This is a genomic window from Curtobacterium sp. MCBD17_030 (genome assembly GCF_003224255.1).
GTDB lineage: Bacteria > Actinomycetota > Actinomycetes > Actinomycetales > Microbacteriaceae > Curtobacterium.
Genome location: NZ_QKLI01000007.1, coordinates 55937 through 112992 on the forward strand (window position 1 = coordinate 55937; position 57056 = coordinate 112992).

Here is a 57056-nt window from a genome sequence, read left to right on the forward strand (position 1 = left end):
GATGTCGCCGTCCCACCGCGCTGCCTACCGTGGAGCCATGACTTCGGGGTGGGATGCGTGGGGGCAGGACGACGACTGGGAACGGTGGACGGCCAGGCCGCCCCGGGCCGAGCGCGGAACGGTGGAGCGGGCCGAACGCCCGTCCCGTGAGCTGGCGCACACGCTGGCCGTCGCCACGAGCGTCGGCGTCCTGCTCTGGGTCGCCGGTCTGGTCGCGGTCGTGCGACATGCCGAGGCCTGGGGCGTCCCGCTCGGCGGTGTCATGCCGGGAGCCGACAGCGGGGCGTCGCCGGACCAGTTGGACCACATCCGTGGGGTGTGGGGAATGCTGCAACTCACGACGCTGCCGGTCATGGTCGTCCTGTTCGCCTCCGCAGCGTGGTCGGCCCGCCGGCGTCGGATGCGCTGGAGCCCCGTGGTGGCCATGGTCCTCAGTGCCGCCGGCGTGCTGGTCGGGCTCGGACTCGTGGCACAGGGCATCGAGACCTGGGCGCTCAGCCGCTGACCTTGCCGCAACACGCCTCTGTCCCGTCGAGACGCCGCCGAGCGGGCGGGACGCCGCGAGATCTGGCGGCGTCTCGAGCGCAAGAGGGCGTCTCGGGCTGACCGGGGCGTCTCGCCACCCACTTCAGCGCCGGTTCAGGCCGCCCCGCCATGCTCGGACGATGCGCGTGCTGGTGGTCGACGACGAGGTGCGGCTCGCCGAGGGCATCCGCAACGGGCTGCAGGCCGAGGGGTTCGCCGTCGACGTCGCCCACGACGGGGTCGACGCGCTCTGGTACGCCCGTGAAAACCCCTACGACGCCATCGTCCTCGACCTGATGATGCCCGGCATGAGCGGCTGGAAGGTGTGCGAGGCCCTCCGCACCGAGGAGAACTGGACCCCGGTGCTCATGCTCACCGCCAAGGACGGCGAGTGGGACCAGGTCGACGCCCTCGACGCCGGTGCCGACGACTACGTGACCAAGCCGTTCTCGTTCCCGGTGCTCGTCGCGCGTCTCCGTGCGCTCGTCCGGCGGGGGTCCCGGGAACGCCCCACGGTCCTCCAGGCCGGTGACCTGCGTCTGGACCCGGCGGAGCGACGGGTGTGGCGGGGCGACGTCCTGCTCGACCTGACCAGCCGGGAGTTCACGGTCCTCGAGTACCTCATGCGCCACCCCGGCCAGGTGCTGTCGAAGCGCGACGTCATCGCCAACGTCTGGGACGACGACTTCACCGGCGACCAGAACATCGTCGAGGTCTACGTCGGTCACCTCCGCCGCACGGTCGACCGCCCGTTCGGCCGGAACGCCATCGAGACCGTCCGCGGGGCCGGGTACCGCCTCGACGTCGACGGTGGTTGAGCGCCCGCCCCGTCGCCCTCGCCGACCCGTCTCCATCCGGGCGCGGGCGACGGGAGGCGCGGCCCTCGTCGTCCTCGTCGCCCTCGTCATCGGGGCGGTCGCCTTCGTCGGCGTCCTGCGGAGCTCGCTGTCCGACGGTGTCCGGTCGTCGGCGGAGCAGACGCTCGACGGCCTCGCCACCCGGGTGGAGGCCGACGGCCCCACCGCCGTGGAGGCGGAGGACGACGACGTGCTGGCCCAACTGCAGGACGGCGACGGCCGGGTGCTGGCCCGCGCCGACGACACTCCCACCCGGCCGCTCGACACCGCCGAGCAGTCCCGCACCCGGCACGACGGCGACCGGTGGCTGCTCGTCGCCGACGACGTCGACCTGCCGGGCGGCGGGGAGGGGGTCCTGGTCGTCGGCGCTCCCCTCGAGGACGCCGACGCCGCCGTCCGGACCGTCAGCGTGCTGCTGCTCGTCGCGGTCCCGGTCGTCGTGGCACTGATGTCGCTCGTGACCTGGTTCGTCGTCGGCCGTGCGCTCCGTCCGGTCGACCGCATGCGCCGCGAGGTCGACGACGTGGAGGGCACGAACCTGCACGCCCGCGTCGACGAACCGGGGTCCGGGGACGAGGTCGACCGGCTCGCCGCGACCATGAACCGGATGCTCGGACGGCTCGAGGCGTCGCAGCAGGCGCAGCGGCAGTTCGTCTCCGACGCCTCGCACGAACTCCGCTCCCCGCTCGCGACGATCCGGCAGCACGCCGAGGTCGCCCGCGCCCACCCGGATGTCACCGGCACCGCGGACCTCGCCGACGTCGTGCTCGACGAGGGTGCCCGGCTGCAGGAGCTCGTCGAGTCGCTGCTCCTGCTCACCCGCGTCGACGAACGCGGACGCGACCGGGACCGTGCGGTGGACCTCGACGACCTCGTGTTCGCCGAGGCGTCCCGACCGCGCTCGGCGCAGGGCGCGGCCATCCGGGTCGACGTGTCCGGTGTCGCCCCCGCGCGGGTCAGCGGTGACGACCGGCTGCTCGGACGGGTGGTCCGGAACCTGGTCGACAACGCCGTCCGGCACGCCGCGGACGCGGTCGTCGTCGCTCTCCGGACCGACGGTGGTGGTGCGGTGCTCACCGTGGACGACGACGGGCACGGCGTCCCCGAGGCTGACCGGACCCGGGTGTTCGAGCGCTTCGTGCGACTCGACGAGGGCCGGGCGCGGGACGCCGGCGGATCCGGGCTGGGGCTCGCGATCGTCGACGCCGTCGTCCGCGGGCACGGCGGCAGCGTGACGGTGTCGGCGGCGCCCGGCGGGGGAGCGCGGTTCACGGTGCGGCTGCCGCTGCTGCAGGACTGAAGCGGCGACGTCCGGCTGTCCGGGCGTCGCCCCAGGTCGCTTCAGGTCTGCTTCAGTGCCCGTTGCCCAGGGTGGGCACATGCAGACCACGAAGAAGACCACCACCCGCCGCATCGCGCTCCTCACCGCACTCCCGCTCGTCGGGGCCCTGGCGCTCGCCGGCTGCTCGTCCGACGACGACGACCGCGACGCCGCACCGGCAGCCTCCGCTCCGGCAGCCGCCGCGACCGAGGGCAGCACCGGTGCCAGCGCCTCCACCTCCGGCAGCGCCGCCGGGAACGACGCCCTCATCGCCGCCGCCGGGACCGCCCGGAAGGCCGTCGGCTCCGGCACCGTGACGTCGATCGAGCAGGAGGCCGGCGGTACCTCGTGGGAGGTCCTCGTCGTCACCTCCGACGGCGACGAGCAGGAGGTCCACGTGGACGCCGACGGCCAGCGCACCACCGCGGGCCCGACGAAGGAGACCTCGGACGCCGAGGACGTCACGGAGAACGAGCGGTTCGTCGGTGCCGCCGACCTCTCGGTCGCGCAGGCCGCCTCGACCTTGACGAAGACCGTCTCCGGCACCGTCACCGAGCTCGGCCTGGACGACCACGCGGGCGCGGTCGTCTGGGAGGGCGACGTCCTCGGCGGTTCCGGCAGGACGCACAGCGTCCGCATCGACGCCGGCAGCGGCAAGGTCGTCACGAACACGGTCGACACCGACGACTGACCCCGCCGGCGCGAGCCGGGCCCGCGACCTGCACCGATGCGTCGGACGGGGTGCGATGCGGTCGGGCGAGCGGCGTGGTGGACGTGGGGCGTGCCTCCAGAGCGGTCGGGAGGCCCGCCCCACCACCGTCAGCGGGCCGACGTCTCCGAGTCGGTGCGTTCCCGACCCCGCGTGGCACGGGCGATGAAGTACAGGACCACGCCGACCGCGAGCAGCACCGCCGCGTACAGCCAGACCTGCCCGCTCTGCTGGGTGAGCAGCAGGATGCAGGACGCGACGCCGAGCACGGGCACGAACGTCCACACCCGGAAGTGCTCGTGCTCGACCCGGTCCTTGCGGAGGACCAGGACCGCGATGTTCGTGCTGATGAACACGAAGAGCAGCAGCAGGACGACCGTCTCGGCGAGCGTGCCCACGTCGCCGACCAGGGTCAGGAGCATCGCGACCACGGTCGTCGCGATGATCGCCGTCCACGGGGTCTTCCGGTTCGGCAGGACCTTGCCGAGCAGGCGCGGCAGCAGGCGCTGCTCGGCCATGCCGTAGGTGACGCGACTCGCCATGATCATCGTGAGCAGGGCGCCGTTCGCGACGGCGACCAGGGCGATGATGCTGAACACCCACTCGGGGATCGGGACGCCGGTCGCGGCGACGACCGCCAGGAGCGGGCCGCTCGAGTCGGACAGCTCCGACGCGGGCAGCGCGATCGAACTGGCCAGCGCGACGAGCACGTACACGACCCCGGCGGTGGCGAGGGAGCCGAACAGGGCTCGCGGGTACACCTTGCGGGGTTCGCGGACCTCTTCGGCGACGTTCGCCGACGTCTCGAAGCCGACGAACGAGTAGTAGGCGACGATCGCGGCGCTGAGGGTCGCGAGCGCTGGGTTCGCCTCCGCGGGGAACGCGCCGACACGCGAGACGTCACCACCACCGCCGCCCATCATCACGGCGACCGTGACGATGACGATGACCAGACCGGAGAGCTCGATGATCGTCATCACGACGTTGCTCCGCAGCGAGTCCGAGATGCCGCGGGCGTTGAGGCAGGCGACGAGCGCCAGGAACACGATCGCGGCCGGCACCGGCGGGACGTCGATGAACGTCCCGAGGTAGTCACCGGCGAAGGCGAGCGACAGACCCGCGGCGCTGGTGACACCCGCGGCGAGCATCGAGAACCCGACCAGGAACGACACCAGCGGCACCTTGTACGCGCGCTCCGCGAACACCGCGGCACCACCGGCCTTCGGGTACTTCGTGACGAGCTCGGCGTACGAGCCGGCGGTCAGCAGCGCCAGCAGCAGGGCGAGCACCAGCGGCGCCCAGAGCGCACCACCGACGTCTTTGGACAGGGTGCCCATGAGCGCGTAGATGCCCGCGCCGAGCACGTCGCCGAGGATGAACAGGAACAGCAGGGGACCGGTGATCGCCTGCTTGAGCTTCGATCCGGTCCCGTCCTGCGCCGGCGCTGAGGTGTCAGTGGTCATGTCGCGAGCGTCCCGGGGCCCGGCTGGACGCGGGTCCAGGTCCGCGCTCCCCGGACGTGCGCGGCACGCTCCCCACCTGGAACCCGGCGCGGCGGAGCGGTCCTAGAGTTGACCCCGCAGCAACCGTGATCGACACCGCTCCCCTGGAAGGTCTGCCCATGACGTCGTCGGACCGGCGAACCCCTGCACCGCTCGCTGACCAGCGGGCGCTCCTCTTCGACCTGGACGGCGTCCTCACGCCCACGGCCGAGGTGCACATGCGAGCGTGGAGCCGCCTCTTCACGCCCTACCTCGACCACCACGGGGTGGCGCCGTACACCGAGCAGGACTACTTCGCGTACGTCGACGGCAAGCCCCGGTACGACGGAGTCCGCTCGCTCCTGCAGGCCCGCGGCATCGACCTCCCCGAGGGCACCCCGGACGACGACCCGACGCTCGACACGGTCTGTGGGCTCGGCAACCGGAAGAACGCGGAGTTCACCGCCGAGCTGCAGGAGCACGGTGTGGCGCCCTACCCCGGCTCGGTGCGGTTCCTCACCGCGGCGATCGACGCCGGGTACGAGGTCGCCGTCGTGTCCAGCTCCGCGAACGCGAAGCAGGTGCTCCGGACCGCGGGCATCATCGACCGCTTCGACGTCATCGTCGACGGTGCTGTCGCCCGCGCGGACGGCCTCGCCGGCAAGCCCGCGCCCGACACCTACCTGGATGCTGCGACGCGCTTCGGCCTGACCGCCGCGCAGTGCGTCGTCGTCGAGGACGCCACCAGCGGGGTCGAAGCCGGCCGCAACGGGGCGTTCGGCCTCGTGATCGGGGTCGACCGCGGCGCCGGTGCCGACTCCCTCCGCGAGCACGGCGCGGACGTCGTCGTGACGGACCTCGCCGACCTGCTCCCCGACCTGCCTCCCGTCGACCCCCGGAAGACCGCATGAACCCCATCACCTCCGACCCCCTCGACCGCGTCCGGTACCCGGTCGACGAGTGGGCGCTGATCGAGACCGAGTACGCGGACGAGCAGGGCGTCGACGAGACGAACTTCGCGGTCGGCAACGGGTACCTCGGCCTCCGCGGCAACTTCGACGAGGGCCGCGGCGGCGTGCAGTACGGCACGTACATCAACGGCTTCCACGAGACCTGGCCGATCCGGCACGCCGAGACCGCGTTCGGGTTCGCGAAGACCGGGCAGACGATCATCAACGTCCCGGACGCCAAGGTCATCCGCCTGTACGTCGACGACGAGCCGCTCGTCCTGTCCGAGGCGGACATCCTGCGGCACACGCGTCGGCTCGACTTCCGCGGGGGCTACCTGCTGCGTGAGACGGAGTGGTCGACGCCGTCCGGCAAGCGGGTGCTCATCCGCTCCCGGCGCCTGGTGTCCTTCGTCGAACGGCACCTCGCCGTCATCGACTACGAGGTCACCATGCTCGACCACGACGCCTCCGTCCTGCTGTCGAGCCAGGTGCTCAACCGCCAGGACGTCGCCGACGAGTACCACGCCGGCATGAAGGCGGCCGCGGCGGCGTTCGACCCGCGCAAGGCCGAGTCCTTCACCGACCGTGTGCTGCAGCCGCGGCTCAAGCGGAACGCGGGCTCGCGCTCCCTGCTCGGCTACCAGGCCACCAGCTCCGGCATGACGATCTGCGTCGGCGTCGAGCACCGTCTGGAGACCGAGAACAGCTGGGACGAGACCTCGAGCATCGAGGACGACCTGGCCAAGCACGTCTACCGGGTCCAGGCGAAGGCCGGGCAGCCGATCCGTCTGGTCAAGAGCGTCGTCTACCACACGTCCCGCGGCGTCCCGGCGCGTGAACTCGCCGACCGCTGCGACCGCACCCTCGACCGCGCGAAGTACGAGAGCGTGGAGCAGGTCTTCGGGGACCAGCGCAAGTGGCTCGACGACTACTGGGCGCGCAGCGACGTCGAGATCGCCGGTCAGCCCGAGATCCAACAGGCCGTCCGGTGGAACCTGTTCCAGCTCGCGCAGGCCACCGCCCGGACCGACGGCCACGGCATCGCGGCGAAGGGCGTCACCGGCTCCGGCTACGGCGGCCACTACTTCTGGGACATGGAGATCTACGTCCTGCCGTTCCTGTCGTACACGGCGCCGATCGTCGCCCGGAACGCGCTCCGCTTCCGCTACAACATGCTCGACGCCGCCCGGTCCCGGGCCCGCGAGCTGAACCAGCGCGGAGCCCTGTTCCCGTGGCGCACGATCAACGGCGAGGAGTCCAGCGCGTACTACGCCGCCGGCACCGCGCAGTACCACATCGACGCGGACATCGCCCATGCGCTCATGCAGTACGTGCGGGCCTCCGGCGACACCGACTTCCTGAAGCGTGGCGCGATCGACATCCTCGTCGAGACCGCGCGGCTGTGGGAGGACCTGGGGTTCTGGCGCTCGAACGGCGACCAGAAGTTCCACATCGACGGCGTCACCGGGCCGGACGAGTACACGACCGTCGTCGACGACAACATGTACACGAACGTGATGGCGCGGGCGAACCTCTGGTTCGCCGTCAACGCCTGTCGGCAGCTGGCCGTCGACGACCCGGACGAGTACGCCCGCATGGTCCGTCGCACCGGGCTCGACCCGGACGAGGTCGTGAACTGGGAGCGCGCCGCCGAGTCGATGGAGATCCCCTTCGACCCGCACCGTGGCATCCACCCGCAGGACGCCCAGTTCCTCGACAAGGAACTGTGGGACCTCGAGCGCACGCCGGAGTCGAAGCGTCCGCTGCTGCTGCACTACCACCCGCTGGTCATCTACCGGTTCCAGGTGCTCAAGCAGGCGGACGTCGTGCTCGCCCTGTTCCTGCAGGGCCACGAGTTCACGCCCGCCGAGAAACGCCGCGACTTCGATTACTACGACGCCCTGACCACCGGCGACTCCACGCTGTCCGCGGTCGTGCAGTCGATCATGGCGGCCGAGGTGGGCTACCACGAGCTCGCCGGTCAGTACTTCCAGACCGCGCTCTACGTCGACCTCGCCGACCTGCACGGCAACACCACGGACGGCGTGCACATCGCGTCCACGGGTGGCATCTGGGGTGCGCTCGTCAACGGCTTCGGCGGCATGCGCGACCACGGCGGACGGTTGACCTTCAACCCGCGCCTGCCGACCGACTGGGACCGCCTGACGTACCGCATCACGGTCAACGGCTCGCGGGTACGGGTCGACCTCGAGCAGGAGGCGCTCACCTTCACGGTCGAGACCGGCGCCGGCCTCGACGCGTGGGTCCACAACCAGCAGGTCGAGGTGCGTCCCGGCGAACCGACCGTCGTGCCGCTGCCACACCAGGGACCGCGGATGGCCGGCCACGCGCCGACCACCAGTGACATCCAGGGGACGCTCCGTGCCGACGGCTCGGTGATCACCGCCTCCATCCCGACGATCTCGCTCGAACGCGACATGGAGGACGAGGACACCACGGCCTGACCCGGCCAGGAGGCCCGTCCTCCGTCCGCCCCGGTGCCCGCCCCGCCTGGACCACCGTCCAGGGCGCGGCGGGCACCGTGGTCTCCCGTGTCCTCCGGGCCGACGGCGTCCCTCCACGGGGACCACCGACGCGGGAGGAAACACCATGGGCAAGCGGTTCGAGGGCAAGGTCGCGATCGTCACGGGCGCGGGGTCCGGCATCGGTGAGGCCACCGCGCGTGCGTTCGTCGCGGAGGGCGCCGGCGTCGTCCTGGTCGACAGCGTCGAGGAGAAGGTCCGCGACGTCGCCGACTCGCTGCCGACCGCCCAGGCGCTGTGGCTGCAGGCCGACGTCGCCGACCCCGACGCGTGGCAGACCGTCGTCGACGCGGCGATCGACCGCTGGGACCGGTTGGACGTGCTCGTGAACAACGCCGGCACGTTCACCTCGGGCGACATCACCGACATCTCACCGGACGAGTGGCGCCGGGTGGTCGAGACCGACCTGTCGAGCGTGTTCTACGGCACCCGGGTCGCGCTGCCGTTCCTGCGGGAGACGAAGGGCTCGATCGTGAACACCTCGTCGGTGTCCGGCGAGGCCGCGGACTGGCGGATGAGTCCCTACAACGCGGCGAAGGGCGGCGTCTCGAACTTCACGAAGGCTGCTGCCCTGGACAACGGCGGGTTCGGTGTCCGGGTGAACGCCGTCGCACCCGGCCTGATCTGGACGGACCTGACGCAGTCGCAGGCGGAGGACGAGGAGCTCAAGCGGGAGTTCTCGGAGCGCATCGCCCTCGGCCGCGGGGGCCGTTCGGAGGAGGTCGCGGCGGCGGTGCTCTTCCTGGCCAGCGACGAGGCGTCGTTCATCACCGGGGCGATCCTGCCGGTCGACGGCGGCACGATGGCGAGCAACGGGCAGCCGGCGCAGGCCTGACGTCGGCGCTGGCTGCTCCGGTCAGAGGAGCTTGCGGAGCGTGTTCGTGTTGCGGGCTGTCGTCGTGCGCTTGAAGCGGCCGGCACCGGCGCGCTTCGCGAAGGGGGTCGTCGTGCTCGACCCCTTCGGGCACGACCAGTAGACGACGCCGTCGCCCCGGGCGACCTGCTCGATCGCCGGGTCGTGGTCGAGCCCGGCGAGCAGGTCGTCGAGTGCGACGGGCTCGGAGGCGAACAGGACGTAGTCATGGCGGTCGGCCGTCGACGCGAAGGGGAACCCCGCGACGAGGTCGGCCAGGGAGTCGTGGCGGACGAGCACGATCCAGGCGTCGTACCCGAAGCGGTCGCGGAGTGCCTGCTCGATCGAGGACCGCAGCACCGCGGGATCGACCGGGTCGGCGGTGGTGAATACGACGTTGCCCGAAGCGAGGACCGTCCGGACGTCCGTGTACCCGAGGCCACGGAACAGCTCAGCGAGGTCGGCGCTCCGGATCGTGATGCCGTTCACGTTGACCCCGCGCAGCAGGGCGATCCAGTTCGTCATGTCGTGACCGTAGCGCGCGTCGGTGACCGGGTCCACGCGGGTCGTGGCCGCGTCCGCGCTGCTCACGTCCAGGTCCGGGCGACGGTCCAGCCGCCACCCTCTGGCACGATGTCGACCACCAGGGTCTCCCCGTCCTCCGCGGTGGCCTGGAAGCGCCAACCGGCCGTGCGCTCCGGCGCGTGGGTGATGGCGGTGGGCAGGTCGGCCGGGGTCGTGGTCAGCCGTGTCGGGACGTCGGAGACCCGCCAGCGTCGCCCGAGCCAGACCAGTCGGACGGGCGCGCCGCCGGTCCACCACACGGTGACAGCGGTGTCGACGATCATCATCAGGGCCTCCTCGTTCGAACGTGTGTTCGAATGCTAGGTCGACCGTCCGACACCTGCAAGCGGCCCGGCGCGCCGTGTTCGTCCGCCGGAGTACGGCGGGACAGTCGAGGGCCGGTCGTGTAGACGGGCATCATGACGAACGACGACACCCAGGGTCCCGACGCCGCACACCAGGTCCCGGAGGGGGTCTCCGAAGCGACGGTGGAGGCCCTCGGTAGCCTCTCTGCAGCGATCGAGGTCATCGAGCACGCTCGCGGCCTGCTCTACGGGTTCCACCGGCTGACCGGCACCGCCGACCTGAACATCGGCGAGGCGGTGGAGCAGCTGCGGAAGGCCGGGCACACCGAACTCGCGGAGCGCATCGACACCGAGCTCGTCGGCCGCAACGTCATCGCCGGGCGGTGGACGTTCCAGATCGTCGAGGACTACGACGACGGCTACTACGCGACCGCGAAGGAGCTCGAGCGGACCGCGCGCGAGCAGCTCGTCGGCGGCAAGCGCCACCTGTTCGAGGCGGGCATGAAGGAGGACCGGCGCACGCCGGCCCAGCCCCACCACGAGGCGACGCCGGCCGACCTGCCGGACTGATCCTGGCCTCCCGTCCGTCCCCTCCGCGGAACGCAACGTGGGCGGTTGCTCGCCACGGGATACCGTTGCGAGCAACCGCCCACGTTGCGTTCAGCGGGGCGGGTCAGCCGACGCCGAGCAAGGCCTCCAGCGGACCGCGTGCGAAGTAGAGCAGGAAGCCGGCGGCGACGACGTAGAGCAGCCACGAGACCTGTCGGCCCTTGCCGGACAGCGCCTTGATGAGCACCCAGCTGATGAAGCCGGCGCCGATGCCGTTCGCGATCGAGTACGTCAGCGGCATCACGACGATGGTCAGGAACGCCGGCAGTGCCGACCCAAAGTCGGTCCAGTCGATGTCGGCGACCTGCGCCACCATGAGCGCACCGACGACGACGAGCCCGGCGGCAGCGACCTCGAGCGGGACGACCTGCGTCAGCGGGGTCAGGAACATCGACGCCAGGAACAGCAGACCGGTGACGACCGAGGCCATGCCGGTCCGGGCGCCCTCACCGATGCCGGCGGCGGAGTCGATGAACACGGTGTTCGACGACACCGAGGCGCCACCACCGGCGATCGCCCCGGCACCCTCGACGACGAGCGCCGCACGGAGACGGGGGAACGTGCCGTCCTTCTCCGCGACCCCGGCTGCCTTCGCCAGGCCGGTCATCGTGCCCATGGCGTCGAAGAAGTTCGTGAAGACCAGCGTGAAGACGAGCATCGACGCGGCGAGCGGACCGATCCGGGCGAAGGCGCCGAAGTCGAACTGACCGACCAAGGACAGGTCGGGCAGGGCGAACAGCGCGCTCGGCAGGCCGGGAGCGTTGAGGTTCCAGCCGGTCTTCGAGTCGACCGAGGTCGGCACGTGGAACACGGCCTGCAGGATGACCGCGATGACCGTCGTCGCGATGATGCCGATGAGCAGTGCGCCCTTGACCCGGCGGGCCATGAGCGTGCCGATGATGACGAGGCCGATCAGGAACACGATCGTCGGCAGGGCGCCGACGGAACCGTCCTCGCCGAGCTGCAGCGGTGGCGACGCGAGCCCGGAGGACCGCACGAAGCCGGAGTCGACGAGCCCGATGAACGCGATGAACAGGCCGATGCCGACCGTTATCGCGGCCTTGAGTTGCGCGGGCACCGCCGTGAAGATCATCGTCCGGATGCCGGTCAACGCCAGGATCACGATGATCACGCCGTTGATGACGACGAGGCCCATCGCCTCGGCCCACGTCACCTGGTGTACGACGCTGACGGCGAGGAACGAGTTGATCCCGAGGCCCGCCGCGATGCCGAACGGCAGGTTCGCGACGAGGCCCATCGCGATGGTCATCAGCCCGGCGACGAGGCCGGTGGCCGCGGCCACCTGAGCGTTCTCGAGCCACCCGCCGCTGACGTCCTTGGCGGCCTGGTCGGCGCTGAACCCGCCGAGGATGAGCGGGTTGAGGATGACGATGTAGGCCATCGTCACGAAGGAGACGAGACCACCACGGATCTCGCGGGGGATGGTCGATCCGCGCTTCGTGACCGAGAAGAAGCGGTCGAGGCCGGATGCGACGCGGTTCCGGGGCGGGCTGGATGTCTGCGGGGCGCTCACCGGGGGAGTTTAAAGGAACCTGGGACCGCGGGCACGTCGGGGCGGCAGGGTAGCCGTCCTGGAGGCCCGATCCTGCTGATCGGGGTACGGCACCGCGTTCCGTGGTCAGTTGCACTGCCGCTCGGCGGTGTTGGATGAGCGGGTGACCCAGCGCATGGACCGTGCCCGTGTCGAGGCCGCCGTGCGAGAGCTGCTGGCGGGCATCGGCGAAGACCCCGACCGACCCGGACTGGAGCGGACCCCGCAACGGGTCGCGGACGCGTACACGGAGTTCTTCGCCGGGCTCGACCAGGACGCGACGCAGATCGCCCGGGACGGCACGGTGCCCGCCGGTGACGGCGAACGCGGTGACCTGGTGATCGTCCGCGACGTCCTGTTCCGCTCGGTGTGCGAGCACCACCTGCTCCCCTTCCTCGGCACGGCCCACCTGGCGTACGCACCGGGCGAACGACTGATCGGCCTGGGGACGCTGGCGCGGGTGGTGGAGGCGTTGGCCTCCCGTCCGCAGCTGCAGGAGCGCCTCGGCGAGCAGATCGTCGCCGCGGTGCAGGACGGCCTCGAGGCACGGGGTGTCCTCGTGGTGCTCGACGCCCAGCACCAGTGCGTGACGACCCGGGGTGAACGGCAGACGAGTTCCACGACCGTCACCGTCGCGGCGAGCGGGATCCTCGCCGACGCGGCCGGGCGTGCCGAGGCGATCGCCCTCATCGGGGCCGGGCCCGCAGCTGGAGCCAGAGCCGCCGGGGCGGACGGCTGATGCGCGTCGGACTCGGTGCGGGCCTCCAGTCCGGTGCGGCCGGCGCGACCGGACCCGGGTGGGTGGTCCCGGACCTGGGCCAGCCGATCCGGACCATCGGCCGCCGCACCTTCGACTTCGACCACCGCATCGCCGTGATGGCGATCGTGAACCGCACGCCGGACTCGTTCCACGACGAGGGCCGCACGTTCGCCCTGGACCGTGCGGTCCAAGCCGCGGTCACGGCCGCCGAGCAGGGCGCCGACTGGGTCGACATCGGCGGGGTGAAGTTCGCCCCCGGGCCGGAGCTGTCCGCGGCCGACGAGATCGAGCGCGTCCTCCCGGTCGTCGAGCAGGTCGCCGAGCAGTCCGACGTGACGATCAGCGTCGACACCTTCCGACCCGAGGTCGCGGCCGCCGCGATCGCCGCCGGTGCCAGCGTCGTCAACGACACCACCGGCCTGGCCGACCCGCGGATGGCCGCCGTCGTCGCGGACTCGGACGCGACGATCGTCATCACACACTCGCTCGCGGCGCCCCGGCAGGAGTACCCGAAGCCGCAGTACGCCGACGTGGCGGGCGAGGTCGCGGCCTTCCTGCGGCTCCGTGTCGACCGGGCGCTCGAGGCGGGCATCCCCGAGGACCGGATCATCATCGACCCCGGGCACGACCTCAACAAGACGACCGTGCACACGCTCGAGCTGACCCGGCGTCTGCCGGAGGTCGTCGCCCTCGGCTACCCGGTCCTCGCCGCGGTGTCGAACAAGGACTTCGTGGGGGAGAGCCTCGGCCGGCCGCGCGGGGAGCGGCTGCCCGGGTCGCTGGCCGCGGCGACCATGAGCGCGATGCTCGGGGCGCGGATCGTCCGGATGCACGATGTCGTCGCGTCCGTCGACGCGATGCGCATGGTCGAGACCGTCCTCGGCTGGCGAGCGCCCCTGGAAGCGAGGCACAACACGTGACGCACCTGCCCGACCCGATCGCCGACCTGTCCGACGACGAGCTGCTCGACGTCTACACCGACGGTGCGGAGGGCACCGCGGACGGCGGCTGGCTCCGCGTCAACTTCGTCAGCTCCCTCGACGGCTCCTCGACCGCCTCCGGGAAGTCCGGCTCGCTGGGCGGGGACGACGACCTGCGCGTGTTCGACCTGCTGCGCCGGGTCGCCGACGTCGTCCTGGTCGCAGCGGGCACCGTCCGCGACGAGGGGTACGGGCCGATGGTGCTGCACGACGCCGACGTCGCCTGGCGCCGGGAGCACGGCCTGTCCGACCACCCGGTGTTCGCGATCGTGACGGGGTCACTCGGCCTCGACCCGGCATCGCGGGTGTTCACCGAGGCGCCGGTCCGGCCGGTCGTCCTGACCTCGGCGTCCGCGGACCCCTCGCGGCGACAGGCGCTCGAGGCCGTCGCGGACGTGGTGTCCTGCGGCGAGGACTCCGTCGACCCGGCCCAGGTCCGGGCCGCCCTGGTCGACCGGGGCCTGCCGACCATCCACTGCGAGGGCGGGCCGTCGTTCCTCGGTGCCCTGGTGGCGGCGGACCTGGTCGACGAGCTGTGCCTGTCGATCGACCCGTCCCTCGAGGGCGGCGAGGGGGGACGCATCGTGCACGGGTCGTCGCCGGAGCTGCGGTCGATGCGGCTCGCGCACGTGCTGCACGGGGCCGGGGACGTGCTGCTGACGCGGTACGTCCGTGCGCGATGACGGCGGCGGGCGGCAGGTAGGGTCGGCACCGTGATCGACGTCGTGGTGTCCGGGGTCCTGTTCGACATGGACGGGACGCTCGTCGACTCGACCGCCATCGTCGAGGGTGCGTGGGGTCGCTTCGGCGCCGACCACGACCTCGACCCGCAGACGATCCTCGGCTTCTCGCACGGCCGGCAGACGATCGACACGATCCGGCACTTCCTGCCCGACCTCGCACCCGACGAGCAGCGTCGGGTCGCACTCGAACTCGTCAACGACGAGGTCGAGAACACCGAGGGCATCATCGAGGTCCCGGGTGCCGGCGCCTTCGTCCGCCGACTGCTCGCCGCCGGCGTGCCCGTCGCGCTGGTCACCAGCGCCCCGCGGGACCTCGCCGTGAACCGGATGCGCGCCGCCGACGTGCCCATCCCCGACGCCGTGGTCGCCGCCGACGACGTCGAGCTCGGCAAGCCGCACCCGGACGGCTACCTCCGCGGTGCGGCCCTGCTCGGGGTCGCGGCCGAGGACTGCCTGGCCTTCGAGGACGCCCCCGCCGGACTGGAGGCTGCGCTCGCCTCCGGTGCGACGACCGTCGCCGTCGGGCCGCTCGCCCCCGCCGACCTGCCGGCGGACCTGGTGCGGATCACCGGGTACGACGGGGTCACCGTGACGGCCGAGGGCGACGGGTTCCGCATCCGCGGCTGAGCTCAGCGGGAGCGCCGTGGGGGGTGCTCCGCGCACTCCGGGTCGACGCCCCCTGCGCACTGCGAACGCACCCAGCGGGCTCCGACGACCGTGGTGTGCGCAGCCGGAGACCCCGGTCTGCGGAAGGAGTGACCATGGCAGCCCTCGACGGCAAGAAGATCCTCGTCATCGCGACGAACTACGGCGTGGAGCAGGACGAGATCGTCGTCCCCACCGAGCAGCTCCGGGAGCGCGGGGCCACCGTGACCGTCGCCGCGAAGGAGTCCGGCCCGATCCAGACCCTGGTCGGTGACAAGGACCCGGGCAAGAGCGTCGACTCGGACACCACCCTCGACGGCGTCGCAGCGGGCGACTTCGACGCACTCGTCGTCCCCGGCGGCACGATCAACGCCGACACGATCCGCCAGGAGCCCACCGCGATCGACCTCGTCAAGGCGTTCGTCGAGGCCGGCAAGCCGATCGCGGCGATCTGCCACGGCCCGTGGACCCTCGTCGAGGCCGGTGTCCTGCCGGGTCGCGCGATCACCTCGTTCCCGTCGCTGCAGACGGACGTCCGCAACGCCGGTGCCGAGTGGGTCGACCAGGAGGTCCAGGTCGACGAGACCGGCAGCACGATCATCACCTCGCGGAACCCCGGCGACCTGCCGGCGTTCGTGGACGCGATCCAGGCCGCGCTCGCCTGACCCCTCGCAACACGCAACCTGGGCGGCAGCGCGCAGCGGTACTCCGTGGCGTGGTGCCGCCCGCGTTGCGTTCCGCGGAGCGGTCAGGCGACGGGGACCGCAAGTGCCGTGCGCAGCACCGCGGGACCGAGGGTGAGCACCCCGTCGGACTCCGGGTCGCACCGCACCCCGCCACGCCCGCGCATCGCCCGGAACGCTCCCGGAGCCACCTCGGTGTCCATCCACGCGCACGGGTTCGCCGGCCGGTACCCGCGGAACAGGACCGGGCCGTCGCCGGAGTCCAGGGAGAACGGCTCGCCCCGCAGCGCCTCGACGTCGACGCCGCGCAGGAACACGTTCCGCCGGGTCGCCGCCGGGTCGATCGACACCCCGAGTCCGCGTCCGACCGCCTCGAGGCCCGCCACTCCGATCAGGGTCACCGAGGCGTGCACGTGCGCCCGGGCGGCGAAGTAGCGGTCACCGACGATGCCGAGTCCGGCGCGCAGTTCGACGCGGTCGCGGAGCTCCTCCCCGTCGGCCGGTGACGCGCCGTCCGCGGGACGCCCCTCGTAGCGGTGCCGTCGGGAGACCAGCAGCATCGTCACCTCGACGTCGCGGGCATGCGGCAGCGCGACGGAGGCGACCGGGTCGACGACGGGAGCCATGCGGACGACGCTAGCCGTGCCTCCCGGCCGGCCCGTCCATCCGCGGTGCTGCGACGTCCGATTCCCGCCAGTCCGCTGTCGTCGGCGCATGTCAGGCTGACCACATGACCACCACCGGAGCGGAGGCGCTGCACGACGAGCGGTACCGGATCGCGGCGTCACGGGATGCCCGGTTCGACGGGCAGTTCGTCACGGCCGTGCACTCGACCGGCATCTACTGCCGCCCGAGCTGCCCCGCCCGCACACCCCGCTCGACGGGCGTCACCTTCTACCGGACGAGCGCCGCCGCGCACCTCGCGGGGTTCCGCGCCTGCCGCCGCTGCCTGCCCGAGGCGACCCCCGGCAGCCCGGAGTGGGACCTCCGTGAGGACGTCGCCGCCCGTGCGATGCGCCTGGTCCTCGACGGTGTCGTGGAGCGGGAGGGCGTCCCCGGCCTCGCGGGGCGCGTCGGCTACTCGGAGCGGCAGCTCAACCGGATCATGACCGACGAGCTCGGCGCCGGCCCGAAGGCCCTGAGCCGCGCGCACCGGGCGCAGACCGCGCGGACCCTGCTCACCTCGTCGGACCTGCCGATCGCGGACGTCGCCTTCGCCGCCGGCTTCGCGAGCATCCGCCAGTTCAACGACACCGTGCGCGAGGTCTTCGCGCTCACACCCACCGAGTTGCGTGCCCGACGACGGACCGCACCGGGTGGTGACGGTGCGCTGCACGTGCACCTGCCGGCGCGCCCGCCGTTCGACGTGCAGGGGCTCCTCGAGTGGCATGCGCTGCACGCCCTCGCCGGCATGGAACAGGTCGGGTTCGACGCGGCGGGGCGGGTCGCCTCCTACGGGCGGGTGCTGGACCTGCCGGGAGGCCCGGGCTGGTTCCGCGCGACGGCTGCGGGTGCCGACACGGCCGGGTCCGGTGCTCGTGTCGGCCGGGTGCGGACCGGACTGGACCTGCTCGTCCGGCTCACCGACCTGTCCGACCTGCCGACCCTCGTGGCCCGGGTGCGGGCGCTGTTCGACCTCGACGCCGATCCGGTGGCGGTGGACACCGCCCTCGCAGCGGTGCCCGAGCTCGCACCGGCGGTCGCACGAGTGCCCGGCATGCGGCTGCCGGGGGCGGTGGACCCGCACGAGGTGGTGTTCCGTACCCTCATCGGGCAGCAGGTGTCCGTCGCGGCGGCCCGGACGGCGCAGACGCGGCTCGTCGCGGCGTTGGGGGAGCGGGTGGCGGCGGGCCTCGTGCCGGGTGTCGTCGAGGGGCCGGGTGCCTCCGATCGCGATGAGTCCCTCGTGCGGCTGTTCCCCCGAGCCGCGGTGGTCGCCGAGCGCGGGCGGGAGGTCCTCCGCGGCCCCGCAGCCCGTGTCGACACGATCATGCGCGTCGCGGTGGCGCTCGCCGACGGCAGCCTCGTGGTCCACGGCGGACAGTCGCTCGAGGAACTCCGCTCCGGCCTGCTCGCCGTGAAGGGCATCGGGCCGTGGACGGCCGACTACGTCGCACTCCGGGTCCGCCACCACCCCGATCTCTTCCTGCACAGCGACCTCGCCGTGCGGAACGGTGCACAGGAACTCGGGCTGCCCGGGACGGCGCGCGCACTCTCCCTATGGTCGGAACGGGTGGCCCCCTGGCGGAGCTACCTCACGATGCACTGCTGGCGGCCGATCATCGATCGCGCGATGGACCGGGCCGCAGCGACCTCCACGAACCCCGGGAAGGAACTCCGATGAACGACGCCGTCCTCACCACCCTCTCCACCCCCGACGGGCCCTTCACCGTGCTCGAGGACGACCGCGGGCGGGTCCTCTCCTCGGGGTGGACCGCCGACCCCGACCGGATCCTCGCGCGCCTCGCCGAACGGCACCGCCCGACCCGGGTCCTCGACGGGCAGGTCCGCGCTGCCGACGCCGTGGACGCCTACTACGCGGGAGAGCCCGAGCACGCCATGCAGGTCCCCGTCCACCAGGTCGGCACCGAGCTCTTCACCGAGGGCTGGCGACGACTGCGGGACATCCCCGCCGGGTCGACCCTGACGTACACGGCCTTCGCCAGTGCGATGGGACGCCCCGATGCGGTCCGCGCTGCCGCCAGTGTCTGCGCCCGGAACGCCCCCGCCCTGTTCGTCCCCTGTCACCGGGTCCTGCGCTCCGACGGGTCGCTCGGCGGGTTCGCCTGGGGACTCGACGTCAAACGGGCCCTGCTCGAACGCGAGTCCGTGGCCGCCGACGCCCTCGTCTGAGCGGCCCCTCGGACAGGTGACGCGTTCACAGCGAGCACCAAGCGCTCCCCCAGGACGTGGGTGGTGACGCGGAGCCCGGGGCCTGTCAGACTCGCGACGACGGCGTGGCCCACGGACACCGTGGACCGAGAGCAGCGTCGAGCGCGATGCGTGCGGCACCTCGAGGTGCGGCACGACCGGGGACGCGCCACTCGCCGTCGAGACCGAACGAGGACGCCCATGACGACCACCGCTGACCGATCGGTGCTGTCTGCGGACGGCACCCGGATCGCGGTCTCGTCGAGCGGCGACGGGCCCGCGCTCGTGGTCGTGGGCGGGGCCTTCGACCACCGGGGCACACCGTTCGTGGACGGAGTGGTCGCCGCGTTCTCCGACCGCTACCGGGTCGTCACCTACGACCGGCGCGGACGCGGCGCGAGCGGCGACACCCGACCGTGGTCCGTCACGCGTGAGATCGAGGACCTGGCCGCCGTGGTCGCCGACGTCGGCGCCCCCGTCGACCTGCTCGGCATCTGCGTCGGTGCCGCCGTCGTCCTGCACGCCGTCGCCACCGGGGTCCCGGTCGGCCGGGCCGTCCTCTACGAACCGCCGTACCGCGCGAGCGTCGACGCGCACGCCGACGACGTCCTGTTCGCCGACCGCCTCGACGAGATGATCGCCGGCGGGCGTCGAGCCGCCGCGGTCCGTGCCTACCTCACCCGGGTGCTCGGCGTCCCGATGCTCCAGGTCTCCGCCGTGCCCCTCAAACCGAAGCTGTGGAAGGCGCTGCTCGCTGACGCCGGTGTCCTCGGCCGCGACGTCCGCGTGCTCAGCGGGCTCGTGGTGCCGGAGCGGGCGCTCGCCGCGGTGGGCATCCCGGTGCTCGTCGCCGCGGGGACCAGCGGCCCGACCTGGACACGGGCGGCCGCCCGCGCCGTGGTCGAGACCGTGCCGGGCTCCACGTCCGTGGTGCTCGAGGGACAGGGGCACGTGCCGGACCCCGCGGTGCTGCGGAGCACGGTCGACGATTTCCTCCAGGCTCAACCCAGTCCCGACCCGCACTGACTGGGCCAGGATGGACGGGTGAACGCACCCCGCCTCGGACTCCTGCTCGACGTCGACGGCCCGATCGCCAGCCCGCTCTCGCGGACCATCGCGATCCCGAGCATCGTCGAGGACCTCGTCGCCCTGGCGGCCGAGGGCATCCCCGTGGTGTTCAACACCGGCCGCAGCGACGCCTTCATCCGGGAGCAGGTCGTCGGCCCGCTCCTCGCCGGCGGTCTCGCGGCGGGCGGCCGGGTGCACGCGGTGTGCGAGAAGGGCGCCGTCTGGTGCTCGATCGGCCCGCAGTTCCCGGACGGCATGGGTGACCTGACCGTCGCCGAGGACCTGGCGCTGCCGCGGGACTTCGCCGACGAGATGCGTGGGCTCGTCCACGACGAGTACGCCGACCTGGTGTTCTTCGACGAGACGAAGCACGCGATGGTGTCGATCGAGCAGCTGGTGGACGTCGACAACGCGGCGTACCTGGCCCGGCAGCCCGACTTCGACGCCCAGGCGATGGCCGCGCTCGAGCGTCGCGGGCTCGGCGTCCGTCGCCTGGACGACGTCCGGCCGGACGATCGGGGAGCCGTGGACTGGCGCGTCGACCCGACCATCATCTCGACCGACATCGAGTCCGACCGCAGCGGCAAGGACCTCGGGGCCGAGCGTGCGCTGGAGCTCCTGGCCGAGGACGGTGCCCTGCCGCTCGAGTGGCGCACGGTGGGCGACTCCCGGAGCGACTACGCGATGGCCGACTGGCTGCACGCGAACGGGCACCGGGTCGCGCACGTCGACGTCCGACCGGCTGACGGGGTGCCCGAGACGCCGTACGCGGTGCTCACCGCGCCGGAGGGGGTCATCCACGACGAGGCCGGCGCCCGGTTCCTCCGTGCCTGGCGCGAGGGACGTTCCGACTCGGCGGTCTGACCGGACCCGCGACCGGCCCTGACGGGTCGCAGGACCTGCGGTTGCACCATCGTGCGGTATACCACTACCCTTCCGTGGTCCGCCTGCTCCGATGACGGGAAAGTCCCATGGCCCTCCGCACCAAGTCCATCGAGGCGTCGCTCGCCGACGCCGACGAGAAGGGGCGCTCGCTCAAGCGCTCCCTGGGGACGTTCGACATCGCCGCGATGGGCATCGCCGTCGCGGTGGGTGCCGGCATCTTCTCGGTCGGTGCGAACGCCGCCGCGAACTTCGCCGGCCCGGGCGTCATCGTGTCGTTCCTGCTCGCTGCCGTCACGTGCGGCCTGGCGATCATGTGCTATGCCGAGTTCGCCTCGACGATCCCCGTCGCCGGCTCCGCCTACACGTTCACCTACGCGACGATGGGCGAGTTGCTCGCCTGGATCGTGGGGTGGGACCTCATCCTCGAGACCCTGACCGCCAGCGCCGTCATCGCGAAGTACTGGGGCATCTACCTCAGCACCGCGTTCGACGTGTTCGGCATCACGGTGCCGAGCACCATCGCGATCGGCCCGATCGGCTTCACCTGGGGCCCGGTGCTCATCGTCGGCGTGTTCACCGCGCTGCTGGCGTTCGGCACCCGACTGTCCAGCCGGGTCTCGGCCGTCATCACGGTCATCAAGGTCGCGATCGTCCTGTTCGTCATCGTGGTCGGCGCCTTCTTCGTCAAGGCCGCGAACTTCACGCCGTTCATCCCCGCTGCCGAGCCGACGAAGGGCGCCGAGGGCAGCGTCTGGACCCAGTCGCTCGTGTCCTTCGCCACCGGGTCCGAGCCGGCGCAGTACGGCGTCTTCGGGCTGCTCGCCGCGGCATCGCTGGTGTTCTTCGCGTTCATCGGCTTCGACGTCGTCGCCACCAGCGCCGAGGAGACCGAGAACCCCCAGAAGACCCTGCCCCGCGGCATCTTCATCGGGCTCGGCATCGTGACGCTGCTCTACGTCGGCGTGAGCATCGTCATCACGGGCATGGTGTCGTACAAGCAGCTCGCGCAGGAGGACGCTCCGTCCCTGGCCTCGGCCTTCGACATCGTCGGACTACCGTGGGCCGCCGGCATCATCGCCATCGGGTCGCTCATCGGCCTGACCACCGTCGTCATGGTGCTGCTCCTCGGCCTGTCCCGAATCGTCTTCTCGATGAGCCGCGACGGGCTGCTGCCCCGCTGGTTCTCGGTCACGAACCCGAAGACGCAGACACCCGTCCGGGTGCAGCTCATCGCCGGGATCGTGGTGGCGGTGCTCGCCGGGTTCACGCCGGTCGAGAAGCTCGAGGGCCTGATCAACATCGGCACGCTGTCGGCCTTCGTGCTCGTGTCGATCGGCATCATCGTGCTCCGGAAGTCCCGCCCCGACGCACCTCGCGCCTTCCGGGTGCCGTGGTCACCCGTGATCCCGATCCTGTCCGCGGTGCTCTGCTTCTGGCTGATGCTCAACCTCGAGGTCGAGACCTGGATCCGGTTCGTCATCTGGCTGGTCATCGGCTTCGTGATCTACTTCGGCTACAGCCGCCGCAACAGCCGCGTCGGCAAGGCCATGCGCGAGTAACCACCGTCGCCGCCGCGCGGTACGCCCCGCGCCCCGCGGTACCGTTCGGATCAGCACAACAGAAGACGGCTCGCGCCACCGGATCCAGTGGCGCGAGCCGTCTTCTGTTGTGCGACGCCGGACGATATCGGCCGGGTGACGCCAGACGACGCCGGCCGGGTGACGCCAGACGACGCCGGCCGGGTGACGCCAGACGCCAGCCGGCCGGGTGACGCCGGGCGGGCCAGCCCTCAGGCGCCGAGGAGCAGCGCCGACCCGAAGGCCAGCATCACGACGGCGACCAGGGCGTCGAAGACCCGCCAGGTCATCGGTCGCGCGAACAGCGGCCGCAGCAGTCGGCCGCCGAAACCGAGCGCACCGAACCACAGGCAGCTCGCCGCCACCGCTCCCACGGTCCACCACCAGCGGTCGTCGACACCCTGCTGGTTCGCGACCGACCCGAGGAACACCAGGGTGTCCAGGTACACGTGCGGGTTCGCCCATGTGAAGACGAGCATGGTCAGGACCGCGGCACGCATCGTCGGTCCACCGTGGTCGCCGCCCGGACGCCACTCGCCCGGACGCCGGTCGCCCATGCCGGCCCGGCCGGGAGGCGCGCCCGCACCCCGTGACGTCGGTGCAGCCTCCAGACCATCGGTCCCACGGCCCGCACCCGTCACGACGGGCACCCCGTCCTCGGCGGCCCGCTCGTCGAGACGGATGGCCTCGCCCGAGGGCCGCAGCGCCCGTCGGGCCGCGAGCACCCCGTACGTCAGCAGGAACGCCGCCCCGACGAAGCGGATGACCAGCAGTGCTGCCGGCACCCGCTCGACGACGGCCCCGACGCCGAGCACGCCGGCGATGATGAGCGCCGCGTCCGACAGTGCACACACCGCGACGGCGACGGCGACCACCGCCAGTCGTGCGCTCACCGCGAGCCGCAGCAGGTAGGTGTTCTGGACGCCGATCGCGACGATGAGGGCCAGCCCGGTGCCCAGGCCGGAGAGGGCGGGGAGCAGGGCGTCGAGCGGCGTGGTCACAGGGGAACCGTAGGCCGTGCTCGAGCTGCAGGCCAGCTCAGGTTCCTGGTGCGCCGTAAGCTGCGCTGATGGTGCAGTTCCACCGTGACCACCTCGAGACCCTCCTGGCCGCCGTCGACGCGGGGACCTTCGACGCCGCCGCCCGGGAGCTGTCGATCACCCCGTCGGCGGTGTCGCAGCGGGTGAAGGCGATGGAGCAGCTCGTCGGCCGGGTGCTGCTGCAGCGGACCACGCCGATCGTGCCGACGCCCGACGGCGAGGTCGTCCTCCGGCACGCGCGACAGGTGCGGCTGCTCGACGAGGAGACCTCGCGTGCCCTGGACGTCCCCGACTCCGACGTCCCCGGTCGGACACCGTCGATCCCGTTGGCGGTGAACGCGGACTCGCTCGCGACGTGGTTCCTCGACGCCCTCGCGATCGTCCGGGACGACACCGAGGTGGTCTTCGACCTGCACCGCGAGGACCAGGACCGCACCGCCGAGCTCCTCCGTGCCGGCACGGTGATGGCGGCGGTCACAGCCGAGGCGGAGCCGGTGCAGGGCTGCTCGTCCGTCCCGCTCGGGGTGGACCGGTACCGGGCCGTCGCCGCGCCGTCGTTCGTCCGGCGGTACCTCGACGGTGCGGACACCGAGCGGCGGATGACGACCCGTCTCGACCGTGTGCCGCTCGTGGACTACGACCGTGACGACGACCTGCAGCAGGGGTTCCTCCGGCGGGTGCTCGGGCACGCTCCCCGGGGTCCGCGGCACTTCGTCCCGAACTCGGCGGACTTCGCCCGGGCGGTACAGCTCGGCTTCGGGTGGGGGTTGCTGCCCGAAGCGCAGTGTCTCGAGGCGCTCGAGCGGGGCGACTTGGTCGAGCTCACGCCCGGGCGCCGGGCGGACGTGGCGCTCTGGTGGCAGCGGTGGAACCTGGCGTCGCCGCTGCTCGAACGCGTGACCGATGCCGTGCGCACGGTTGCTGCGGAACGGCTGCACCAGCCGGGGTGACCGGGCGTGGGCGCGCCGCCCGCCTGTGACTGTCCCCAGAACGCACGGCCCGCCGGGGGACAGGCCCCTGACCCCTGCTCAGGGGGCGTGTTCACGCGATCGTCACATGGGGAGCACGGACCGTGACGTACGATCACTCCACCGACGGCACGGGTCGTCGGCACACATCCGAACACACACCGAACACCGGTCCCGTCTCCCGAGGGCGGACCGCTCCGGTGCACGCCGCACCCTCGGCGGGCACCGTGCCACGGACGAGGAACCCTAGCCTCCGTCCGCGCCGGACCACCGCGTCCGGGTCCTGTCGCCACCGTCGCCGACACCGTCGTCTGTCATGCCCCCGTGGGCCCGACGGACGACATCTCCGACACCCGACAGGAGAACGCGCATGTCCGCACCCACGGACGTCCGGCGACCCCGGACGACCCCAGAACCCCCGAACGACCCGGCCGAACAGGTCGTCATCGACGTCCCCGCGAGCGAGCGGGGCGGCGAGCGACCCGGCACCGGAGCGGCGTCCGACCCCCGCGGCCGTGGCGCCACCCGCCGCTCCGTCCGCCGTGTCGGCGAGCAGCGCGACCGTGACGAGCGCGGCCGTGACGACCGCGAGCAGCTCCAGCGCCTGACCGGCACCGCCGCCACCGGTCGGTCCCGCGCCGACACCCGGGCCCACAGCCCGGTGATGGTGCTGATCGTGCTGCTGGCGACGCTCGGCGTCGTCACCTACGCGGTGTTCCTCCTCAACCCCGCGAACCGCGGCGACTTCCTGCCCTACGGCCTGGTCATCGTGGCGGAGAGCGTCCTCGTCGGGCAGTCGCTGCTGTCGATGTGGACGATCCTGTCCGGTGGCTCGGACCCCCGCGACTTCGCGTTCCACAACACCCAGGACACGATGTTCGACCTGGACGAGATCGACCGCGAGGGGCTCACGAACCGCAGCCACCTGTGGCCGATGCGGGTCCGTGGCAAGCGTGTCGTCGTCGACGTGTTCATCACGGTCTACGGCGAGGAGCTGACGAAGATCGCGGCCACCGTCGCCGCCGCAGTCGCGATGCGCGGCGAGCACCGCACCTGGATCCTCGACGACGGCCGGAGCGACGACGTGCGGGCCCTGGCGGACCGCCTCGGCGCGCGGTACGTCCGGCGCCTGTCCTCGAACGGCGCGAAGGCGGGCAACATCAACCACGCCCTGACCCTGGCGAAGGGCGACTACTTCGCGGTGTTCGACGCTGACTTCGTCCCCGGCAAGGACTTCCTGTTCGAGACCGTGCCGTTCTTCGCGGACGGGTCGATCGCGTTCGTGCAGACGCCGCAGACCTACGGCAACCTGCACAACCTCGTCTCCCGCGGCGCCGGCTACATGCAGACGGTGTTCTACCGCTTCATCCAGCCCGGCCGGAACCGCTTCAACGCGGCCTTCTGCGTCGGCACGAACGTCATCTTCCGTCGCGCCGCGATCGACGACGTCGGTGGCATCCACACCGACTCGAAGTCCGAGGACGTCTGGACGAGCCTGCACCTGCACGAGCGCGGCTGGAAGTCGGTCTTCATCCCGATGACCCTCGCGGTCGGTGACGCCCCCGAGACGATCGAGGCGTACAGCAAGCAGCAGCTCCGCTGGGCGACCGGCGGGTTCGAGATCCTGCTCACGCACTTCCCGTTCAACCCGAAGCGCAAGCTGACGATGGACCAGCGCCTGCAGTACTTCGTGACGGCGAGCTTCTACCTGACCGGCATCGTGCCCGGACTGCTGCTGCTCGTCCCGCCGCTCGAGATCTTCTTCGACCTCCGACCGATGAACATGTCGATCGGCGTGGGCGAGTGGGTGCTCTTCTACCTGGGCTTCTACCTCATGCAGGTCGTCCTGGCGTTCTACGCGCTCGGGTCGTTCCGCTACGAGACGCTGCTGCTCGCGGCGGTGTCGTTCCCGATCTACGCACGTGCGCTGTGGAACGTCCTCTGCGGGAAGGAGCAGGCGTGGCACGTCACCGGAGCCGGTCGAGGCCGGGCGCCGTCACCGTTCAACTTCATCGTGCCCCAGGTGCTCGTCTTCGTGTTCCTGTCCCTGACGAGCGTCGTCGCGATCTGGCGTGACGTCTCGAACGGACAACTGACCCTGGCGACCGCGTGGAACATCACGAACTCGCTCATCTTCGGCGCGTTCATCATCACCGCGTTCCGTGAGCAGTCGGCGAACCGTCGGGCGGCCCGCCAGGAGCGCGACGCCGACACCGCGCCGGTGCTCGTGCTCGCCGCCGCTGCCGGGCTCGAGCCCGCACCGGCCCTCCGGACCCAGGTGGTCCGACCCGACTCGCTGCAGCCCGCACGCGACGTGATCACCGCGAGTGCCGCCTCCGGCACCCCGACCCCCGTGGAGGTCGCCTCGTGACCTGGACCAACCGACTCCGTCTGTACGGCGGCATCCTCGTGGTGCTCGTCATCGTGGCGGCGTGCACGCTCGTCTTCAACCAGCGGCAGAGCGCCGTCGCCAGCACCTCGGCCGCGATCACCGCGCAGGAGTACGCCGTCGGCACCGACTACGGCGGGACCGTCACCGAGGAGTACGTCGAAGAGGGCGACACCGTCCAGGAGGGCGAGAAGCTGATGCAGGTCCAGAGCCTGCAGCTCGCCCAGGACATCCGGAAGGGCGTCGTCGGCGCGAACACGAAGACGAGCGCCTACGAGATCGCCCCGGACGGCCTCATCACGTTCAAGGCCGAGGTCTCCGGCACCGTCGCGAAGCTCGACGTGAAGGCCGGCGGCTACGTCCAGGCCGGTTCCGAGCTGGGGACCATCCACAAGTCCCAGAGCCTGTTCGTGACGTCGGAGTTCCTCGTCAGCGCCCGCGACTACGGACGGATCGCCGACGGCGCGACCGTGGACCTGCTCCTGCCGAACGACCGCTCGCTCGAGGGCAAGGTCAAGAACGTCAGCGTCGTCACCGACGGTGACGGCCAGGCGAAGACGACCGTGTCGGTGGAGAGTCCGGAGCTGTCGGCCTCGCCGTCCTCCGGTGTCACCAGCCCGGGCACGCCCGTTGATGCGACCCTGCACCTCCGCGACGACGGTCGTCTGTCAGGCGTCACCGACGGCTTCCGCGACTTCCTCCGGCAGATCGGCCTGTGACGGTGCGGTTCCGCGTCGGCGCCGTCGCCCTGGTGGCCGCGTCAGCACTCGTGCTCACCGCCTGCACCGGCACCGGCGGTGAGACCGGGACGGGAGGCTCCGACCGGGCCACCGGGATGGCGTCACCCTCCGTGGACGGTGCGGCCCAGCAGCGGGCCGTCGAGGCGCTCGGCTCGGTCACGAAGACCACCGCGGGCACGATGCGTCTCGCCGACGGCCTGGTCCCGCCCACGAACCGGTGGTTCTCCGGCCTCGTCCACGGCCCAGCGCCACAGCCCGTCTTCCCGACACCGATCTCGTGGCAGGTGACCGACGACGGGTTCGCCGCCGGCCTGCCCGTCGTCAGCGCGACCGAGAAGACGATCGCCGGCGGTGCCGTGCAGCAGGTCGGCCTGGACCTCGGTTCGGACCGCACCCTGGTGTCCGCGTACGACCAGGTGTCCGTCACGGTCGAGCACCGGAAGGGCTCCACCGTCCTCGGCCACACCGTGCTCGCGCAGGGCTCACCCCTCGTCTCGTACACCGCGGAGACCGCGCAGTCCGTCACCGCCACGGGGACGGTCTCCGACACGACCGACGGTCCGGACGGCACGACGACGGGCACCATCACCGCCGACGGCCGCACCTGGGGCGTCGTCACCACCGGTGACGTCAGCGGCAGTGGCATCCGCCTCGCCGCCGGCGGCTCGGTCGTGCTCTTCCCAGTGCCGGACGACGCCACCGCGAAGCAGGTCAGAGCGCTGTCCGTGGCCGCCGCGTCGCCCCTGACCGAGGTCACGATGGCCCGTTCGTCCACCGGCACCGCGTCCGACGGCGAGCAGCGGACCGCGCTCGGATACCGCACCGCCGCGAGGGGGAAGACCCTCATCGTGCCGCAACCCGGCCAGGGGACCACGGGCCTCAGCTGCACCGGACTGCACTACGCGACCATCACCGGGGACGCACCCGTCTGCACCGGTGAAGTGCTGCGGATCGCGGCACCGAGCCTCCCGGCCGCGGACCGGCTCGACCTGTCCGGCCTGACGTCGGCGCAGCGTGCCACCCTCGTCGCACAGGTCCGTGCGGACGCCGGCGGGGTGTCCGAGGCGTCCTTCGGCGCCGACAGCTACGGCGGCGGCAAGGACCTGTACCGGGTCGCGAACCTGTACCGGCTCGCCACACAGCTCGACCTGGACGACGTCGCCGCCGGCCTCAAGCAGCAACTCGTCGCGCAGATCGACCAGTGGACCGACCCCGACGGGTGTGGCGTCAGCGGCACCCGGTGCTTCGCCTACGACGACACCGTGAAGGGGCTCGTCGGACAGGCGCCCTCGTTCGGCTCGGACGAGTTCAACGACCACCACTTCCACTACGGGTACCTGCTGTCCGCAGCCGCCATCGTGGCGGACGGGTCGGACGACCTCGTCGTGAAGTGGAAGCCGGTCCTCGACCTGGTGGCGGATGACATCGCGTCCCCCGAGGCGACGAAGTCGTTCCCGGAGCTCCGCGTGTACGACCCGTACGCACAGCACTCCTGGGCCTCCGGGTACTCGCCGTTCGCGGACGGGAACAACCAGGAGTCGTCGTCCGAGGCGGTGTCGGCCTGGAACGGGCTCGCCCGCTGGGGACAGGTCTCCGGCTCCCGAGCCACCGAACGACTCGGCGACTGGCTGCTGGCGAACGAGGCTGCATCAGCGCGGCGCGATGTCCTCGACCCGGACCTGCGCACGTTCCCCGGGTTCCAGCACACCGTCGTCTCCCTGAACTGGGGCGGCAAGCGCGACCACGCCACCTGGTTCAGCGCGGACCCGGCGGCACCGGCCGGCATCGAGCTCATCCCGATGCCCGCCGTCGCCGCGGACTACGTGGCCGCCGGCGGCAAGCAGCAGATCGGGAAGGTGCTCGACGAAGCCGTCCCGGAGGGCGACTACGCGGTGCAGTTCGGTGACTACCTGCTCATGTACCGGGCGCTGGCGTCCGGCAGTCAGGCGAAGGCGGCGCTCGCCGTCGCCCGGGACCTGCCGGCGGAGGACATCGACACCGGCAACACCCGGTCGTACCTGCTCGCCTGGATCATGTCGCACGAGTAGCGCGAGTCGGTGTGCCGGAGCCACAGGACGCACTCCTGGGCTCCGGCACACCTGCGTCCGCCTACCGTCCACGCCATGACCATGCGCGCGAAGACCACTGCCACCCTCGTCGGCCTCGCCACCATCGGCATGCTGCTCGGCGGCTGCTCGAACGCCGGCGCCCAGAACGGCGACCCCGTGGCGAAAGTCCCGGGCTCGGAGGAGTCCGCCGCCCGCACGGACCCGGGTCAGCGCAACAGCGCCCCGTGCCAGGTCGCCTCGAGCGCTGCCGTCGACGCTGTGGACAAGGCGGTGGGGCCGCACGACAACACGGACGTCGCGAGCGTCACGAAGGGCGATGCCGGCTGGTACCTCGGCGTCTCGGTCGCCCCGAACCAGAGCGATGACCCCAACGACGACGAGGTCGCGATCTTCGGCACCGAGTCCGACCCCACCGCTGAGGACTTCGACGGCATGGTCGTGCCGGTGAACAAGGTCGCCGAGGACGTCGTTGCCGACGAGAGCACCGCGACCGCCGCGCCGTCCGACTTCTCCGAGACCTCGGACGCCGCGAAGCAGGTCCAGAGCTGCATCGTCGAGGCCGTCGACCACTGACCCACCGCCGGGGGCCCGGGCCGGACCGGGCTGCTCCGTCCGGCCCGGCTCAGGTCTGGCAGCGCGGGCACCAGTAGGTGTCCCGCAGGGTGAGTTCCGACTCGCCCAGATCCCCGGACCGCACCCGGGTCCCGCAGCGCAGGCACGGCTTGCCGGCTCGGTTGTAGACCCAGAAACGCTGTCCCGGCCGGTCGACGCCCGTGGTCACCCGGTTGCTCCGGTCGCGGTTCGCGACGATCAGCCGGGAGGCCATGGTCACCATCCGCGCCGGGTCCCGCACCTCGCTGACCGGCCGGGTGGGCAGCACGCCCCGCAGGAAGCAGAGCTCGTTCCGGTAGACGTTGCCGAGCCCCGCCATCACCCGCTGGTCGAGGAGCGCCAGCCCGACGGGCCGGTCCGGCTCCGCGGTGAGGTTCGCGAGGGCGACGTCGGGGTCCCAGTCCGGCCCGAGCAGGTCCGGTCCGAGGTGCCCGACGACCTCGGACTCCCGGTCGCGCGGCACGACCTCGAGGACACCGAGGGTGAAGCCCACGGTCGAGACGTCGGCGGCGTCGAGGACGACCCGTGCCTGGAACGCCGGCCGTCGCCAGCGCTCACCGGGAGCGTAGACGTCCCACCGACCCTCCATCTTGAGGTGCGAGTGCACGGTCAGATCGCCGATCCGGTGCAGCAGGTGCTTGCCGCGCGGGACGACTTCGTCCACGGTGCGGCCGACCAGGTCGAGCGTGGCGAACGCCGGCACCCGGAAGTCGCTGCGAGTGAGGACCTTGCCGGCCAGCGCGGTGTGCAGCCGTGCCGCGGCGCGGAAGACGGTGTCGCCCTCAGGCACGGTCCACCTCAAGCACGGAGTCGCAGCCCTTGCGGGGTGGCGGTGAAGCCGGCGGTGCGGAGGGCGTCGCCGAGCGGGGCCTCGAGCACGAAGACCCCGTCGACCCGTTCGACGGACAGCTTGCCGAGCCCGCTCCGGACGGTCGCCGCGATCGACGTGGCGGCTGCCGCCAGGTCGGCCGGGTCCTCCGTGAAGGTCAACACGCTCTTGCCGCCGCGCTCGACGTAGACGGCCAGCCGCCCGTCGACGAGCACGACGAGCGCACCGGCCTTGCGACCCGGACGGTGCCCGCGGGCACCGCCCTTCGCGGCGGCGGTGCTCACGCTGGTCTGTGCGACCGGCCCGACACCGGCTGCCGCGGGGTCGGCTGCGGTGGGGTCGTCGGGGTCGACCGCTGCGGCGTCGTGCGGCCATGGCAGGGCCGCACCGAAGGGGTTCGCCGGGTCGGTGGCGGACAGCGTCAGGGCTTCGCGTGCCCGGTCGGGGTCGGCGCGCTCCTCGTCGTCCAGGTCACGGGCGTACGTGCGGAGGCGGTCGACGGTCGGCCCGGTGGCGAACTGCGCGGCGCCGAGCCCCTCGACGAAGTACCCGCGTCGGGCGCGGCCGGACTCCTCGAACTTCGCCAGGACGCGGTAGACCCCGGCGAAGCCGCCCCGGACGCCCTCGACCTGGACGGCACCACGGGTGACGACGCCGTACCGCTCCAACAGCAGTTCGGCGGTCGCCGCCGCCCGGACGGTGGCGTCGGGTTCGGCGAGCGGCAGCAACGACCAGCGTCCGCCGACGTTCGGCGGACCGGACTGCGTCGGCAGCGTCGGGCGGCGCCGCCCCCGGTAGGCGCGGGTGCGCGGCGCGCTGGAGGACCGGGCCTTGCCGCCGAGCATCGCCCGGAGTGGCGCGAACGTGTCGTTGGTGATCTGGCCGGCCCAGACCAGGTCCCACAGCGCGGTGGTCAGGGCGGAGTCGTCGGTGCTGCCGACGGCCTGGCCGAGCTGCCGGAAGAAGTACGCGCCGCCGCCGGCGAGGGCGCCGAGGACGTCCCGCTGCAGCTCGGTGGTCTCGTCTCCCGCGGCCTCGGCGAGGGTGGTCGCGGCGGTCTCCGCGAGGTGCAGCCGGACCCAGCCGTCGTTGCCGGGCAGGGTGCCGCCGCCGGACCAGAGCACCTCGCCGGTGGCGGTCAGCTCGTCGAGCATGCTCGGGGCGTAGTCGGAGACGCGGGAGGGCAGCACGAGCGACTCCCACGAACTCGCCGGCAGGGCGACCCCGGAGAGCTGGTCGACGACCTGCAGCACGCCGTCGATGCCGCGCAGGCCGCCGCGCGCACCGGGCACGCGGACGTGCTGCCAGGCGGGCAGGAAGCGGGCCAAAGCGTCCGGGGCGACCGGCTCGACCTCGTGCCGGAGTGCCGCGAGCGACTTCGTGCGGATACGCCGGAGCACCTCGGAGTCGCACCACTCGGCGCCCTGGCGGTCCGGGCGGAACTCGCCCTCGACCAGGCGACGGTCGGCGGTCAGTCGGCGCAGCGTGTCCTGCACGACGGCGACGCCGAGGCCGAGGCGTGTTGCGGCCTCGTGCGCGCCGAACGGGCCGTGGCTGCGGGCGTACCGGCCGACCAGGTCCCCGAGCGGGTCCGCGACCGGCTCGACGAAGGCGGTGGGCACGCCGATCGGCAGCGGCACCCCGAGGGCGTCGCGGAGCCGGGAGGCGTCCTCGATCACGGCCCAGCGCGTGGCCCCGGCGTGCGAGAACGCCAGGACCCGACGGTCGCGCTCGAGTCCTCCGAGCGCCGTCCGGAGCGTTGCATGGGCGTCGGCCCGGTCGGTGGCCTCGGCCAGCCAGCTCCGGTCGACCAGCTCGTCGAGGTCCAGCGCACCGACGAGCCGCAGCACGTCGACCATGCCCTCGACATCGCGGGCGCGGCGGTCCGGGGAGAGTCGCTGCAGGTCGCGTTCGACGCTGTCGATGACGGCCGGGTCGAGGAGCTCACGGAGTTCCGCGCGACCGAGCAGTTCGCTGAGCAGGGTCGAGTCGAGCGACAGTGCGGCGGCCCGGCGTTCGGCGAGCGGGGAGTCGCCCTCGTACATGAACGCGGCGACGTACCCGAACAGCAGGGTGCGGGCGAAGGGCGAGGGCTGCTCGGTCTCGCTCTCGACCAGGCGGATCCGTCGTCGGGCGATCTCGTCCGCGATGCCGAGGAGGGCGGGGACGTCGTACACGTCCTGCAGCACTTCGCGCACGGTCTCGAGCAGGATCGGGAACGTCGGGTACTTCTGCGCCACCTCGAGCAGCTGGGACGCCCGCTGCCGCTGCTGCCAGAGCGGTGATCGGCGTCCGGGGTCACGGCGGGGGAGCAGGAGTGCGCGGGCCGCGCACTCGCGGAAGCGTGCGGCGAACAGCGCGGAACCGCCGACCTCGTCGGTGACGATCGTCTCGAGGTCGTCGCGCTCGAAGACGAACAGTTCCGCCCCGGGAGGCTCGGCGTCCGTCTCCGGGATCCGCACGACGATGCCGTCGTCCGCGGCCATGGCGCCGCCGTCGATCCCGTGCCGCTCGCGCAGTCGGGCAGCGACCGCGAGGGCCCATGGCGCGTGCACGGTCATGCCGTAGGGGGAGTGCAGGATGAGCCGCCAGTCGCCGAGTTCGTCGCGGAAGCGCTCGACGACGAGCGTGGTGTCGCTCGGCACGTGCCCGGTGGCGGCGCGCTGGTCGCGGAGGAAGGTGATGAGGTTCGTCACGGCACGCTCGTCCAGCCCGCCGGCGGCGACGCGGCTGCGGGCGTCCTCGTCGGACGCGGACTCCACTTCACGGACGAAGGCACCGGTGGCGCGACCGAGCTCGGCCGGTCGTCCCAACCCGTCGCCCTTCCAGAACGGCACCCGGCCGGGCTGTCCGAACGCGGGGCTGACCAGGACCCGGTCGTGGGTGATCTCCTCGATCCGCCAGCTGGTGGCACCGAGGGCGAAGACGTCGCCGACGCGGGACTCGTAGACCATCTCCTCGTCGAGTTCACCGACGCGGGAGGCCCGTTCACCGACCATGAAGACGCCGAACATGCCGCGGTCCGGGATCGTGCCGCCGCTCGTCACCGCCAGGCGCTGGGCCCCGGGACGTCCGGTGAGGGTGCCGTGCACGCGGTCCCAGACCAGGCGCGGCCGGAGTTCGGCGAACTCGTCGCTCGGGTAGCGGCCGGTGACCAGGTCGAGCGTGGCCTCGAACGCCGACCGGGGCAGGCTGCTGAACGGGGCACTGCGGCGGACGAGCTCGAACCAGTGCTCGACGTCGACGGTGTCGATGGCCCCGGCGGCGACGGTGTGCTGCGCGAGGACGTCGAGCGGGTTCGCGGGGACGGAGATCGACTCGATCTGCCCTGCGACCATCCGCTCGACGGTCACGGCGCTGTTGACCAGGTCGGCCCGGTGCTTCGGGAAGAGCACGCCGCGCGAGATCTCGCCGACCTGGTGCCCGGCACGGCCGACGCGTTGCAGGCCGCTCGCCACCGAGGGTGGTGCCTCCACCTGGATGACGAGGTCGACCTCGCCCATGTCGATGCCGAGTTCGAGCGAACTGGTGGCCACCACACATCGGAGTCGCCCGGACTTCAGGTCGTCCTCGATGATCGCGCGCTGGTCCTTCGACACCGAGCCGTGGTGCGCACGGGCGAGCACCGGGACGGTCCGGTCGGAGCCACCGCCGTCGGTCTGGCCGGACCCACCGATCAACTGCGCGGGCGGACGCGTCGGGGCCGGTCGCGCCGCTGGTCGGGCAGCGGGCAGGTCGTCGTCCTCGGGCACGACCCCCGCGGGGACCAGGACCCCGTCGCCGGCTGCGGCCAGGGCCCGTTCCTCGTGGATCTCGTTGAGTCGAGCGGTCAGCCGTTCGGCGAGCCGCCGGGAGTTGGCGAAGACGATCGTCGCCCGGTGCTGTTCGACCAGGTCGACGACGGATTCCTCGACGTGCGGCCAGATCGACCCGTTCGTCGGCCCGGAGGTCGCGTCCGCCCCGACCGGCGGTGCGCCGAGTTCGGTCATGTCGTCGACCGGCACGACCACGCGCAGGTCGAAGGTCTTCTGCGCGGGCGGGGCGATGATCTGCACGGGAGCTCGACCGCCGAGGAACCGGGCGACCTCTTCGGCGGGGCGGACCGTCGCCGACAACCCGATGCGCTGCACGGGCTTCTCGAGCAGGTCGTCGAGGCGCTCGAGGGAGACGGCGAGGTGGGCGCCGCGCTTCGACGCCGCGACCGCGTGCACCTCGTCCACGATGACCGTGTCGACGTTCACCAGGGTCTCGCGCGCCTTCGACGTCAGCATCAGGTAGAGGGACTCGGGCGTGGTGATGAGGATGTCCGGTGGCAGTCGGAGCAGCTTCTGTCGGTCGGACGAGGGGGTGTCACCGCTCCGCACGCCGACGGTGACGTCCGGCGGTTCGAGGCCGAGCCGCTTGGCCGTCTGGGTGATCCCGACGAGCGGCGAGCGCAGGTTCCGCTCGACGTCGACGCCGAGCGCCTTGAGCGGTGAGACGTAGAGCACCCGGGTGCGCTGCTTGGCGGGCGGGGTGTCCGACGCCGAGATCAGCCGGTCGATCGACCACAGGAACGAAGCCAGGGTCTTGCCGGAGCCCGTCGGGGCGATGACCAGAGCGTGCTGCCCGGTGGAGATGGCGTCCCACGCCCCGGCCTGCGCAGCCGTCGGTTCGCGGAAGGCCCCTCGGAACCACTCGGCGGTGGCGGGGGAGAAGCGCTCGAAGACGTCCGTCATGGTCCGCTCCATCCTGCTCCTGACCACCGACAGGAGGCCATGCGGATCGATGCTTGACAACGAGAACACCAACGATCTATCGTTACAGCATCGCGAGCGGTCTTGGACCCATCGCGAACCAACTTCACGAAAGGAGTCGTCATGCGCCCCATGAACGACGAGAACAGTTCCACGTCCCCCCGCGACCCCTTCGGTCGCGGCTCCCGCGGGCCGCGCTTCGGCAGCGCCCGACAGCACCACGGTGCCGGGTTCCCCGGCCGTGACCACGGTGACCACGAACACGGCCGCGGTGGCCGGGGCTTCGGTCCCGGCTTCGGCGGCCCGGGGTTCGGCGGACCGGGCTTCGGCCCCGGGTTCGGCGGCGGCTTCGGTCCGGGCTTCGGCCCCGGCCGCGAGCGCCGTCGCCGCGGCGACGTCCGCCTCGCCATCCTCGGGCTCCTCGCCGAGGGCCCGCAGAACGGCTACGCCGTCATCAAGACGATCGCCGAGCGCACCGGCGGCGCCTGGAAGCCCAGTCCCGGCTCGGTCTACCCGACGCTCCAGCAGCTCGTCGACGAAGAGCTCGTGGTCTCCACGGGCGACGGTCGGAAGACCCTGTTCGAGCTCACCGACGCCGGTCGGGCCGAGGCCGAGGCCAAGGCCGACGAGATCGCCGCCGCGTGGGAGTCCACGCCCGGCATGCCGGACTCGCAGCGCGAGTTCTTCGAGGCCCTCCGGAAGCTCGTGGGCGTGGTCCACGTGTTCCGCACGAGCGCGACCGAGGAGCAGACGAAGGCCGCCACCGAGAAGATCGACGGCCTGCGCCGCGACCTGCTCCAGGTCCTCAGCGACTGAGCGGTCCGCACCGCAGCACCACAGTCCGGGCGGGAGGCTCGTTGCCAGCTGGCAACAGGCCTCCCGTCCGTTCGTCGCGAGCGGTCGGTGTCCACAGAAGCCGCGCCGGGGGCCGTTTCCGCGACCGGGCCTGGTAGGAACGGTGCATGTCCTCGCTGCGCACCCCCGATCCCGATCCCGACTCCGGCTCCGGCTGGCTGTCGGACGAGGAGCTCGCGTCCGTCCGCCGTCGTCTCCCGATCACCTACGTCGAGGCGGTGCCGGTGCGCCTGGACGGCCTCGGGGTCGTGACCGAGGTCGGGGTGCTGCTGCGGGTGTCGCCGAGCGGGTCGATCGCCCGGACGCTGGTCTCCGGCCGCGTGATGTACGGCGAGTCGATCCGCACCGCACTGTTCCGCCACCTCGAGAAGGACCTCGGGCCGATGGCGTTCCCGCAGCTGCCGGCGAGCCCGAACCCCTTCACGGTCGCCGAGTACTTCCCGCTGCCCGGAGCCTCGGTCTACACGGACGAGCGGCAGCACGCGATCTCCCTGGCGTACGTCGTCCCCGTCACCGGGACGTGCGAGCCGCGGCAGGACGCCCTCGAGCTCACCTGGATGAGCCCGATGGAGGCCGCGTCCGACGCTGTCGCGGACGAGATGGAGGGCGGTCGCGGCACGCTCCTCCGCGCCGGCCTCGCCTCGGTCGGCGCGCTGCACTGACCGCTGGGACGCGTCCGGGCCCATGAACGACGAAGCCCATGAACGACGAAGCCCACGAACGACGAAGCCCCCGGATCCGATCGGATCCGGGGGCTTCGCAGCGTGGTACGAGACCGGCTTCGTTACTTGTCGTTCTTGAAGCTGTCAGCGACGCCGTGGGCTGCGTCCTTCACGTCCGTGACGCCCTGCTTGGCCGAGGCCTTGCCCTGGTCGGTCTGACCCTCGGCCTTCAGGCGGTCGTTGTCCGTGGCGTTGCCGAAGCCTTCCTTGGCCTTGCCAGCCGCCTTCTCAGCGGCGTTCTTGATGTCTTCGATCCCAGCCATGTGCGCTCCTCTCGACAACGGAAAGTTCCCCGACGGCTGCTCGCGCACCCGCCGGTGACCAGAACCGTACGCGCGCGATCCGCGCGCTTCGGAGGAAGCGTCCAGGACCGGGGTCAGCGGCCGGAGCCGGCCGGACGGGAGGCGCGGCGCGAGCCACCACGACGGCCTGCGGGAGCAGCGTCGTCGCGCGGGGCACGGCCGGCGCTGTAGCCGCCGTCCGAGGACCAGACCGACGCCGAGCCACCGCGGGTGGTGTCGGAACCGGCACGGCGCGGGGCACCGCCACGCTGACCGGCCGAGGCGCCACGACGGTCGTCACGACCGGCGCCCTCGGCGCGACCGCCACGGCGTGCGCCGGAACCGGTCGACTCGGAACCGGCGGCGGAACGACCGGCGGAGGACGAGCCTCCAGACCGGCCACCGGTGCCACCGGCGGGGGCGCCACGACCACGCGAGCGGCCACGGCCCTGGCCGGCGGCGTCACCGGACGACTGGCGGCGCGGCTGCTGCTGCTGGGGCGCCGGGGTGGTGTCCTCGCGGTACGGGGCGACCTCGCCGACGAGCTCGGTGACGGCCGCGGAGGTCGCGGTGACGTGCTGCGGGGTGACCTTGATCGCGGCGGCACGCATCATCTGCGCGACGTCGCGACGCTCGGCGGGCATCGTCACGGTGACGACGTCACCTGACGAACCGGCACGGGCGGTGCGGCCGGAGCGGTGCAGGTACGCCTTGTGCTCGGTCGGCGGGTCGACGTGCACGACGAGCTCGACGGCGTCGACGTGCACACCGCGGGCGGCCACGTCGGTCGCGACGAGGACCAGCGCGTCGCCGGAGGAGAACCGGGCGAGGTTCCGCTCGCGGGCACCCTGCGACAGGTTGCCCTGCAGGTCGACGGCCGGGATGCCCTGGCTGGAGAGCTGCTTGGCGAGGCGCTTGGCGTGGTGCTTCGTGCGCATGAAGAGGATGCGACGGCCGGTGCCGGAGGCGAGGGCCTTGACCAGGTCCTTCTTGGCGTCGGCGTCCGCGACCTCGAAGAGGTGGTGGGTCATCGCCTCGACGGGGCTGTTCTCGTCGTCGACCGAGTGCATCACCGGGTCGTGCAGGAACTTCTTGACGAGCTTGTCCACGCCGTTGTCGAGCGTGGCGGAGAACAGCAGACGCTGGCCCTTGACCGGGGTCGCCTGCATGATCTTGGTGACGCCGGGCAGGAAGCCCATGTCCGCCATGTGGTCGGCCTCGTCGAGGACGGTGACCTCGATGGCGTCCAGGTGCACGTGGCCCTGCTGCATGAGGTCCGCCAGGCGGCCCGGGCAGGCCACGACGATGTCGACGCCGCGGTTCAGTGCCTCGACCTGACGGCCCTGACCCACACCACCGAAGATGGTCGTCGTGTTCAGGCCCATCGCCTTGGCGAGGGGGGCGAGGGTCGCGTCGATCTGCGTCGCGAGCTCGCGGGTCGGTGCGAGCACGAGGGCGCGGGGGCGACCGGCGCGACGGTTGCGGGCCGACGCGGCGAGACGGGCGGCGAGGGGGATCGCGAAGGCGATCGTCTTGCCGGAACCCGTGCGGCCGCGGCCGAGCACGTCCTTGCCCTTGAGGGAGTCGGGCAGGGTGTCGACCTGGATCGGGAAGGCGTTCTCCTTGCCCTGGGCGACGAGGACGTCGACCATCGGCGTGGGGACACCGAGGTCGGCGAACCGGACGTCGGTGCTGTCAGCACTCTGGGTGGTGTTCTGGGTGGTCATGGTGACCTCTCGGGCCCGTGAGGGCCGGAAGGGCGCGCGGTCGAGGCCGGCGCGGGCGGGAGCGCATCCGCTCAGCGGTCCGGGTCCGGGAGGACGTCGGCGCTGGAGTGCGGGTGCTGTCGCCGCAGCAGAGAGCCTGGCACCGGGATCTGCGCCACCGGACGGGTTCCGGGGCGAGGGTGGTGCACGATACACATCGGTGTCGGTTCCGCGGGAGTCACGTGGACTCGTGCGGGACACCGGGAGGTTTCGGGGGCGTCCGTACGACGCACGAGGCGATCGGTGCCTCGAGTGGTCCCAGCATAGCGGGCTCGGGCGTCGGAACGGGAGGGGTGTTCGCGTCGAGCGTGGCGATGCGGCCTCCTGCACGGTGGCACGAGCGGGTCACGACGACGTGCGAGGATGCCTCGTGCTCTCCCGCAGGTCCCTCGTCACCACCGCCCTGCTCGCAGTCGCCGTCACCGGCTTGACGGGCTGCGCCGCCGGTACCGGCGGCGCGGACACCACGCCCGGCGCGCACCGCACCGTCGACGACGCCGGGACGGGAGGCGCGACCGCAGGTGTCGACGTCGCCGCACGTGCACTGCCCACCGGCGGCATCCCCGACTACCAGCTCGGCGGGTCGTACACGCCACCCGACGGGGTGACGATCGTCGAGCGGGACAGCACGGAGAAGCCCGCTGCCGACGTGTACGGCATCTGTTACGTCAACGGGTTCCAGACGCAGCCGGAGGACCGGGCCTCCTGGCTGTCCGAGCACCCGGGAGCGGTCCTCCGCACGGCGGCCGGCAAGCCCGTCATCGACCCGGGCTGGCCGGACGAGCTCATCCTCGACACCCGGACCGCGAACGCCCGGGCCACGATCACCTCGGTGTTGACGCGGTCGATCGCCCGGTGCGCCGATCGCGGGTTCGACGCCGTCGAGTTCGACAACCTGGACTCGTGGACCCGCTCCGGTGGACGTCTGACCCGCTCGGGGAACCTCGCACTGGCGACGTCGCTCGTCCGGGTCGCCCACCAGCACGGCCTGGCCGCCGCACAGAAGAACACCCCGCAACTCGGCGTCGCCGGGCGGGAGCGCACCGGGTTCGACTTCGCCGTCGCCGAGGAGTGCGTGCAGTACGACGAGTGCGCCGCCTACACGGACGTGTACGGGGCGCGGGTGATCGACGTCGAGTACGCGGACACGCTGCAGGGGAAGTGGTCCGCCGTCTGCGCGACGACCGACCGCCCGCGGATGACGATCCTCCGCGACCGGGAACTCGTCGCTGCCGGCGAGGACGGGTACGTCTTCCGCCACTGCTGAGCGGACCCGGACGGCCCCCGGGCGCCCGGGGAAGGCCTCGTGTCCAGCGCGGATGCGGTGGTGTGCGGGGCTACGCGGGCCAGGCGTCGTGCAGCGCGGCCGCCGTCTGGTCAGCCGACAGACCGGCCTCGCGGGCGGCCGTGACCAGGGCGGCCGCGGCGTGCGTCACCGAGTCGGGAACGGCGGCGGGGCGCACCACCCGGGTCCCCGCGCCGCGCGCGGTCTGCACGAGCCCCGCTTCCTCGAGCAGCTGGTAGGCCTTCGCGACCGTCCCGGCGGCGAGCCCGAGTTCGGCGGCCAGTCCGCGGACGCTGGGCAGGCGCTCGCCGTCGACCAGGTACCCGGCGGCGATCTGGGCGGCGAGCTGCGAGCGGACCTGTTCGAAGGGCGGCACGCGGCCACCGGCGTCGATCGCGACGAATCCCGACATGCGGTCCACCCTAGGAGCCGTACCGCTCGCCGACGGGGACCGCCACGGGCAGGGTGTTGCCGGGAGGCGCGAGCGGGCACGCCCACGCCGGGTCGTACGCGCACGACGGGTTGTACGCGAAGTTGAAGTCGAGGACCAGCACGCCGTCGTCGCCACCCAGGTCCGAGCCCTTGATGGTGTCGATGAGGTAGCGCCCGCCGCCGTACGTGCCGCCCGGCTTGCCGGCGCTCGCGTCCTTCACGGGGACGAACAGCCCGCCCGCGTACCCGCCGTGCGCCCAGACGTCGAGCGAGCCCACGCCGGGGACCTGCACCACGCCGAGTCGGTCGAAGTGCACGATGCCGTCGGTGCCGGTCTCGACGTCGAGCACCCGTGGCTCGGCCTCCTCGATCCGGACGTGGAAGCGCCAGGCGGGGTCGTACGCCGGGAAGGGGAGCGAGGTGAACCCGGCGGCGTCCTCGGGGAGCAGCGGACTGGCCGGGTGTCCGGCGAACATCGCGTCGCGGCCCTCGCGCCACAGCGTGTGCGCCGCCTCGGGCTCGGGCGTGGCCCGGACCCGACGGAAGAGGTCGAACGTCTCGCGACGCCAGTCGGCGGTGGCGAGGGCGGTGCGGACGCGGTCGGCGGTCTCCGTCTGGGTCACGTCATCGAGCGTACGCTCACGCCCGCCAGGTGGGGGCGAGTGCGCGCATCCGGAACGCCCGCCACTGCCAGATGACCCACATGCCGGGCCAGAGCGCGACGCCGAGGAGCGCGGGGCGCGTGCGGTAGGTCAGGCGGTCGCGGAACAGGGTCCGGCCGTCGGGGAGCGCGGAGACGGCCATCCGGTGCCGCATGTCCATCCGGGCGAACAGGCCGCTCGTGCCACCACCGCGGTCGACCTGGACCGGGACCCCGTCGGTCTGGTGCAGGTCGATGTCGACGTGGCTCGACCCACTCGGCACCAGGCCGAACGTCGACGCGCTGATCGGGTGCGGCTGATGCGGGGTCCAGTGCTCGGGGAACCCGGCGGGGTCGAGCGAGCGGTAGACGAGGAACGGCTTCGTGACGGCGACCATCACGGACGGCCGGAGGAGGGCGTCCCGGACGGCGTCGACGGGAGCGTCCAGGACGATGCGGAGACCGACGTGCATGCGGCGGACGCTACGCGGACGGGCTGGGGTCCGGCCGCGCACTTCCGCGGTGAGGGGCAGGCCCGGGTTCAGGCGTGACGAGCCGAGCGGCGGCGCGCGCCCTCCGCCCGGTCGTGGCTGCGCAGACGTTCAGACAACGACAGCCGCACGGTCGGCCACTCCGACTGGATCACGGAGAACACCACGGTGTCGCGCATGCTGCCGTCCCGCCCGATCGAGTGGTTCCGGATGATGCCGTCCTGCTTCGCGCCGAGCCCACTGATCGCCGCACGGGACCGGGTGTTGTGCCAGTGCGTCCGGAACTCGACCGCGATGCACTGCCAGGTCTCGAACGCGTGCGAGAGGAGCAACAGCTTCGCCTCGGTGTTGATGCCGGTGCGCTGTGACGACGCGGCGAGGAAGGTCCCCCCGACCTCGACCCGGCGGTTCTCACGGTCGAGGCCGAGGAACGTGGTGGCGCCGACGACCCGGCCCGTCGGGCGGTCCCGCACGGCGAAGGGCACCATCCGGCCGGCGGCCTGCTCGGACAGGCGTCGAGCGATCTCGGCGTCGACCTGCGACGGCGCGGGGACGGACGTGTACCAGGCGCGCCAGAGGTCCCCGTCCGCGACCGCTGCCCGGAGGTCGTCCGCGTGCTCGAGCGACAGGGGCTCGAGCGTGACGCGGTCGCCGGTGAGGGTGGGCGCGGGGTCGGTCTCCATGGCATCGGATCGTACCGGCCGGCGCGGACACCCATGCTGCGTGCGGGCCATCACATCCCGTGTGCACGAGACACACAGGATGCACGGTGCATCCCGCGACCGCCGCGCGCCCGGGACGAGACGGCGGGCGCCCGCTCCCGTCTCGGTATCGTGTCGGGGTGCAGGAACGAGGGCAGCGGAGGTACCAGGTCCGGTTCGGCTGGGGTGCGGCGGGAGCGGCACGGATCGCCGCGGACGCGCACCTCCTCGTCTGGGTCGACGTCCTCCCGACCCCCGCAGCAGCAGCGGCACCGGGACCGGAGGGACACCGCGCGCCCCTCACACAGCTGCCGGTCGGGCCGGAGGTCGTGCTCGGCCACCTGGGGAACGTGACGGCCGTCGCGGAACGGGTGCTGCGCCTCCAGGCCGACCGCGGCGACCGCTGCGTCGTGGCGGTCGTCGCTGCCGGCCACCTCGACGAGCCCGTCGGTGGCGGTGCGGCGGACGACGCCGGCGAGTTCCCCGACGTGCCCGCGGTGCCGGAGTTCGCGGTCGAGGACCTGCTCGCGGCGGGCGCCGTCGTCGACGCGCTCGTGACCACCGGGATCGACCACACCTCTCCCGAGGCGGCGGCTGCCTGCGCGGCGTGGACGGGCCTCCGGCGGGCCGCGAGACACCTGGTGACCGCCTCCGAGTCGGCGGACGTGCTCGGTGTCGAGCGCGTCCACGCGGCGCTCGCCGTCGGTCCGGAGCTGGTCACGCTGCGGCCGTCCACCGAGCGGGCGTAACGTCCCGGTTCGACCGCCGTCCCACCGACGGCGAAGAACGAGGAGTGAGCCATGCAGGCACTGATCGGTGACACCGTCATCGCGGAGGCCCCGGAGACGGACCTCATCCAGATCGAGGGCAACTGGTACTTCCCGCCGGCGAGCGTGAAGACCGAGCTCTTCAGCGAGAGCCCCACCCAGTACCACTGCCCGTGGAAGGGCGACACGCAGTACTGGACCGTGACCGTCGACGGGCAGCAGCACGTCGACAACGCATGGTCCTACCCGGAGCCGATCCCGACGTCGTTCGACCGTGTCGGCAAGGACTACAGCGGGTACGTGGCGTTCTGGAAGGACGTCGAGGTCTCCGAGTGAGCACCCGCGGCCGCACCGCACGTTCGTGCGGCGCGGCCGCGGCACCCTGGTCGCGTCACCCCGTGACGGTGAGCACGATCAGCGCAACGTTCAGCGCGACGATCACCGCCGCGATGAGCCATGCGAGCACCCGCGTCCCGACCGCGTTGACGTCGTCGCCCATGACGCTCCGCCGCGACGTGTAGGCCACCAGGGGCACGATCGCGAAGGCGATCCCGAAGCTCAGCACCACCTGGCTGATCACCAGCAGCTGCGTCGCGTCGTACTGCAGCGCCAGCAGGACGATCGCCGGCACGAGCGTCACGAGCCGCCGCACGACGAGCGGGACGCGGATGTGCAGCAGGCCGTGCATGATCTCCGCTCCGGCCATGCAGCCGACCGAGGTCGACGCGAGCCCGGACGCCAGCAGACCGATCGAGAAGAGCACCCCGACGACGGGGCCGACGTTCTCGGCGATGGCGTGCTGCGCTCCCGGGATCGAGTCGGTGCCCGACACCCCCTGCAGTGTGGCGGCGGCGAGGACGAGCATGCTGATGTTCACGCCGCCGGCGAGGACGAGCGCCAGCGCCACGTCCCACCGCGTGGCGAGCAGCACCCGTCGGCGTTCCGGACCCACCGGGGTGTCGCCGTGCCGGTCGCGGGCCAACGCCGAGTGCAGGTAGACGGCGTGCGGCATCACCGTCGCACCGAGCATCGACGCCGCGAGCAACACCGAGCCGGAGTCGGCGAACCGCGGCGCGATGCCCGCGAGCAGCGCCCCGGGGGAGACCTGCGCGAACAGCAGTCCCGCGCAGAACCCGATCGTCAGGACCGCGAGCATCGCCGTGACGACGGCCTCGAAGGTCCGGGCACCGCGGTGGTGCTGCAGCAGCAGGATCGCCATCGACACCACGCCGGTGATCACGCCGCCGACCACGAGCGGGACGCCGAAGAGCAGGTGCAGGGCGAGGGCGCCGCCGATCACCTCGGCGACGTCGGTCGCGGCGGCGACGACCTCGGCCTGCGCCCAGAACAGCAGCCGGGGTGCGCGGCGCATCCGCAGACCGAGCAGTTCCGGCAGCGACTTCCCCGTGACGATGCCGAGCTTGGCGGAGAGGTACTGGACGACGACGGCACTCGCGTTCGCGGCGATCAGGACCCAGAGCAGCAGGTACCCGTAGCGGGCGCCGGCTGTCAGGTTCGCGGCGACGTTGCCGGGGTCGACGTAGGCGATCGCCGCGACGAACGCCGGGCCGAGGAGCCCGAGTCCGGTGGCACGACGACCGGGCGGGCGGTGGCCCACGACCGGGGCAGCGGTGTCCATCATACACCCACCATGCCAGAGGTTTCGGCGTACCGAATCCAGACTTTCGACGTGCCGTCCGATCTCCGCGGATCTTCGGGGAGCGGGCCCCGAGCTCCGCTCAGACGGCCGCGCGCCGGGCCCGGTGGGCCCGGACCTTCGCGCGGTTGCCGCAGCGCTGCATCGAGCACCAGCGGCGCGTGCCGCCACGCGAGGAGTCGTAGAACACGAGACCGCAGTCCGGCGCCGAACAGCGGCTCAGCCGTGCCGCCCGGCCGTCGGCCTCGACGTCGTCGAACCCGACCTCGGTGAGCAGGGCGACCGCGTCGCGCGCGACGCTCGACAGTGCCTGCGCCAGCCGCACCCGGTTCGCCCCGGCACGGCGTCGGCCACCCGGGAGGCTCGGGGGCACGTCCGGCAGGGCGGCGAACAGGTTCACCGTGTCGATGTCGTCCGGCACCGGCCGGGTCCGTCCGGTCCCGGCACGGAGGCCCGCCGCGACCGCGGTCCGTTCGGCGGCGGAGTCGGCGGGTGCCGGAGCGGCGGCGGTGGCCAGGCGGGCGATCGCGGCCCGGAGCGCGCGGGCGTCCTGCAGCTCACGGGCGGTCGCCCCGACGTCGATCGGTTCGGTGTGCAACCCGAGCCACTCGTCGAGGTCAGCGGGCGTGGCCAGCAGCTCGCCGAGGTGACCGCGGGGGCGTCGACGGTCCGGGTCGTCGGCGAACCCACCGGTGTGGGCGAAGTCCAGGGCGATCCGACCGGCGTCGAAGAACCACGAGGACCCGGCATCGGTCCGGATGTCCTGCCCTGTTCGCATCCGCCCAGGCTAACGGGTGCGCGGCGCGCCTCCGACACGATCTCCCGAAGCTGGGCTAGCCGTTCCGTTCCGGCGGTGCCAGGTGATGACGTTCCGCTCGTCGAACCGCCGACCGCAGCGCGCGCACGCCAGCGGGCGGGTGGGCGTGCGGTACCGGAAGTGCTCGTGCCCCGCGGGGCAGGTCCCCACCCACGGTGCCAGTTCGCTCGCGATCGGGCCGTCGTGCAGCCGCGAGCCCGTGTACCCGAGGCCCTGGGCCGTCCGCCGCCACGTGGGACCGTGCCCGGCGCGCGGCCCGCTCAGCGCATGTGCGATCTCGTGCAGCAGCACCTGCTCGACGTCCTCCGGGGTGGAGCGGACCGCGAGGTGGCGGCTCACCGTGATCCGGCGTCGCGCGAAGTCGCACTGGCCGGCACGGGTCTTCGCGTTGTCGAACGCGAAGGCCCACGAGCCGTCGGGCAGGTGGTGCCCCATCAGCTCGGCGGCGCGGCTCCGCACGTGGTCGAGCGGGGTCACTCGTCCCGGTCCGTGCGGGACGGACGCGCCAGCCGACCCCAGAGCGAGTCGCCCTCGGTCCGCGCCGCGTCCGGGGCGCCGAGCACCCGACGCGGGGCCGGCGGGACCTGCGGCGCGGTCTCGGCCGGACGAGGTGCGGGCTCGGAGTCGGTGCGCACCGCGAAGTCGCGGGCGGTCCGCGGGCGTTCGGCCTCCGGTTCGACCGCGGGCTGCGTCATGGAGGCCCGGAGCGCGGCCTCGACGGCGGTCCGGAGCGCCTCGGTGCGCTCCGCCGGGGCGCCGGCAGCGCGGAACGCGTCGTACGACCGGCTGAGGACGGCGCGGGCCTCCTCGAAGCGGGACAGCTCGTAGAGGGACCAGCCCTCGAGTTCGGCGGCGGCGCCCTCGAGCTCCGGCCACTCCTCGGTCGCGGCGGTGTCCCGCGCCATCGAGGCCTCGGTCGCCGCACGTTCGTACCGCCCGAGGTCGTGCAGGATGTGGGCGCGGCGGATCCGGGCGGCCACCTTGTCCTGGCGTTCCCCGGTGAACATCGTCAGCCGGAACACCTCTTCGGCGACGGTCAGCGCCTCGTCCAGCCGTCCGAGCAGGCGGAGCAGCTCGGCGCGTTCGGCCAGGGCGTCGGTGCTGCGGCTCTGCCCGAGGTCCCGCAGGCGGTCCTGCACGGCCTGGACGTCGACCGCCGGGCGGAGGCTGACCGGCGCGAAGGTGCTGCCCGGGCTGACGCCGGCGGTCACCGGAGCGGCATGACGGGGCTCCCGGGCCTGGTCGGCACGGTCGTGGTCTCGGCGTTCTTCGGGCGGGAGGGACATCACGGTCGAGGGTATCCGCGTCGCCCCGGGAGGTGTCCGTGCCACGCGCACGAACGCGGACGGCCCGCCCCGGATGCGCCGGGACGGGCCGTGCTCGGGAGTGCTGCTGGTCACATCCCGTTGAAGGAGCTGGCGGCGACGCCGATGTAGACGGCACCGGCCACGACGGAGGCCAGGACGGCGAGGACGATCGCCAGGACACCCCAGAGCCGACCGCGCTTCGCGACGATCGCGACGATGCCCTGCACGATCGCCCACAGGCCGAAGACCGACCCGACGAGCATGAGGACGGCGCCGGTGCCGAGTCCTGCCATCGCCTCCGGGTCCTGCATGAGTTGACGCTGGAGCTCCTGCGAGTCGGCGGGGTTGCCGGATCCGCCGTTCTGCGCGTAGTCCTGCAGCAGCTGACTGCTCGACAGTGCGGTACCGAGCATGACGCCGCCGATCACGCCGATCACGAGCGCGATGACGGCGGCGGCGAACGCGATCAGGCCGACGGTCTTCTTCTTCTTCGCGGGCTCCTCGTACGAGTGCCATGCGGGCGCCCCGCCGTGCTGCTGCTGGTTGCCGTACTGCTGCGGCTGGCCGTACTGCTGCTGCCCGTACTGCTGGTCCTGCGGCTGCCCGTACTGCTGCTGCCCGTGCTGTGTCGGCTGGCCCCACTGCGGTGCGGACTGCTGCTGCCCGTACTGCTGTGTCGGCTGGTCCTCGTACCGCGGCGCTGCGCCCTGCTCCGGGCTGACACGCTCGCCGTAGCGCGGCTGCTGGTCATTGCGATCGTCGTTGGTCATCGGCGGCCTCCTCGTGGTGTGCGGTCGCGCGCTGGCGCGGCGTGCTCAGCCCATCTTGGCAGCGTCCCCCGCGCGGGGTACGGCCAGGAGGTGATCCGCAGCCGGGGCTCAGGCGCCGAAGACCGACCGGTTCGGCTCGGGCGACCCGACGGCCGTGGTGTCGGTGACGATGGGTGCCCCCGCGATGAAGGACCGCAGCTCGTCACCGTGGACGACCTTGCTCGGCAGCGGATCGGACGAGTACCGCCGGGGCATGTCGGCGATCGGCAGCTCGCCGGGGGAGCCGAGCAGCACGATGTTGCCGAAGCGTCGACCCTTCAGCATCCCGGTGTCCGCGACCGCCGCCACCGCGGGCAACACCGACTGCAGCGTCGCCGCCTGCCCGCGGGCGAACGCCAGTCCGGCGCCGTCCGCGACGTTCACCGCGACCAAGCCGGTCGGCGACAGGAACGACGCCACGGAGCGGTAGAACTCCACGCTCGTGACGTGCGCGGGCGTGCGTGCTCCCGAGAACACGTCCACGACGGCCAGGTCCACCGTGCCGCGGAGCCCGGCGGGCAGCTTCTCGAGCATCTCGCGGGCGTCGCCGTACCGCACCCGGATCGACGCACCGCGGGGGAAGGGCAGGGCGTCCCGGACGTGGTCGACCAGGTCCCGTTCGAGCTCGATGACCTGCTGCCGGGAACCCGGCCGGGTCACCGCCACGTACCGGGGCAGCGTCAGCGCGCCGGCGCCCAGGTGCAGCGCCGTCACCGGCCCCGGCGGCAGCAGGTCGATCGCGTGCCCGATCCGCCGGATGTACTCGAACGCCAGGTGCGTCGGGTCCTCGAGGTCGACGTGCGACTGCGGCGTCCCGTCCACCACCAGGGTGAACGACCCCGGACGGTGTCGGTCCGGTTCGACGACCGCGTACCCCGCACCCACCCGGAACCCGTCGAACGCATCAGCCATGCGTCCATGGAACACCACCCGGACCCCTGCCCGGTCCCCACCCGTGGGTGGTGGGCCGGCGGACGCGGCCTCGCGACGATGGGACCACCGGCAGGGAACACCCCGCCGGACACGACCGGGAGGCTCACCCCATGTCCGTCCAGCTCCTCACGAACACCGTCATCGGACTCGCACTCGTCGGGTACCTCGCCTGGAAGCAGTCCACCTGGCAGTACCTCGACCCGGCACGGATCTGGCGCGGCCCGGTCGTGATGGCCGGCATCGGCATCGTGGTCCTCGCCCAGAGCGCCGCCACGATCGACACCCAGGACGTCGTCTTCCTCGGCATCGAGGCGCTGCTCTCCGTCGGCATCGGCCTCGCGATGGGCGGCCGCACCCGCTTCCGGACCGTCGGCACCCCCGACGGGAAGGGACGCACCATGCAGTCCCGCACCGGCTGGGTCGGTGCCGGCCTCTGGATCGCCCTCATCGTCGTCCGGATCGGCCTCGACGTCGTCGGTGCCCACCTCGGCGCACACCTGCTCACCTCGACCGGCGTCATCCTCCTCATGCTCGCCGTCAACCGCGCCGCACGGGCACTGGTCGTCGACCAGCGCCTCCAGCACGACGCGCGCACGGCCCGCGGCATGATGGTGTGATGAGCGACCTCCGCGGCCCCGAGGGGCGTGACGCCGGGACCGACTCCGCACGGGGCCGGTCCCGCGCCGGGCTGTCCGTCGGGCTCACCGCGATCGGCATCGTCGTCGTCGCCTTCTGGTTCGTCCGGAACGGCGTCGCCCAGGAACTCCCCGTCTGGGTCTGGGGTGGCGGTGCCGTGGCGCTCGCCGCGTGGGCGGTCCGCGAGTACGGCCCACCCCGCGTCGTCGTGCCCTCGGCCGTGCTGATGGTCGCCGCGGGGTCGCTCGCGGTCGTCCACACCGACGGACTCCTGCTCGTCCCGGTCATCATCGGGCTCGTGGTCCTCGGAGCCGCGCCGACCCTCCCCGGCTGGGCTGCCGTCCTCGCCGCACTCGCCGCCGTGGTCGTCGTCGCCGGGATCGCGACGGTCGTCGGCACATCGGTCGCCCTGGTCCTCGGTGTCGCCCTCGGCCTGGCACTCGGCGTCGTGATCGGCATCAGCCGCCGACAGCTCCGGACGGCGGAGGAACAGACGCGCGTCCTCGAGGAGCAGGCCCGCCAGGCCGACCGCGACCAGCAGCGTGCCCGCCTGCTCGCCGACCGGGCGCGGGTCGCCCGGGACGTGCACGACGTCCTCGCGCACTCGCTCGGCGGACTCGTCCTGCAGCTCGACGCGGTGGAGGCCCTGCTCGAGGTCGGCCGGGTCGACGACGCTCGACGGCGCGCGACCGATGCCCGCGCGCTCGCCGCCGACGGGCTCGCCGAGGCACGTCGGGCTGTCCGCGCCCTCCGCGACGACCTGCCCGACGCCGACGCCGACGCCGACGTCGACGCCGACACGGACACGGAGACCGCCGTCGCCCAGGGTGACCCCTCGTCCGACGAGAGCAGTGCGCCGGAGTCGGCACGGGCCTCCCGGCCGGCCGGCGACGGCATCGCCGCCCTGGTCGACGCGCACCGCTCCTTCGGTGGCACCGCGGTCGTGCAGGGCGACCTGGACCTGCCCGACGTCGACGAGCGCACCCGCGCGGTCGTCGTGGCCGGCGTCCGGGAGGCCCTCAGCAACGCCCGCAGGCACGCTCCCGGCCGCCCCGTGTCCCTGTCCGTCATCCGGGACGGCGACGCCGTGGACGTCGTGGTCGCGAACCCGGTCGCCGCGGACGGACACGGCCTGCTCGGGATGCGCGAGCGCTTCGAAGAGCTCGGCACCGACGCGACCGTCGAGGCGGAGCGGTCCGACGGCGAGTTCGTCGTCGCGATGCACGTGCCCGTCGCCCAGGTCGCCGACCCGCCCGGCGTCGACGGAACGACCGGCCGGACCTCGTGACGATCCGGGTCCTCGTCGCCGACGACCAGGCGATCGTCCGCGACGGACTGGTGACGGTGCTCTCGCTCGTCGACGACCTGGACGTCGTGGGCGAAGCCGAGGACGGCGCGGCCGCCGTCGCGATGGTCGAGGCGCTCACGCCGGACGTCGTGCTCATGGACCTGCGGATGCCCGTCCTCGACGGGGCGGCGGCGACCGGGCGGATCACCGCCGGACACCCGCAGGTCGCGGTCCTCGTGCTGACCACGCACGCGGACGACGACTCGATCCTCACCGCACTCGCCGCAGGGGCCCGCGGGTACCTGACGAAGGACGCCGGCCGCGCCGAGATCGCCACCGCGATCCGTTCGGTGGCCTCGGGGCAGACCACGTTCGACGCGACCGTCGGGGCGAAGGTGCTGGCGCGGCTCGCGGCTGGTGCGGCCGGTGTCGGTGCTGCTGCCGAGGCAGACGACGGTGCCGGTGCGTGGCGGGACCTCCGGCAGCGCTTCCCGGGGCTGACTCCGCGCGAGGCCGACGTGCTGACCCGGATCGCCGACGGCCGGACGAACCCGGAGATCGCCGCCGAGCTGTTCCTGACCGTGCCGACCGTGAAGTCCTCCGTCAACCAGGTCTTCGCGAAGCTCGGCGTCCGGACCCGGGCGGAGGCGGTCGCCCGCGTCCTGCGCTGACCGGCCGGGCTCGTCGTCCCGCGCTTTTCGATGCTTCTGCATCGACTGACAGGGGACGTCAAGCCTCGCGACGTACCGTGGTGCGGTCCTCACGACGACGAGCGACGCGACCGCGGATCCCCACCGACCGGTCGTGCCCGTCGTCCCGGTCCCTCGGGCGTCCCCGCAGGGGTCCGACCCGGACGCCTGCCCGACGACGAGCCCCGCTCCCGTCGCGGGTCTCGACGACGTGCTCCGCGTCCACCCGTACCGCTGCACCGCGCACCGCTGCACCGAGCGTTGCACCACGCACCGCTGCAGACGCACCGCTGCAGACGCACCGCCACACGACGTCCGGGCCCCGCGCCCGAAGGAGCCACCCCATGACCGCCGACACCATGTCCGTCCCCGTCCGACCGAGCCGACCGGACCGGTCGCCGACGTCCGCTCCGGACCGGGTACGGAGCACGGCGGGGCCGAGCCGTGCCTCCCGTCCGCTCGTCGACGACCACCAGGGTGCGCCAGCCTGGATGCGCGTCGTCGGCGGGGTCGTCCTGGCCGCCGGGCTGGCGCTCACCGCAGCCGTCCTCGGCTGGCCCGGGGACGCGCCGGAGTCGGCGCTCGTGATCCCCGGCCTCGTCGCGGTCGTCGTCGGGGTCCTGGCGCTGGTCGCCCGGGCCGGCCTGACCGTCACCGATGACGCCGTCGTCCTGCACTTCCGCCCGCTCCCGCGGCGGCGCATCGCCCGGCGCAGCATCACGGCCGTCCGGGTGACCGAGGCGGACGCGCGCACCTACGGCGGCCTCGGGTTGCGGATCGGCCGTCGTCGCCGGGCCCTCGTGCTCACGCCGGGGCCCGGTGTGGAGATCACCGACGCGTCGGGACGGACGACGTTCGTGCGGAGCGACCGGCCGCAGGACGCGGTGCGGGCGCTGGTCGGCGCCGCTGTCGACAGCACTGCCGACAGCACTGTCGACGGCGCTGCCACGGGTCCTGGTGGCCGTCCCGGCGGGCCTGCAGGGGCCTCTACCGGGGAATGAGAGCGGTCGCCCGGGGCTTATACACGTCGGACTCGATCTCGGTCAAGCCAGGGACTGGACAGCGCACTGTCGAGCCACCTATGATGACAGTTCGCGCTCCCTGGCATCCGTGTCGTCATATTGCGGTCGACCGAGTTCCACGAAGACGCCTCTCAGCAGGTGCTTCGCTGAACACGCCTGGTGATGCCGGTCCCGTATATGGCGGCGGGACCCGCTCACCGATCATCCCACACGCGGCTCCGGACCCGGAGCACACCGTACTCGTGTCCTGATCACCGGGTTGCGCCGAGCGATCAATCCACTCACCTACACACTGCTTCGTCAGTGTCGGCCCGACGGGGCCTACCGGAGGTCACACCCTTGGCTGCTGCGCCCAACGCATCCACCAACCCCAAGAACGGTCGCAACCACTCGCGACTCTCGTTCGCCAAGATCACGGACACCCTCACGGTTCCTGATCTGCTCGCCCTCCAGACGGAGAGCTTCGACTGGCTCGTCGGCAACGACGCATGGAAGGCCCGCCTCGCCGAAGGGCAGGAGCAGGGTCGTACCGACCTCGCGCTGCACTCCGGCCTCGAGGAGATCTTCGAGGAGATCTCCCCGATCGAGGACCTCGGCGAGACCATGCAGCTCTCGTTCACGTCCCCGGAGCTCGAGGACCCGAAGTACTCCATCGACGACTGCAAGGAGCGTGGCAAGACCTACGCTGCCCCGCTCTACGTCAACGCCGAGTTCATGAACCACATGACCGGTGAGATCAAGACGCAGACGGTCTTCATGGGTGACTTCCCGCTCATGACCGAGCGCGGCACCTTCATCATCAACGGCACCGAGCGTGTCGTCGTCTCGCAGCTCGTCCGCTCGCCGGGCGTGTACTTCGAGCGCCAGCAGGAGAAGACGTCCGACAAGGACATCTACTCGGCTCGCATCATCCCGTCCCGTGGCGCTTGGCTCGAGTTCGAGATCGACAAGCGCGACCAGGTGGGCGTGCGCATCGACCGCAAGCGCAAGCAGTCCGTGACCGTCTTCCTCAAGGCCCTCGGCCTGACGAGCGAAGAGATCATGGAGGAGTTCCAGGGCTTCGCGTCCATGGAGTCGACCCTCGAGAAGGACGCCGTCCTCACGAAGGAAGAGGCGCTCAAGGACATCTACCGCAAGCTGCGTCCGGGCGAGCAGGTCGCTGCCGAGGCCGCGCGTGCGCTCCTCGACAACTTCTACTTCAACTCGAAGCGCTACGACCTGGCCAAGGTCGGTCGCTACAAGCTCGACCGCAAGCTCGGCATCGACGCCCCGCTGTCCGACTCGGTGCTCACCGTGCAGGACATCGTCGCGACGATCAAGTACCTGGTGTCCCTGCACGCCGAGCGCACCCACATGGACGGCGTCCGTGACGGTGAGCCGGTCCAGCTCCGCCTCGACGTGGACGACATCGACCACTTCGGCAACCGTCGCATCCGCGCGGTCGGCGAGCTGATCCAGAACCAGGTCCGCACCGGTCTGTCCCGCATGGAGCGCGTCGTCCGCGAGCGCATGACCACGCAGGACATCGAGGCCATCACGCCGCAGACGCTCATCAACGTGCGTCCCGTCGTCGCCGCGATCAAGGAGTTCTTCGGGACGTCCCAGCTGTCGCAGTTCATGGACCAGAACAACCCGCTCGCGGGTCTGACGCACAAGCGTCGCCTCTCGGCCCTCGGCCCGGGTGGTCTGTCCCGTGAGCGTGCCGGCGTCGAGGTCCGCGACGTCCACCCGTCGCACTACGGCCGCATGTGCCCGATCGAGACCCCGGAAGGCCCGAACATCGGCCTGATCGGTTCGCTCGCGTCGTTCGGTCGGATCAACTCGTTCGGTTTCATCGAGACCCCGTACCGTCGCGTCGTCGACGGCGAGGTCACGAAGACCATCGACTACCTGACCGCTTCCGAAGAGGACGAGTTCGTCGTCGCGCAGGCCAACGCCCCGCTGACGAACGACTTCCACTTCGCCGACGACAAGGTGCTCGTCCGCAAGAAGGGCGGAGAGGTCGAACTCGTCGCCCGCGACGAGGTCGACTACATGGACGTCTCGCCGCGCCAGATGGTGTCGGTCGCGACCTCGCTCATCCCGTTCCTCGAGCACGACGACGCGAACCGCGCCCTCATGGGTGCGAACATGCAGCGCCAGGCCGTGCCGCTCCTCCGTTCCGAGTCGCCGCTCGTCGGTACCGGCATGGAGGGCTACACCGCCATCGACGCCGGTGACGTCGTCACCGCCGACAAGGCCGGTGTCGTCTCCGAGGTCTCGGCCGACGCCGTGACCCTGCAGCTCGACGAGGGTGGCACGCAGACCTTCTACCTGCGCAAGTTCGACCGCTCCAACCAGGGCACCAGCTACAACCACCGCGTGATCGTCAGCGCCGGTGAGCGTGTGGAGCAGGGCGAGGTCATCGCCGACGGCCCCGCGACGGAGAACGGCGAGCTCGCGCTCGGCAAGAACCTCCTCGTCGCGTTCATGCCGTGGGAGGGCTACAACTACGAGGACGCGATGATCCTGTCGCAGAACCTCGTGAAGGACGACACGCTCTCCTCGATCCACATCGAGGAGTACGAGGTCGACGCCCGCGACACCAAGCTCGGCAAGGAAGAGATCACCCGCGACCTGCCGAACGTCAGCCCGGACCTCCTGGCCGACCTCGACGAGCGCGGCATCATCCGGATCGGTGCCGAGGTCCGCCCCGGCGACATCCTGGTCGGCAAGGTCACGCCGAAGGGCGAGACCGAGCTGTCCGCGGAAGAGCGCCTGCTCCGTGCCATCTTCAACGAGAAGTCGCGCGAAGTCCGCGACACCTCGCTCAAGGTGCCCCACGGTGAAGAGGGCACGATCATCGGCGTCAAGGTGTTCGACTCGCAGGACGGCGACGACGAGCTCGGCTCGGGCGTCAACCAGCGCGTGGTCGTCTACATCGCCCAGAAGCGCAAGATCACCGCGGGTGACAAGCTCGCCGGCCGCCACGGCAACAAGGGCGTCATCTCGACGATCCTGCCCGTGGAGGACATGCCGTTCCTCGCGGACGGCACCCCGGTGGACATCGTCCTCAACCCGCTCGGCGTCCCCGGTCGCATGAACTTCGGCCAGGTCCTGGAGATCCACCTCGGGTGGCTCGCCAAGCAGGGCTGGCAGGTCGAGGGCATCCAGGAGTGGGCCGAGAACCTGCCCGAGGCCGCGCACAGCGCAGCCCCCGGCACGAAGGTCGCCACCCCGGTGTTCGACGGTGCGTACGAGCGCGAGATCGAGGGCCTCCTCGACTCCACGCTCCCGAACCGTGACGGCGAGCGCCTGATCGGTTCCTCGGGCAAGGCACAGCTCTTCGACGGCCGCTCCGGCGAGCCGTTCCCGGAGCCCGTGTCGGTCGGCTACATGTACATCCTGAAGCTGCACCACCTGGTCGACGACAAGATCCACGCCCGTTCGACCGGCCCGTACTCGATGATCACGCAGCAGCCGCTGGGTGGGAAGGCGCAGTTCGGTGGACAGCGCTTCGGCGAGATGGAGGTGTGGGCGCTCGAGGCATACGGTGCCGCGTACGCCCTCCAGGAGCTCCTGACGATCAAGTCCGACGACATCCTCGGCCGCGTGAAGGTCTACGAGGCGATCGTCAAGGGCGAGAACATCCAGGAGCCCGGCATCCCGGAGTCGTTCAAGGTCCTCATGAAGGAGATGCAGTCGCTCTGCCTGAACGTCGAGGTCCTCTCGGCGGACGGCCAGGCGGTCAGCCTGCGCGACACGGACGACGAGGTCTTCCGTGCCGCTGAAGAGCTCGGCATCAACATCTCCTCGCGGTTCGAGTCGTCGTCCGTCGACGACATCTGATCCCGCCCGCTGAACACGTTTCGAACCAGCAAGAGAGAAGAACATTGCTCGAAGCAACTTCCTTTGACGCCATTCGGATCGGCCTCGCTACCGCCGAGGACATCCGCCAGTGGTCGTACGGCGAGGTCAAGAAGCCGGAGACGATCAACTACCGCACCCTGAAGCCCGAGAAGGACGGTCTGTTCGGCGAACAGATATTCGGTCCGTCCCGCGACTGGGAGTGCGCCTGCGGCAAGTACAAGCGAGTCCGGTTCAAGGGCATCGTC

The 57056-nt window shown here is 72.0% G+C and carries 54 protein-coding genes (1 of these 54 cut by a window edge); 34 read left to right on the forward strand and 20 right to left on the reverse strand.

Translation table 11 applies throughout. From position 1 onward, the window contains the following. Window positions 1–37 precede the first annotated feature (37 nt). The 4 genes from DEI89_RS08655 (at window position 38) to DEI89_RS08670 (ending at window position 3394) form a co-directional block, all read left to right on the forward strand. A complete protein-coding gene (locus DEI89_RS08655; protein WP_146236721.1) occupies window positions 38–505 on the forward strand; it encodes a hypothetical protein in 468 nt (155 codons plus the stop codon). A gap of 160 nt (window positions 506–665) precedes the next feature. Continuing rightward, window positions 666–1343: a response regulator transcription factor gene (locus DEI89_RS08660; RefSeq protein WP_110903644.1), complete on the forward strand. Its 678-nt coding sequence runs from the start codon at window positions 666–668 to the stop codon at window positions 1341–1343. After that, complete coding sequence (locus DEI89_RS08665) at window positions 1336–2682, forward strand: HAMP domain-containing sensor histidine kinase (protein ID WP_258366179.1); 1347 nt, start codon at window positions 1336–1338, stop codon at window positions 2680–2682. The genes DEI89_RS08660 and DEI89_RS08665 overlap by 8 nt, the downstream gene beginning before the upstream one ends. Before the next feature lie 79 nt (window positions 2683–2761). Next, a complete protein-coding gene (locus DEI89_RS08670; RefSeq protein WP_110903645.1) occupies window positions 2762–3394 on the forward strand; it encodes a PepSY domain-containing protein in 633 nt (210 codons plus the stop codon). Between the two features lie 128 nt (window positions 3395–3522). Here DEI89_RS08670 and DEI89_RS08675 read toward each other — a convergent pair whose 3' ends face one another. Next, window positions 3523–4875 (reverse strand): APC family permease, encoded by a 1353-nt coding sequence (locus DEI89_RS08675; protein ID WP_110903646.1) that lies wholly within the window; start codon window positions 4873–4875, stop codon window positions 3523–3525. A gap of 158 nt (window positions 4876–5033) precedes the next feature. Between DEI89_RS08675 and DEI89_RS08680 the strand changes: the two genes are divergently transcribed. The 3 genes from DEI89_RS08680 (at window position 5034) to DEI89_RS08690 (ending at window position 9221) form a co-directional block, all read left to right on the forward strand. Continuing rightward, the gene (locus DEI89_RS08680; RefSeq protein ID WP_110903647.1) at window positions 5034–5804 is read left to right on the forward strand and encodes an HAD family phosphatase; all 771 of its coding nucleotides are present in this window, start codon (window positions 5034–5036) and stop codon (window positions 5802–5804) included. Next, window positions 5801–8308, forward strand: a complete 2508-nt coding sequence (locus tag DEI89_RS08685) for a glycoside hydrolase family 65 protein (RefSeq protein ID WP_110903648.1) — start codon at window positions 5801–5803, stop codon at window positions 8306–8308. The genes DEI89_RS08680 and DEI89_RS08685 overlap by 4 nt, the downstream gene beginning before the upstream one ends. A 145-nt stretch (window positions 8309–8453) precedes the next feature. Further along, window positions 8454–9221: an SDR family NAD(P)-dependent oxidoreductase gene (locus tag DEI89_RS08690; RefSeq protein ID WP_110903649.1), complete on the forward strand. Its 768-nt coding sequence runs from the start codon at window positions 8454–8456 to the stop codon at window positions 9219–9221. A 21-nt stretch (window positions 9222–9242) separates the two neighbouring features. Here the strand turns inward: DEI89_RS08690 and DEI89_RS08695 are convergent, their stop codons facing one another. Beyond that, window positions 9243–9764, reverse strand: coding sequence for a DUF1697 domain-containing protein (locus tag DEI89_RS08695; protein ID WP_110903706.1), 522 nt, complete (start codon window positions 9762–9764; stop codon window positions 9243–9245). Window positions 9765–9826: 62 nt separating this feature from the next. Further along, window positions 9827–10090, reverse strand: a complete 264-nt coding sequence (locus DEI89_RS08700) for a hypothetical protein (RefSeq protein WP_110903650.1) — start codon at window positions 10088–10090, stop codon at window positions 9827–9829. Window positions 10091–10222: 132 nt separating this feature from the next. On the opposite strand from DEI89_RS08700, the gene DEI89_RS08705 reads away from it, so the two are divergent. Beyond that, window positions 10223–10678 (forward strand): hypothetical protein, encoded by a 456-nt coding sequence (locus tag DEI89_RS08705; protein WP_110903651.1) that lies wholly within the window; start codon window positions 10223–10225, stop codon window positions 10676–10678. A 103-nt stretch (window positions 10679–10781) separates the two neighbouring features. On the opposite strand, the gene DEI89_RS08710 is transcribed toward DEI89_RS08705, so the two are convergent. Further along, complete coding sequence (locus DEI89_RS08710; protein ID WP_110903652.1) at window positions 10782–12251, reverse strand: NCS2 family permease; 1470 nt, start codon at window positions 12249–12251, stop codon at window positions 10782–10784. A 154-nt stretch (window positions 12252–12405) separates the two neighbouring features. Here DEI89_RS08710 and folE point away from each other — a divergent pair, with 154 nt between their 5' ends. From folE to DEI89_RS08735, 5 genes are all read left to right on the forward strand, one after another. Further along, window positions 12406–13008: a GTP cyclohydrolase I gene (folE, locus tag DEI89_RS08715; protein WP_110903707.1), complete on the forward strand. Its 603-nt coding sequence runs from the start codon at window positions 12406–12408 to the stop codon at window positions 13006–13008. After that, on the forward strand, window positions 13008–13949 hold the full coding sequence (gene folP, locus DEI89_RS08720; RefSeq protein ID WP_110903653.1) for a dihydropteroate synthase: 942 nt from the start codon (window positions 13008–13010) through the stop codon (window positions 13947–13949). The genes folE and folP overlap by 1 nt, the downstream gene beginning before the upstream one ends. Beyond that, a complete protein-coding gene (locus DEI89_RS08725; RefSeq protein ID WP_110903654.1) occupies window positions 13946–14692 on the forward strand; it encodes a pyrimidine reductase family protein in 747 nt (248 codons plus the stop codon). Before folP ends, DEI89_RS08725 begins: the two co-directional genes overlap by 4 nt. A 30-nt stretch (window positions 14693–14722) precedes the next feature. After that, the gene (locus tag DEI89_RS08730) at window positions 14723–15379 is read left to right on the forward strand and encodes an HAD-IA family hydrolase (RefSeq protein WP_110903655.1); all 657 of its coding nucleotides are present in this window, start codon (window positions 14723–14725) and stop codon (window positions 15377–15379) included. Between the two features lie 134 nt (window positions 15380–15513). Continuing rightward, on the forward strand, window positions 15514–16062 hold the full coding sequence (locus DEI89_RS08735) for a type 1 glutamine amidotransferase domain-containing protein (protein ID WP_110903656.1): 549 nt from the start codon (window positions 15514–15516) through the stop codon (window positions 16060–16062). Window positions 16063–16145: 83 nt separating this feature from the next. Here the strand turns inward: DEI89_RS08735 and DEI89_RS08740 are convergent, their stop codons facing one another. Next, window positions 16146–16706: a molybdenum cofactor biosysynthesis protein gene (locus tag DEI89_RS08740; protein WP_110903657.1), complete on the reverse strand. Its 561-nt coding sequence runs from the start codon at window positions 16704–16706 to the stop codon at window positions 16146–16148. Window positions 16707–16810: 104 nt separating this feature from the next. Between DEI89_RS08740 and DEI89_RS08745 the strand changes: the two genes are divergently transcribed. The 5 genes from DEI89_RS08745 to DEI89_RS08765 all read left to right on the forward strand — a co-directional run bounded on the left by DEI89_RS08745 (window position 16811) and on the right by DEI89_RS08765 (window position 22463). Beyond that, window positions 16811–18424 carry a DNA-3-methyladenine glycosylase 2 family protein gene (locus tag DEI89_RS08745; RefSeq protein ID WP_110903658.1) on the forward strand — a complete coding sequence of 538 codons (1614 nt, stop codon included), beginning with the start codon at window positions 16811–16813 and terminating at the stop codon, window positions 18422–18424. Beyond that, window positions 18421–18933: a methylated-DNA--[protein]-cysteine S-methyltransferase gene (locus tag DEI89_RS08750; protein ID WP_110903659.1), complete on the forward strand. Its 513-nt coding sequence runs from the start codon at window positions 18421–18423 to the stop codon at window positions 18931–18933. The genes DEI89_RS08745 and DEI89_RS08750 overlap by 4 nt, the downstream gene beginning before the upstream one ends. A gap of 219 nt (window positions 18934–19152) precedes the next feature. Continuing rightward, window positions 19153–19977, forward strand: coding sequence for an alpha/beta fold hydrolase (locus DEI89_RS08755; protein WP_110903660.1), 825 nt, complete (start codon window positions 19153–19155; stop codon window positions 19975–19977). Between the two features lie 18 nt (window positions 19978–19995). Continuing rightward, window positions 19996–20883, forward strand: a complete 888-nt coding sequence (locus DEI89_RS08760) for a hypothetical protein (protein ID WP_110903661.1) — start codon at window positions 19996–19998, stop codon at window positions 20881–20883. A 107-nt stretch (window positions 20884–20990) separates the two neighbouring features. Beyond that, on the forward strand, window positions 20991–22463 hold the full coding sequence (locus DEI89_RS08765) for an APC family permease (RefSeq protein WP_110903662.1): 1473 nt from the start codon (window positions 20991–20993) through the stop codon (window positions 22461–22463). A 230-nt stretch (window positions 22464–22693) separates the two neighbouring features. Here DEI89_RS08765 and DEI89_RS08770 read toward each other — a convergent pair whose 3' ends face one another. Further along, on the reverse strand, window positions 22694–23482 hold the full coding sequence (locus DEI89_RS08770) for a LysE/ArgO family amino acid transporter (RefSeq protein WP_181421561.1): 789 nt from the start codon (window positions 23480–23482) through the stop codon (window positions 22694–22696). Between the two features lie 68 nt (window positions 23483–23550). Here DEI89_RS08770 and DEI89_RS08775 point away from each other — a divergent pair, with 68 nt between their 5' ends. The 5 genes from DEI89_RS08775 (at window position 23551) to DEI89_RS08795 (ending at window position 30260) form a co-directional block, all read left to right on the forward strand. After that, window positions 23551–24471 carry a LysR family transcriptional regulator ArgP gene (locus tag DEI89_RS08775; RefSeq protein WP_220033146.1) on the forward strand — a complete coding sequence of 307 codons (921 nt, stop codon included), beginning with the start codon at window positions 23551–23553 and terminating at the stop codon, window positions 24469–24471. 388 nt (window positions 24472–24859) lie between these two features. Then, window positions 24860–26860 carry a cellulose synthase catalytic subunit gene (locus tag DEI89_RS08780; protein ID WP_258366180.1) on the forward strand — a complete coding sequence of 667 codons (2001 nt, stop codon included), beginning with the start codon at window positions 24860–24862 and terminating at the stop codon, window positions 26858–26860. Further along, the gene (locus tag DEI89_RS08785; RefSeq protein WP_110903663.1) at window positions 26857–27597 is read left to right on the forward strand and encodes an HlyD family secretion protein; all 741 of its coding nucleotides are present in this window, start codon (window positions 26857–26859) and stop codon (window positions 27595–27597) included. The genes DEI89_RS08780 and DEI89_RS08785 overlap by 4 nt, the downstream gene beginning before the upstream one ends. Further along, window positions 27594–29666 carry a glycosyl hydrolase gene (locus tag DEI89_RS08790; protein WP_110903664.1) on the forward strand — a complete coding sequence of 691 codons (2073 nt, stop codon included), beginning with the start codon at window positions 27594–27596 and terminating at the stop codon, window positions 29664–29666. The genes DEI89_RS08785 and DEI89_RS08790 overlap by 4 nt, the downstream gene beginning before the upstream one ends. 75 nt (window positions 29667–29741) lie before the next feature. Next, window positions 29742–30260, forward strand: coding sequence for a hypothetical protein (locus tag DEI89_RS08795; RefSeq protein WP_110903665.1), 519 nt, complete (start codon window positions 29742–29744; stop codon window positions 30258–30260). 49 nt (window positions 30261–30309) lie between these two features. On the opposite strand, the gene DEI89_RS08800 is transcribed toward DEI89_RS08795, so the two are convergent. Both DEI89_RS08800 and DEI89_RS08805 read right to left on the reverse strand, forming a co-directional pair. Beyond that, entirely contained in the window at window positions 30310–31089 is a 780-nt protein-coding gene (locus DEI89_RS08800) for an Fpg/Nei family DNA glycosylase (RefSeq protein ID WP_110903666.1), read from the reverse strand. A gap of 8 nt (window positions 31090–31097) precedes the next feature. Beyond that, window positions 31098–35846, reverse strand: a complete 4749-nt coding sequence (locus DEI89_RS08805) for an ATP-dependent helicase (RefSeq protein WP_110903711.1) — start codon at window positions 35844–35846, stop codon at window positions 31098–31100. 150 nt (window positions 35847–35996) lie between these two features. Between DEI89_RS08805 and DEI89_RS08810 the strand changes: the two genes are divergently transcribed. Together DEI89_RS08810 and DEI89_RS08815 are read left to right on the forward strand one after the other, a co-directional pair. Beyond that, window positions 35997–36680: a PadR family transcriptional regulator gene (locus tag DEI89_RS08810; protein ID WP_375537614.1), complete on the forward strand. Its 684-nt coding sequence runs from the start codon at window positions 35997–35999 to the stop codon at window positions 36678–36680. A gap of 146 nt (window positions 36681–36826) precedes the next feature. After that, window positions 36827–37381 carry an NUDIX hydrolase family protein gene (locus tag DEI89_RS08815; protein WP_110903668.1) on the forward strand — a complete coding sequence of 185 codons (555 nt, stop codon included), beginning with the start codon at window positions 36827–36829 and terminating at the stop codon, window positions 37379–37381. A gap of 122 nt (window positions 37382–37503) precedes the next feature. Here the strand turns inward: DEI89_RS08815 and DEI89_RS08820 are convergent, their stop codons facing one another. Then, window positions 37504–37704 carry a CsbD family protein gene (locus DEI89_RS08820; RefSeq protein ID WP_110824283.1) on the reverse strand — a complete coding sequence of 67 codons (201 nt, stop codon included), beginning with the start codon at window positions 37702–37704 and terminating at the stop codon, window positions 37504–37506. A 113-nt stretch (window positions 37705–37817) separates the two neighbouring features. Next, window positions 37818–39449, reverse strand: coding sequence for a DEAD/DEAH box helicase (locus DEI89_RS08825; RefSeq protein WP_110903669.1), 1632 nt, complete (start codon window positions 39447–39449; stop codon window positions 37818–37820). Window positions 39450–39858: 409 nt separating this feature from the next. Between DEI89_RS08825 and DEI89_RS08830 the strand changes: the two genes are divergently transcribed. Next, a complete protein-coding gene (locus DEI89_RS08830) occupies window positions 39859–40755 on the forward strand; it encodes an endo alpha-1,4 polygalactosaminidase (protein ID WP_258368826.1) in 897 nt (298 codons plus the stop codon). Window positions 40756–40825: 70 nt separating this feature from the next. On the opposite strand, the gene DEI89_RS08835 is transcribed toward DEI89_RS08830, so the two are convergent. The 4 genes from DEI89_RS08835 to DEI89_RS08850 form a co-directional block, all read right to left on the reverse strand. Beyond that, window positions 40826–41185, reverse strand: a complete 360-nt coding sequence (locus DEI89_RS08835; RefSeq protein WP_110903712.1) for a GntR family transcriptional regulator — start codon at window positions 41183–41185, stop codon at window positions 40826–40828. Window positions 41186–41195: 10 nt separating this feature from the next. Beyond that, on the reverse strand, window positions 41196–41828 hold the full coding sequence (locus tag DEI89_RS08840; protein WP_110903671.1) for a DUF1684 domain-containing protein: 633 nt from the start codon (window positions 41826–41828) through the stop codon (window positions 41196–41198). Window positions 41829–41844: 16 nt separating this feature from the next. After that, the gene (locus DEI89_RS08845; protein ID WP_110903672.1) at window positions 41845–42318 is read right to left on the reverse strand and encodes a hypothetical protein; all 474 of its coding nucleotides are present in this window, start codon (window positions 42316–42318) and stop codon (window positions 41845–41847) included. 68 nt (window positions 42319–42386) lie between these two features. Further along, window positions 42387–43019 carry a GNAT family N-acetyltransferase gene (locus tag DEI89_RS08850; protein ID WP_110903673.1) on the reverse strand — a complete coding sequence of 211 codons (633 nt, stop codon included), beginning with the start codon at window positions 43017–43019 and terminating at the stop codon, window positions 42387–42389. Window positions 43020–43177: 158 nt separating this feature from the next. Here DEI89_RS08850 and DEI89_RS08855 point away from each other — a divergent pair, with 158 nt between their 5' ends. Both DEI89_RS08855 and DEI89_RS08860 read left to right on the forward strand, forming a co-directional pair. Then, on the forward strand, window positions 43178–43786 hold the full coding sequence (locus tag DEI89_RS08855) for a hypothetical protein (protein ID WP_110903674.1): 609 nt from the start codon (window positions 43178–43180) through the stop codon (window positions 43784–43786). Between the two features lie 51 nt (window positions 43787–43837). Further along, window positions 43838–44140, forward strand: coding sequence for a DUF427 domain-containing protein (locus tag DEI89_RS08860; RefSeq protein ID WP_110903675.1), 303 nt, complete (start codon window positions 43838–43840; stop codon window positions 44138–44140). 55 nt (window positions 44141–44195) lie between these two features. On the opposite strand, the gene DEI89_RS08865 is transcribed toward DEI89_RS08860, so the two are convergent. The 6 genes from DEI89_RS08865 to DEI89_RS08890 form a co-directional block, all read right to left on the reverse strand. Beyond that, window positions 44196–45446, reverse strand: a complete 1251-nt coding sequence (locus DEI89_RS08865) for an Nramp family divalent metal transporter (protein ID WP_110903676.1) — start codon at window positions 45444–45446, stop codon at window positions 44196–44198. Between the two features lie 97 nt (window positions 45447–45543). Continuing rightward, window positions 45544–46239, reverse strand: a complete 696-nt coding sequence (locus DEI89_RS08870; RefSeq protein ID WP_110903677.1) for a CGNR zinc finger domain-containing protein — start codon at window positions 46237–46239, stop codon at window positions 45544–45546. Window positions 46240–46248: 9 nt separating this feature from the next. Then, window positions 46249–46755 carry a SprT-like domain-containing protein gene (locus tag DEI89_RS08875; RefSeq protein ID WP_258368827.1) on the reverse strand — a complete coding sequence of 169 codons (507 nt, stop codon included), beginning with the start codon at window positions 46753–46755 and terminating at the stop codon, window positions 46249–46251. Further along, window positions 46752–47564 (reverse strand): hypothetical protein, encoded by an 813-nt coding sequence (locus DEI89_RS08880; protein WP_110903678.1) that lies wholly within the window; start codon window positions 47562–47564, stop codon window positions 46752–46754. The genes DEI89_RS08875 and DEI89_RS08880 overlap by 4 nt, the downstream gene beginning before the upstream one ends. Before the next feature lie 110 nt (window positions 47565–47674). Then, window positions 47675–48355 carry a DUF4064 domain-containing protein gene (locus DEI89_RS08885; protein WP_110903679.1) on the reverse strand — a complete coding sequence of 227 codons (681 nt, stop codon included), beginning with the start codon at window positions 48353–48355 and terminating at the stop codon, window positions 47675–47677. 108 nt (window positions 48356–48463) lie between these two features. Beyond that, window positions 48464–49306, reverse strand: a complete 843-nt coding sequence (locus DEI89_RS08890; protein WP_110903680.1) for a spermidine synthase — start codon at window positions 49304–49306, stop codon at window positions 48464–48466. Between the two features lie 131 nt (window positions 49307–49437). On the opposite strand from DEI89_RS08890, the gene DEI89_RS08895 reads away from it, so the two are divergent. The 6 genes from DEI89_RS08895 to DEI89_RS08920 all read left to right on the forward strand — a co-directional run. Then, entirely contained in the window at window positions 49438–49944 is a 507-nt protein-coding gene (locus tag DEI89_RS08895; RefSeq protein WP_110903681.1) for a hypothetical protein, read from the forward strand. Continuing rightward, window positions 49944–51251: a sensor histidine kinase gene (locus DEI89_RS08900; RefSeq protein WP_181421562.1), complete on the forward strand. Its 1308-nt coding sequence runs from the start codon at window positions 49944–49946 to the stop codon at window positions 51249–51251. Before DEI89_RS08895 ends, DEI89_RS08900 begins: the two co-directional genes overlap by 1 nt. Further along, window positions 51248–51922: a response regulator transcription factor gene (locus DEI89_RS08905; RefSeq protein WP_110903683.1), complete on the forward strand. Its 675-nt coding sequence runs from the start codon at window positions 51248–51250 to the stop codon at window positions 51920–51922. Before DEI89_RS08900 ends, DEI89_RS08905 begins: the two co-directional genes overlap by 4 nt. A gap of 362 nt (window positions 51923–52284) precedes the next feature. Continuing rightward, window positions 52285–52941: a hypothetical protein gene (locus DEI89_RS08910; RefSeq protein ID WP_110903684.1), complete on the forward strand. Its 657-nt coding sequence runs from the start codon at window positions 52285–52287 to the stop codon at window positions 52939–52941. Between the two features lie 360 nt (window positions 52942–53301). Next, window positions 53302–56790, forward strand: a complete 3489-nt coding sequence (rpoB, locus tag DEI89_RS08915; protein ID WP_110903685.1) for a DNA-directed RNA polymerase subunit beta — start codon at window positions 53302–53304, stop codon at window positions 56788–56790. Window positions 56791–56834: 44 nt separating this feature from the next. Then, window positions 56835–57056 carry the beginning of a DNA-directed RNA polymerase subunit beta' gene (locus tag DEI89_RS08920; protein ID WP_110903686.1) on the forward strand. The gene runs 3660 nt beyond the window's last position, so only the first 222 of its 3882 coding nucleotides appear in the window; its start codon is at window positions 56835–56837; its stop codon lies beyond the right edge, outside the window.

Bases quoted from the DNA above. Each gene is read 5' to 3' on its own strand.
- DEI89_RS08655 (WP_146236721.1), top strand. From the start codon at position 38: ATGACTTCGGGGTGGGATGCGTGGGGGCAGGACGACGACTGGGAACGG.
- DEI89_RS08660 (WP_110903644.1), top strand. From the start codon at position 666: ATGCGCGTGCTGGTGGTCGACGACGAGGTGCGGCTCGCCGAGGGCATC.
- DEI89_RS08670 (WP_110903645.1), top strand. From the start codon at position 2,762: ATGCAGACCACGAAGAAGACCACCACCCGCCGCATCGCGCTCCTCACC.
- DEI89_RS08675 (WP_110903646.1), bottom strand. From the start codon at position 4,875: ATGACCACTGACACCTCAGCGCCGGCGCAGGACGGGACCGGATCGAAG.
- DEI89_RS08680 (WP_110903647.1), top strand. From the start codon at position 5,034: ATGACGTCGTCGGACCGGCGAACCCCTGCACCGCTCGCTGACCAGCGG.
- DEI89_RS08685 (WP_110903648.1), top strand. From the start codon at position 5,801: ATGAACCCCATCACCTCCGACCCCCTCGACCGCGTCCGGTACCCGGTC.
- DEI89_RS08690 (WP_110903649.1), top strand. From the start codon at position 8,454: ATGGGCAAGCGGTTCGAGGGCAAGGTCGCGATCGTCACGGGCGCGGGG.
- DEI89_RS08695 (WP_110903706.1), bottom strand. From the start codon at position 9,764: ATGACGAACTGGATCGCCCTGCTGCGCGGGGTCAACGTGAACGGCATC.
- DEI89_RS08700 (WP_110903650.1), bottom strand. From the start codon at position 10,090: ATGATGATCGTCGACACCGCTGTCACCGTGTGGTGGACCGGCGGCGCG.
- DEI89_RS08705 (WP_110903651.1), top strand. From the start codon at position 10,223: ATGACGAACGACGACACCCAGGGTCCCGACGCCGCACACCAGGTCCCG.
- folE (WP_110903707.1), top strand. From the start codon at position 12,406: ATGGACCGTGCCCGTGTCGAGGCCGCCGTGCGAGAGCTGCTGGCGGGC.
- folP (WP_110903653.1), top strand. From the start codon at position 13,008: ATGCGCGTCGGACTCGGTGCGGGCCTCCAGTCCGGTGCGGCCGGCGCG.
- DEI89_RS08735 (WP_110903656.1), top strand. From the start codon at position 15,514: ATGGCAGCCCTCGACGGCAAGAAGATCCTCGTCATCGCGACGAACTAC.
- DEI89_RS08740 (WP_110903657.1), bottom strand. From the start codon at position 16,706: ATGGCTCCCGTCGTCGACCCGGTCGCCTCCGTCGCGCTGCCGCATGCC.
- DEI89_RS08745 (WP_110903658.1), top strand. From the start codon at position 16,811: ATGACCACCACCGGAGCGGAGGCGCTGCACGACGAGCGGTACCGGATC.
- DEI89_RS08750 (WP_110903659.1), top strand. From the start codon at position 18,421: ATGAACGACGCCGTCCTCACCACCCTCTCCACCCCCGACGGGCCCTTC.
- DEI89_RS08755 (WP_110903660.1), top strand. From the start codon at position 19,153: ATGACGACCACCGCTGACCGATCGGTGCTGTCTGCGGACGGCACCCGG.
- DEI89_RS08765 (WP_110903662.1), top strand. From the start codon at position 20,991: ATGGCCCTCCGCACCAAGTCCATCGAGGCGTCGCTCGCCGACGCCGAC.
- DEI89_RS08775 (WP_220033146.1), top strand. From the start codon at position 23,551: ATGGTGCAGTTCCACCGTGACCACCTCGAGACCCTCCTGGCCGCCGTC.
- DEI89_RS08780 (WP_258366180.1), top strand. From the start codon at position 24,860: ATGTCCGCACCCACGGACGTCCGGCGACCCCGGACGACCCCAGAACCC.
- DEI89_RS08795 (WP_110903665.1), top strand. From the start codon at position 29,742: ATGACCATGCGCGCGAAGACCACTGCCACCCTCGTCGGCCTCGCCACC.
- DEI89_RS08805 (WP_110903711.1), bottom strand. From the start codon at position 35,846: ATGACGGACGTCTTCGAGCGCTTCTCCCCCGCCACCGCCGAGTGGTTC.
- DEI89_RS08810 (WP_375537614.1), top strand. From the start codon at position 35,997: ATGAACGACGAGAACAGTTCCACGTCCCCCCGCGACCCCTTCGGTCGC.
- DEI89_RS08815 (WP_110903668.1), top strand. From the start codon at position 36,827: ATGTCCTCGCTGCGCACCCCCGATCCCGATCCCGACTCCGGCTCCGGC.
- DEI89_RS08820 (WP_110824283.1), bottom strand. From the start codon at position 37,704: ATGGCTGGGATCGAAGACATCAAGAACGCCGCTGAGAAGGCGGCTGGC.
- DEI89_RS08825 (WP_110903669.1), bottom strand. From the start codon at position 39,449: ATGACCACCCAGAACACCACCCAGAGTGCTGACAGCACCGACGTCCGG.
- DEI89_RS08835 (WP_110903712.1), bottom strand. From the start codon at position 41,185: ATGTCGGGATTCGTCGCGATCGACGCCGGTGGCCGCGTGCCGCCCTTC.
- DEI89_RS08845 (WP_110903672.1), bottom strand. From the start codon at position 42,318: ATGCACGTCGGTCTCCGCATCGTCCTGGACGCTCCCGTCGACGCCGTC.
- DEI89_RS08850 (WP_110903673.1), bottom strand. From the start codon at position 43,019: ATGGAGACCGACCCCGCGCCCACCCTCACCGGCGACCGCGTCACGCTC.
- DEI89_RS08860 (WP_110903675.1), top strand. From the start codon at position 43,838: ATGCAGGCACTGATCGGTGACACCGTCATCGCGGAGGCCCCGGAGACG.
- DEI89_RS08865 (WP_110903676.1), bottom strand. From the start codon at position 45,446: ATGATGGACACCGCTGCCCCGGTCGTGGGCCACCGCCCGCCCGGTCGT.
- DEI89_RS08870 (WP_110903677.1), bottom strand. From the start codon at position 46,239: ATGCGAACAGGGCAGGACATCCGGACCGATGCCGGGTCCTCGTGGTTC.
- DEI89_RS08880 (WP_110903678.1), bottom strand. From the start codon at position 47,564: ATGTCCCTCCCGCCCGAAGAACGCCGAGACCACGACCGTGCCGACCAG.
- DEI89_RS08885 (WP_110903679.1), bottom strand. From the start codon at position 48,355: ATGACCAACGACGATCGCAATGACCAGCAGCCGCGCTACGGCGAGCGT.
- DEI89_RS08890 (WP_110903680.1), bottom strand. From the start codon at position 49,306: ATGGCTGATGCGTTCGACGGGTTCCGGGTGGGTGCGGGGTACGCGGTC.
- DEI89_RS08895 (WP_110903681.1), top strand. From the start codon at position 49,438: ATGTCCGTCCAGCTCCTCACGAACACCGTCATCGGACTCGCACTCGTC.
- DEI89_RS08900 (WP_181421562.1), top strand. From the start codon at position 49,944: ATGAGCGACCTCCGCGGCCCCGAGGGGCGTGACGCCGGGACCGACTCC.
- DEI89_RS08910 (WP_110903684.1), top strand. From the start codon at position 52,285: ATGACCGCCGACACCATGTCCGTCCCCGTCCGACCGAGCCGACCGGAC.